Source organism: Candidatus Omnitrophota bacterium, assembly GCA_028707125.1.
Lineage (GTDB): Bacteria > Omnitrophota > Gorgyraeia > Gygaellales > JAQTUX01 > JAQTUX01.
In genome coordinates, this window is record JAQTUX010000001.1 from 886,085 (window position 1) to 927,922 (window position 41,838).

At 50.8% G+C, this 41,838-nt stretch carries 36 protein-coding genes; all 36 read left to right on the forward strand.

Annotated features, from left to right (window positions below):
• The first annotated feature begins 208 nt into the window (after positions 1 to 208).
• Entirely contained in the window at positions 209 to 613 is a 405-nt protein-coding gene (locus PHR44_04440; GenBank protein MDD4909911.1) for a hypothetical protein, read from the forward strand.
• A 247-nt stretch (positions 614 to 860) separates the two neighbouring features.
• Complete coding sequence (locus tag PHR44_04445) at positions 861 to 1,781, forward strand: RluA family pseudouridine synthase (protein ID MDD4909912.1); 921 nt, start codon at positions 861 to 863, stop codon at positions 1,779 to 1,781.
• 164 nt (positions 1,782 to 1,945) lie between these two features.
• On the forward strand, positions 1,946 to 2,689 hold the full coding sequence (locus tag PHR44_04450; GenBank protein MDD4909913.1) for a hypothetical protein: 744 nt from the start codon (positions 1,946 to 1,948) through the stop codon (positions 2,687 to 2,689).
• A 3-nt stretch (positions 2,690 to 2,692) separates the two neighbouring features.
• Positions 2,693 to 3,955, forward strand: coding sequence for a 3-phosphoshikimate 1-carboxyvinyltransferase (gene aroA / locus PHR44_04455; GenBank protein ID MDD4909914.1), 1,263 nt, complete (start codon positions 2,693 to 2,695; stop codon positions 3,953 to 3,955).
• 74 nt (positions 3,956 to 4,029) lie between these two features.
• Entirely contained in the window at positions 4,030 to 5,100 is a 1,071-nt protein-coding gene (locus PHR44_04460) for a rod shape-determining protein (protein ID MDD4909915.1), read from the forward strand.
• A 125-nt stretch (positions 5,101 to 5,225) separates the two neighbouring features.
• The gene (gene mreC, locus PHR44_04465) at positions 5,226 to 5,885 is read left to right on the forward strand and encodes a rod shape-determining protein MreC (protein MDD4909916.1); all 660 of its coding nucleotides are present in this window, start codon (positions 5,226 to 5,228) and stop codon (positions 5,883 to 5,885) included.
• Positions 5,882 to 6,352, forward strand: coding sequence for a rod shape-determining protein MreD (gene mreD, locus PHR44_04470; GenBank protein ID MDD4909917.1), 471 nt, complete (start codon positions 5,882 to 5,884; stop codon positions 6,350 to 6,352). The genes mreC and mreD overlap by 4 nt, the downstream gene beginning before the upstream one ends.
• Positions 6,353 to 6,354: 2 nt before the next feature.
• On the forward strand, positions 6,355 to 8,067 hold the full coding sequence (gene mrdA / locus PHR44_04475) for a penicillin-binding protein 2 (GenBank protein MDD4909918.1): 1,713 nt from the start codon (positions 6,355 to 6,357) through the stop codon (positions 8,065 to 8,067).
• Positions 8,064 to 9,161, forward strand: coding sequence for a rod shape-determining protein RodA (gene rodA, locus PHR44_04480; protein MDD4909919.1), 1,098 nt, complete (start codon positions 8,064 to 8,066; stop codon positions 9,159 to 9,161). The genes mrdA and rodA overlap by 4 nt, the downstream gene beginning before the upstream one ends.
• Positions 9,161 to 10,873: a TIGR03960 family B12-binding radical SAM protein gene (locus PHR44_04485; GenBank protein MDD4909920.1), complete on the forward strand. Its 1,713-nt coding sequence runs from the start codon at positions 9,161 to 9,163 to the stop codon at positions 10,871 to 10,873. Before rodA ends, PHR44_04485 begins: the two co-directional genes overlap by 1 nt.
• A gap of 93 nt (positions 10,874 to 10,966) precedes the next feature.
• A complete protein-coding gene (locus tag PHR44_04490; protein MDD4909921.1) occupies positions 10,967 to 11,851 on the forward strand; it encodes a sensor domain-containing diguanylate cyclase in 885 nt (294 codons plus the stop codon).
• On the forward strand, positions 11,833 to 12,276 hold the full coding sequence (locus PHR44_04495) for a hypothetical protein (protein ID MDD4909922.1): 444 nt from the start codon (positions 11,833 to 11,835) through the stop codon (positions 12,274 to 12,276). The genes PHR44_04490 and PHR44_04495 overlap by 19 nt, the downstream gene beginning before the upstream one ends.
• Complete coding sequence (locus PHR44_04500) at positions 12,276 to 14,003, forward strand: ATPase, T2SS/T4P/T4SS family (GenBank protein MDD4909923.1); 1,728 nt, start codon at positions 12,276 to 12,278, stop codon at positions 14,001 to 14,003. Before PHR44_04495 ends, PHR44_04500 begins: the two co-directional genes overlap by 1 nt.
• Positions 14,000 to 15,703, forward strand: a complete 1,704-nt coding sequence (locus tag PHR44_04505; protein ID MDD4909924.1) for a GspE/PulE family protein — start codon at positions 14,000 to 14,002, stop codon at positions 15,701 to 15,703. Before PHR44_04500 ends, PHR44_04505 begins: the two co-directional genes overlap by 4 nt.
• Before the next feature lies 1 nt (position 15,704).
• A complete protein-coding gene (locus tag PHR44_04510) occupies positions 15,705 to 16,769 on the forward strand; it encodes an HD domain-containing protein (GenBank protein MDD4909925.1) in 1,065 nt (354 codons plus the stop codon).
• On the forward strand, positions 16,769 to 17,965 hold the full coding sequence (locus PHR44_04515; GenBank protein ID MDD4909926.1) for a type II secretion system F family protein: 1,197 nt from the start codon (positions 16,769 to 16,771) through the stop codon (positions 17,963 to 17,965). The genes PHR44_04510 and PHR44_04515 overlap by 1 nt, the downstream gene beginning before the upstream one ends.
• Entirely contained in the window at positions 17,965 to 19,140 is a 1,176-nt protein-coding gene (gene dinB / locus PHR44_04520; protein MDD4909927.1) for a DNA polymerase IV, read from the forward strand. Before PHR44_04515 ends, dinB begins: the two co-directional genes overlap by 1 nt.
• A 275-nt stretch (positions 19,141 to 19,415) precedes the next feature.
• Positions 19,416 to 19,763: a hypothetical protein gene (locus PHR44_04525; GenBank protein ID MDD4909928.1), complete on the forward strand. Its 348-nt coding sequence runs from the start codon at positions 19,416 to 19,418 to the stop codon at positions 19,761 to 19,763.
• A gap of 175 nt (positions 19,764 to 19,938) precedes the next feature.
• A complete protein-coding gene (gene recG / locus PHR44_04530; GenBank protein ID MDD4909929.1) occupies positions 19,939 to 22,062 on the forward strand; it encodes an ATP-dependent DNA helicase RecG in 2,124 nt (707 codons plus the stop codon).
• A gap of 1 nt (position 22,063) precedes the next feature.
• Positions 22,064 to 22,636 carry a 16S rRNA (guanine(966)-N(2))-methyltransferase RsmD gene (gene rsmD / locus PHR44_04535; protein MDD4909930.1) on the forward strand — a complete coding sequence of 191 codons (573 nt, stop codon included), beginning with the start codon at positions 22,064 to 22,066 and terminating at the stop codon, positions 22,634 to 22,636.
• A 19-nt stretch (positions 22,637 to 22,655) separates the two neighbouring features.
• Positions 22,656 to 23,087 carry a pantetheine-phosphate adenylyltransferase gene (coaD, locus tag PHR44_04540; protein ID MDD4909931.1) on the forward strand — a complete coding sequence of 144 codons (432 nt, stop codon included), beginning with the start codon at positions 22,656 to 22,658 and terminating at the stop codon, positions 23,085 to 23,087.
• A gap of 29 nt (positions 23,088 to 23,116) precedes the next feature.
• Positions 23,117 to 23,320, forward strand: a complete 204-nt coding sequence (gene rpmF / locus PHR44_04545) for a 50S ribosomal protein L32 (protein ID MDD4909932.1) — start codon at positions 23,117 to 23,119, stop codon at positions 23,318 to 23,320.
• Positions 23,317 to 24,318 carry a phosphate acyltransferase PlsX gene (gene plsX, locus PHR44_04550; GenBank protein ID MDD4909933.1) on the forward strand — a complete coding sequence of 334 codons (1,002 nt, stop codon included), beginning with the start codon at positions 23,317 to 23,319 and terminating at the stop codon, positions 24,316 to 24,318. The genes rpmF and plsX overlap by 4 nt, the downstream gene beginning before the upstream one ends.
• Positions 24,315 to 25,292, forward strand: coding sequence for a ketoacyl-ACP synthase III (locus PHR44_04555; protein MDD4909934.1), 978 nt, complete (start codon positions 24,315 to 24,317; stop codon positions 25,290 to 25,292). The genes plsX and PHR44_04555 overlap by 4 nt, the downstream gene beginning before the upstream one ends.
• 2 nt (positions 25,293 to 25,294) lie before the next feature.
• Entirely contained in the window at positions 25,295 to 26,218 is a 924-nt protein-coding gene (gene fabD, locus PHR44_04560) for an ACP S-malonyltransferase (protein ID MDD4909935.1), read from the forward strand.
• Positions 26,208 to 26,951: a 3-oxoacyl-[acyl-carrier-protein] reductase gene (fabG, locus tag PHR44_04565; protein MDD4909936.1), complete on the forward strand. Its 744-nt coding sequence runs from the start codon at positions 26,208 to 26,210 to the stop codon at positions 26,949 to 26,951. Before fabD ends, fabG begins: the two co-directional genes overlap by 11 nt.
• 17 nt (positions 26,952 to 26,968) lie before the next feature.
• Complete coding sequence (acpP, locus tag PHR44_04570) at positions 26,969 to 27,208, forward strand: acyl carrier protein (GenBank protein ID MDD4909937.1); 240 nt, start codon at positions 26,969 to 26,971, stop codon at positions 27,206 to 27,208.
• A 71-nt stretch (positions 27,209 to 27,279) separates the two neighbouring features.
• Positions 27,280 to 28,524: a beta-ketoacyl-ACP synthase II gene (fabF, locus tag PHR44_04575; GenBank protein MDD4909938.1), complete on the forward strand. Its 1,245-nt coding sequence runs from the start codon at positions 27,280 to 27,282 to the stop codon at positions 28,522 to 28,524.
• A 6-nt stretch (positions 28,525 to 28,530) separates the two neighbouring features.
• Positions 28,531 to 29,790: a 3-isopropylmalate dehydratase large subunit gene (gene leuC, locus PHR44_04580; GenBank protein MDD4909939.1), complete on the forward strand. Its 1,260-nt coding sequence runs from the start codon at positions 28,531 to 28,533 to the stop codon at positions 29,788 to 29,790.
• Positions 29,791 to 29,864: 74 nt separating this feature from the next.
• The gene (locus PHR44_04585) at positions 29,865 to 30,356 is read left to right on the forward strand and encodes a 3-isopropylmalate dehydratase small subunit (protein MDD4909940.1); all 492 of its coding nucleotides are present in this window, start codon (positions 29,865 to 29,867) and stop codon (positions 30,354 to 30,356) included.
• Positions 30,329 to 31,399 carry a 3-isopropylmalate dehydrogenase gene (locus tag PHR44_04590; GenBank protein ID MDD4909941.1) on the forward strand — a complete coding sequence of 357 codons (1,071 nt, stop codon included), beginning with the start codon at positions 30,329 to 30,331 and terminating at the stop codon, positions 31,397 to 31,399. Before PHR44_04585 ends, PHR44_04590 begins: the two co-directional genes overlap by 28 nt.
• Positions 31,396 to 32,421, forward strand: a complete 1,026-nt coding sequence (locus tag PHR44_04595; protein MDD4909942.1) for an aspartate-semialdehyde dehydrogenase — start codon at positions 31,396 to 31,398, stop codon at positions 32,419 to 32,421. The genes PHR44_04590 and PHR44_04595 overlap by 4 nt, the downstream gene beginning before the upstream one ends.
• Entirely contained in the window at positions 32,408 to 33,190 is a 783-nt protein-coding gene (gene truA / locus PHR44_04600; protein ID MDD4909943.1) for a tRNA pseudouridine(38-40) synthase TruA, read from the forward strand. Before PHR44_04595 ends, truA begins: the two co-directional genes overlap by 14 nt.
• A 102-nt stretch (positions 33,191 to 33,292) precedes the next feature.
• On the forward strand, positions 33,293 to 35,011 hold the full coding sequence (locus tag PHR44_04605; GenBank protein MDD4909944.1) for a ShlB/FhaC/HecB family hemolysin secretion/activation protein: 1,719 nt from the start codon (positions 33,293 to 33,295) through the stop codon (positions 35,009 to 35,011).
• A gap of 3 nt (positions 35,012 to 35,014) precedes the next feature.
• On the forward strand, positions 35,015 to 38,101 hold the full coding sequence (locus PHR44_04610; protein ID MDD4909945.1) for a filamentous hemagglutinin N-terminal domain-containing protein: 3,087 nt from the start codon (positions 35,015 to 35,017) through the stop codon (positions 38,099 to 38,101).
• A gap of 599 nt (positions 38,102 to 38,700) precedes the next feature.
• Positions 38,701 to 41,838 (forward strand): Ig-like domain-containing protein (locus PHR44_04615; protein ID MDD4909946.1); only part of this gene is annotated, 3,138 nt, incomplete at its 3' end.

Consider the following 41,838-nt stretch of genomic DNA (forward strand, 5'->3'; position numbering starts at 1 on the left):
AGGGGACCTGTCTCGGCGTCACCCGCTGAGACAATCAGAACTACTTAACCCCTCGCCCGCAATGTAACTACCCACTTTCCTATTCAGATAGGAAACAGTTTCTTATCCGTTCCGTAGAATACATCTCCTGTTATCCTTGTTTTGCCTGCTTCTAAGTAGTATAATATGGTTCAACGTAAAATGTTAGGAGTTCAAAATAGGAGTGATAATGTTTAAAAAAATATTTCTTCTGAAATTCAAAGTGGTTTTGTTATCGGTTGTATCGTTAATGGTTTTTATGTTTGTTTCAGGGTGTGCTACTATGGGTAGCGGAAGATTCATGTTGCGACAGGACTTGATAGTTAATCAGTATGATACAATAAAAGAAATCGTGATTGAGGAAGCTGCAAATAACGGCTTTAGTCATCTCGTTTCAGAAGTAAAGCCATCACAGTTTAATAATTGGAGAGGTCAATTATATTTTGCGTTAAAAACTCCGAGTGGAACCGATCAACTTTATGTTAAGCTTGGGAAAAAAGGAGACCAATTTTCTGTGTATATGTATGGTGCGGGAACAAGAGCAAACCCCGATAGCGCCATCAAAGCTATCACTACCCGGCTTAATCAACTATAAAGATCTTTTAGCGCCTTGTAAATGAACCTGAACGTTTTCGAGCGAATTTGAGGTTTTAGGCAAAGCAGCTCGAGCAGCGAGGGAATTCCGACCCCAAAGGGTCGGAATGCGAGGACTGTCCGAGCCCTTTTTGCTAGAGCAAAAAGGGCGAGTTCCGCAGCACCGAGCTGCGAGAGACCTTTGCCGGCCCGCCGAAGGCGGGCAAAACCGATATGAGCGAGGAAACGGTCAGGTTCATAGGATAGATATGGAAAACAATACACAACAATTCAGTTTCAAGGTTGATGCCGATTCCGCGGGCAAAAGGATAGATGTTTTCTGCCTGGATGCCTTGAAAGGCGAGGGCATTGAGACATCGCGCCAGTACGTGCAGCAACTGATGAAGGAGGGCAGGGTCAAGGTGGGAGGCACTGCTCATAAGGCGCACTTTAAAGTTAAAAACGCCGATCTCGTAGAGATCAGTTACGCGGGCAAGCCGGCCAGGGAACTTATTGCCGAGGAGATACCGCTAAATATAATGTATGAAGATAAGGACGTCATTGTCATAAACAAACCGTCAGGGCTGGTCGTGCATCCGGCTCCGGGAAATTACGAAGGCACGCTGGTCAACGCGCTTTTGTTCAGATACCCGGACGGCCTTTCGCGTATAAATCCTTTAAGGCCGGGCATTGTGCATCGGTTGGACAAAGAGACCTCAGGAGTCATGCTTGCCGCCAGGAACGATAACGCCCATATCGCCCTTGCCAGGCAGTTCTCCAGGCATACGATCTCCAGAAAATACGTCGCTGTTGTGGGCGGTAAGGTTGAGTTTGATGAGGGGCTCATCGATCTGCCGATAGGCAGGGATAAAAACAATTTCAGGAAAATGAAGGCGGGTTTTCTGGATAATACGCGGCCCGCGCAGACCCGTTACCGCACATTAAAAAGGACCGCCTCTTACAGTGTCCTGGAGATCTCGCCGAAAACAGGCAGGACCCACCAGATACGCGTCCATCTGGCGCATATGGGGCATCCCGTATTGGGCGACAAAAAATACGGCAGCCATAATACGGGGATACGCCTTATGCTCCACGCGAGATATATCGGATTCAACCATCCGCGCACAGGCGAATTTTTAGAATTTGATTCAGCGCTGCCGGAAGAATTCTCGCAATTTATTAACAAATAACTTGCTTTTTGACAGATGGATGCTATAATCCGTAATGATATAAATAAAAACGTATTCCTTGATAGGGAGGTGCGTACATGTTTTCCACCCAAAAAGGGTCGGTAGCGATCATCTCATTAATAATACTATTGATTTTGGCTTTATCCGTTGCGGGCGCTGGTGTTATGCTCTTTCAAAAAGAAAAGGGTTTAAGGGCGGCAGCCGAAGAAAAACTGCAGGATCTGGAAGTGAAATACCGGATGGCAGAAGACAACCTTGAAAAAACGAGGCAGCAGGCCGATGATCTAAGGCAGCAGCTGGGCGTTGCCGAAGAGCAGATGGCGTCTATCAAGCAGGAACTGGATAATGAGCTGGCCAACAGGGATAGGACAATGGCTGAGATGGAACAGATCAGGCAGGAGCTGGAGAGTAATCGCCAATTAAAGGATGACCTGGACAGGCAGCTTGGAGAGGCGAGAAGCCAGATAGACGGTTTCACGCAGCAGATCAAGAATTTAGAGGATGAGAAGGCGCGCCTTCAGGAGCAGGTGAATCAGCAGCAAAGCGTTTCAGGCATAGAATTAGGCAAAATAGTGGTAGCATCTCCTACCGGAGAACCCCAGCAGCAGCCTCCTGCTGAAGGTGAGCCCGCGCCTGCCGCGGGAGACAACATGCCGCCTTCTGCCGGAGAAACCGGCAATAGCGGTAAGGTGCTGGTAGTCAACAGGGAATACAACTTCGTGGTCATAGATTTAGGCGTAGAGGATGGGATCAAGGCAGGAGAGGTCTTATCGCTTTACAGGGACAACCGGCTTCTAGGAGATATCAAGATAGAGAAGGTACACGAATCAATGTCCGCCGCGAATATGCTTTCAGAAGGAATGAAAGACCGCGTCAAGGAAGGGGATACCGCAGTAAGAAAGCAATAATAGATGTCTTTCACGATCAGGCCAGCCGCGTCAATTCAGGGAAGTATATTCCTGCCCGGAGACAAGTCAATTTCCCACCGAGCCCTTATGTTCAGCGCGATTGCAAAGGGCGTAACCAGGATCTCCAATTTTTCCTTCAATTATGATTGTGCCAGGACAAAAGAGATACTCAGCCGTTTAGGTGTGAAAATACGCCTTAAGGGCAGGGCCCTTGCTGTCTATGGAAAAGGGCTTTGGGGTTTAAGCCGGCCCCGGGGCACGCTGTACGCGGGGGAGTCAGGCACGACCGCGCGCCTTATGCTGGGACTGCTTGCTGCCCAGAGGTTTGATTCTCTGCTTGACGGTTCCGGCTTTTTAAGGAAAAGGCCTATGGAGAGGGTTGTCGCGCCTTTGGAGATGATGGGCGCGAGGTTCTCCAATAGAAAGCGCCTGCCGATAAAGATCTTTGGCAGCCCGCTTTCGGGGATAAGGTACAGGATGCCTATTGCCAGCGCGCAGGTGAAATCCGCCATACTACTCGCGGGGTTATACGCTGATAAGAGGACAACGGTAGTTGAAGGGGTTAATAAGAGCCGCGACCATACCGAACGCATGCTTCGGCTATTCAAGGGCAGGGCAAAGGCGCTTAAGTCCCCTGGGAACCTGGCTATACCGGGCGATATTTCTTCTGCCGCTTTTTTTATCGCGGCAGCGGCTATATTAAAGGGCTCAAGGATGGTTATAAAAAATGTTTCAATCAATCCCACCCGTATGGGTTTTATCAGGGCGCTTAAGCGCATGGGCGCCCGCATAGATATAAAGCCGGACGCGTCCGGAAAGAAGTGGGAGCCGGCAGGAAATATAGAAGTAAGGCCGGCACAGCGCCTGAAAAGCATCGTAGTGAAAAAAAGAGAAATACCTTTCTTAATAGATGAGCTTCCGATCTTGATGGTATGCGCCTGTTTTGCCGAAGGCGCCACCGTCATACAGGGAGTGGGAGAGCTGCGGGTAAAAGAGACAGACAGGATCAGGTCCATGATATATAATCTCAGTAAGATGGGCGCGTCGGTAAAGTCGGCAGGCGATACCCTCATAATCAAGGGCGGCGCCCGGCTTCGCGCGGCGGCCGGGCTCAAGAGTTTCACGGACCATCGCACCGCGATGAGTATGATAATAGCGGGCATATGCGCCGCGGGAGGCGCCTCTGCCATTGATGATATCAAATGCGTTAATAAGTCGTTTCCCGGGTTCCTGCCTGTTCTCAAGGGCCTGTTAACATATAACTAATGTGTTGACAGGGAGTTTTACTTCTGTTATATTATGGTTTCTGAAACATAATCAATAGAAACAGGAGAAATCCCATGCGGGTCAAATTAAAGAATATCCTCGGTAAGGCCATCAATTATATTCTGGGGTTGTTTTCAAACGACTTAGGTATTGACCTGGGCACGGCTACGACCCTTGTCTATGTCAAGGGCGAAGGCGTTGTGTTATGCGAGCCGTCGGTTGTGGCCATAGACAGGATAAACAGGAAGGTAAAGGCGGTCGGCGAAGAGGCCAAGAGGATGCTCGGCCGCACGCCCGGCAATATAACGGCAATAAGGCCGATGAAAGACGGCGTCATCGCTGATTTTGAGATCACCGAGGCGATGTTAAGGCATTTCATAAAGAAGGTGCACCACAGGAAGGTGCTGGTGAGGCCGAGGATGGTAATAGCCATCCCTTCCGGCATTACTGAGGTTGAAAAAAGAGCGGTCAAGGATTCGGCTGAGAGGGCGGGCGCCAGGGAGGTCTATCTGGTAGAGGAGCCGGTCGCGGCGGCCATAGGCGTGGGTATGCCCATACAGGAACCGATAGCCAATATGATAATAGATATCGGCGGCGGCACCACCGAGATCGCGGTCATTTCCTTAAAAGGCATCGTGTTCTCAAAATCAATAAGGATAGGCGGGGATGAAATGGACCTTGCCATTACCGAATATCTCAAGAAGACATATAATGTTATGACGGGCGAGCGCACCGCGGAGAATATCAAGATAAAGATCGGTTCCGCATACGCGCTTGACGAAGAATTGACCATGGAAGTCAAGGGCAGGGACCTGGTAGCAGGGCTGCCCAAGACCATAAATATAACCTCTGAAGAGATCAGAGACGCCTTGCAGGAGCCGGTCAGGGCGATACTTGAGGCGGCTAAGGTCGCCCTTGAAAGAACGCCCCCCGAATTGTCGGCCGATCTGATAGAGCACGGCATAGTTATGGCCGGCGGCGGGTCGCTGCTTCGCGGCCTTGATAGATTGATCGCGGATGAGACAGGCCTGCCTGTTCATGTCGCTGACGACCCGCTCACCGCGGTGGCTCTGGGAACGGGCAAGGTTTTGACCGAACTGCGTTATTTGAAGGAAGTGACCGTCCGCTCCAAGTCAGAGTTATAACGCCTTAAGATGTGTTTGGATCACGACAGAAAACCCCCTCAAAATTTATTGCTGTAATCCTTTGTTCCGCACTCCTCGCCTTATTCATCATATCCGTTAGAGCGCAGGTAAATAACATTATCAGATTGCCGTTAACCGCGGCAGACCTTATCAGCAGAGAATTCAAGGCGCTTCTCAGGTTTCACCTCAACTATAAAGAGAATATAAGATTAAGGGATGAATTGGGGCGCCTGAAAAATGAGGCGTCTCTCAAGAATGAGGCGGCCATGGAGAATGACCGGCTCAAACGGCTGCTTGATCTGAAGCTCAGCATAAAGCCGAAGATGCTGGCCGCGCGCGTTATATCCAAAGACGCCTCTAATTATTCCTACAGTGTCGTAATTGACAGGGGCCTGGACCGCCGGCTGAAGCGGGGCATGGTCGTGCTTAACAGCCAGGGCCTGGTCGGCAGGATAGCGGAGGTCTATAAAAAGTCAAGCAGGGTCCTGCTTATAACCGACCCGCGGCTTTCGGTGTCCACTATCGTGCAGAGGACAAGGATGCAGGCGGTCGTCTCGGGGAATCTGCGCGGCATGCTGATCATGCGTTATGTCAGCAAGGGTTCCGACCTGCAGGAAGGCGACGCGGTCATCACTTCCGGTATGACGCAAAATTATCCCAAAGGCATAGCGGTGGGCAATATAATAGAGGCCGGCAGTGAATTCGGCGGCTTAAGCATTTACGCCGTTATCAGGCCGGCAGTTGAGTTTTCCCGGCTGGAAGAGGTGTTGGTGATGGTGGAGTGAAAAAGCCCGGTTTAATACTGATCATTCTCCTGCTTGCTTTTCTGCAGGCGAATATACTGGATTCTTTCCGGCTGTTCTCCTTTAAGCCGGACCTCCTGCTTGGTGTTTCGGTCTTTGCCGTCTTGAATACCTGCGGATACTGGCCGTTCATATTTGCCTTGCTTTGCGGGCTGCTAAAGGATTCTTTGAGCTATGCCGCGTTCGGGCTGAATATCTTTTCCTTTTGCCTCATATCCGTGACTGTCACCATTTTGAACAAGGGGATGTATTTTGATTCGCAGAGCAATTACATCCCGATCGTGTTCGCCTGCGCTCTGTTCAATTCTCTGGTCAATTACGCCTATTTATTCCGGCAGTTAAGTTTACCCGCGTTTTTAAGTGTTTCTTTTGTTTCCGCGGTTTATACTACGATAGCCGCGGTCCTCATTTTCAAGTTTTTACGCGGGTTTTCCGTTAACCCGTCCTGAATATGCGCGAAAGAATATTGCACATATCCGCGGCAGCCGTGTTTTCCTTCCTGCTGCTGGGGATCTTTTACACGCAGATATTAAGGGGCGGTTATTATACTAATTTAAGCAAGAGGAACTGCATAAGGGTCATACCGCAGAAGGGCGCCAGGGGCAGGATCATTGACAGGAACGGGATCGTTGTCGTGGACAACTATCTTTCTTTTGATGTCGTAGCCCTGCCGCAGGAGTTGACCGACAAGGAAAGGTCAATACCCAAACTTGCCTCCCTGATCGGCACGACCGCCGAGAATATCAAGGGCATAATAAAGAAGGATTTTACCGCGCCTTTCGCCCCCATTACTATCAAGGAAGACATACCGCAGTCAACGATGATGCTCTTAAAGGAGGCGGGCTTTGAGCTTCCCGGCATAGAGATACAGGCGCTGCCCAGGAGGCATTACCCTTTTGGCAGCGCGGCCGCTCACGCTATCGGTTACCTGGGCTATATCGACCGCAGCCGCTTCATGAAGCTCAAGGCCTACGGTTACGAGATGGAGGACATAGTCGGCTATTCCGGAGTTGAGGAGCAGTGCGAAAAATTCTTAGGCGCTGTTGACGGCGGAAAACAGATAGAGGTTGACCATAGGGGAAGATTCGTAAGATTATTGGGTTATAAAAATGCCCGCGACGGCAAGGATGTAAAGCTCACCATAGACCTTAAGATGCAGCAGATAGTTGAAGAGGTCCTGGCCGGGCATAAAGGGGCGATAGTGGTCATAGAGCCGAATACGGGAGAGGTCCTGGCAATGGCCAGCTTCCCCAACTTTAACCCCAATGTTTTTATTAAACGCTCCTTAAAGGCGCAATTAAAGGAGGCGTTGACCGGCCGCAGTTCTCCGCTTTTAAACCGCGCCATAGGCGGGCAATACGCTCCGGGTTCCATATTCAAGATCGTAGTGGCTGCTGCCGCGCTTGAGTTGAACAAGATAGGCCTGAATACCTCCTTCAACTGCCCCGGGTATTTTCAAGTCGGTTCGCGGGAATTCGGCTGTTGGGATACGCATGGTTGGCAGAACATAATCGCGGCGCTCACGCATTCATGCGACACGTTTTTTTATAATACCGGGCTTTTGCTCGGCGCCGACAACATAGCCGCGTATGCCGTCAAGTTCGGTATCGGCCGCCCCAGCGGCATAGACCTGCCTTATGAGCCGTCCGGCGTCCTGCCTTCGCCCATGTGGAAGAAATTGAGGCAGTTTAAGGGCTGGTATCCGGGAGATACGGTGAATCTTTCCATAGGGCAGGGAGATCTGATGATGACGCCTCTTCAGGCGGCGGTAATGACCGCGGCCATAGCCAACGGCGGGCGGCTGATAAAACCATACATTATAAGCGAGGTGGACGGGAAGGCGTTTACGCGCGGCAGATCAACGCCTCTGTCATTGAAGAAGGAGACGATCAAGTATATCCGCAGCGGATTAAAGGGGGTCGTTGATTCCGAATCAGGCACAGCGTCCATACTTTCCGGCATACCCGGACTGACTGTTTCCGGCAAGACCGGCACAGCGCAGGTCGGCAGCAGGCAGCCGCACGCCTGGTTTGTGGGTTACAGCCCTCAAGAGGGCGCCAAGGCCGCCTTCTGCGTATTCCTTGAGAATGCCGGATCAAGCACATATGCCTGCGCGCTTGCCAGGACGCTGCTGGAAAGGTTCGCGAAAGAGGGGCTGCTATGAGATATCTGGCTGCCAGGACGCTGTTTGCCGTAGTCGTGATCATGCTTTTGGGCCTGCTTACTCTTTACGCTATTACAGACAGGGACGCGGATTTTCTGAAAAAACAGATCTTCCTGAAACAGCTCAATTGGGCGCTTGCCGGCATCGCGGCGATGGTTATATTTTCCAATATTCATTATATACGGCTTTGGGATTTTTCCTATCCCTTGTTCGGCGTCTCGGTATTTTTGCTTGTGCTTGTCCTGTTCAGGGGGGACGCGCGCATGGGCGCCCAGAGATGGTTTTCTTTCGGAGAGATCAGTTTTCAGCCGTCTGAATTCACCAAGATCGCCGTTATACTCTTTTTATCTCGCTACTTCGGCAGCAAGGCGTCATTTGATACTCACGCGAAACGGCAGAATCTGTTCAATTCATTCATCCTGCCGTTTTCGGCTATCTGCGTGCCTATCGCCCTGATCTTTATTCAGCCGGACCTGGGCACGGCGATCGTGTATTTCGTCATAGTCATAGTCATGATGTTCATAACCGGTGTCAAGCTTAGATACCTGGCGATGTTTACCGGCGCGCTGCTTTTATCTTTGCCTTTGGGCTGGCATTTGCTTAAGGATTATCAGAAAGACAGGCTGCTGGTATTTATTAATCCCAATATAGACCCTTTGGGCGCCGGTTATACCATAATCCAGTCAAAGATCGCGATCGGCTCAGGGGTCCTTTTCGGCAAGGGGCTGCTCGGCAGCACGCAGAGCCAGTTGAAATTCCTTCCGGAGAGCCATACGGATTTCATCTTTGCCTCTTTCGCGGAACAGTGGGGGTTTTTAGGGTCGGCTGCGCTGATCCTGCTGTACTTTTTGATCATAAGGTTCGGGCTTCAGGTGGCGGAAAAAAACAGCGACCCCTTCGGTAAGTTCCTGGCGTACGGGATCACTTCTTTATGGGCGCTGCACGTGGCGGTAAATATAGCGATGACCGCGGGGTTCGCGCCCGTAGTCGGCATCACCCTGCCGCTTATGAGCTACGGCGGGTCATCGTTGCTGGTCAACTGCATCAGTTTAGGGATATTGTTTAATATAAGTAAAAATAGAGCGGTGTTTTGATGGAAAATGATTATTTATTAAATGTGCAGCGGCCGGCGAGGTATATCGGCGGCGAATGGAACGTTCATCATAAGGACACCGCTGATGCCGATGTAAAATTCGCGCTGTGTTTTCCTGATATATATGAGATCGGCATGAGCAACCTGGGGCTGCGCGTTTTATACGATCTGCTGAACAGGCAGGATGGCGTATCGTGCGAAAGATGCTTCTGCCCCTGGCACGATATGCGCAAGGCGATCAGGGAAAAACTATCCGAGAGCCCGTACCTGTGTTCCCTGGAATCAGCCCTGCCATTGAAAGAATTTGACATAGTCGGCTTTTCCATATCGTATGAACTTGGCTTTACCAATGTGCTTACGATGTTGTCTCTCGCGGGCATACCGCTTTTATCCGCGGACAGGAATGAAGGCGGCCCTTTGGTCATTGCCGGCGGGCAGGCATCCTTGAACCCCGAACCCTTAGCCGATTTTATTGACGCCTTTATAGTCGGCGAAGGTGAAGAAGTGATCCTGGAACTGGTCCGTGAATACGAAAGGCAGAAGGGGAGAACGCGTTCGCGCGATGAATTATTGCGCTGCCTGTCGGATATTGAAGGCGTGTATGTGCCTTCTATACGCAAAGAAGGCCCCTTTTCCGTTAAGAAGCGCGTGCTTAGCGATCTTGATAGCGCGCCTTTTCCCGAGCAATGGCTTGTTCCTTATCTGCAGATAGTCCACGACAGGGTCTGTGTTGAGGTAATGCGCGGCTGCGGTAACCGCTGCCGTTTCTGCCAGGGCAGGGCGCAGTATTATCCCTATAGAGTGAAGAATGTAGATACGGCGCGTTCTCAGGTGAGGGCGGCGCTCCGTTCTTCAGGATACGAAGAATTTTCACTTTTGGGGCTTTCGGTGGGAGATCTTCCCGGACTGGCGCGATTCATACAGTCATTGTCCGAAGAATTCAAAGATACGGGGGTGAATATATCATTGCCCTCTTTGAAGGCAAAGGATTTTCTCAAGGGCATACCGCTTGAGTTATCTTTGGCGAGAAAGGCCACCTTGACCTTTGCCCCTGAGGCGGGGACAGAGAGGCTGCGCGGGATCATCGGCAAGGATCTTAAGATAGAGGACTTATTCAGCGTGGCTGAATCGGCATATAAAGCGGGATACCGGCATATCAAATTGTATTTTATGATCGGCCTGCCTACCGAATCCGAGGCGGACCTGGACGGCATTGCCGATCTGGCGAAGGAGATCTCAGAATTAAGGCGAAAGGCCCGCGGGGGGCCGGCCGATGTGCATTTAAGCGTCGCGACTTTTATACCTAAGCCGCATACACCTTTTCAATGGCTGGCTATGGAGGGCAAGGATTCGATCATTTCAAAACAGCGGTATTTGCGCGGCTGTATCGCCAGGCGCTCATCAAGGATAAAGTTAAGCTTTCACAATACGGATTCCGCGGTCATAGAGGCGGCGTTGTGCCGCGGCGGCAGGAATCTGGGAGCTGTTATTATGAAGGCGTGGCAGTACGGCGCCTGTTTTGACGGCTGGGATGAATTCCTGAATGTTGATGCCTGGAACAGGGCGTTTAATGATAACGGGCTGGACCTGGAAGGCCACGCGTCAAGGCCGCGGATGCTGAATGAGGCATTGCCCTGGGACCATATTGATGTGGGGATAAGCAAGGAGCTGCTTAAGAGCGAATTCAGAGAGGCGCTGGGAAGCAGCGAGTAACAAATCCACAGGAATATATTGACACGCAAGTAGATGATTGAGATAATTAAAATAGCGCGTGCGCGTAAAAACGATTAAACGGGGGTGACGGATATGAAAGGGTCTGGAGGTTCGGCTTTTAATTCCATGGGCATTAAGCGCAAGATGAGGATCTCTTTCGCGCTTATGTCCATAATACCTTTGCTTATGCTGTTGAATTACATATTTCCCAACAGCGCCCTGCATTTCACTAATTCAGTATTGATCTTTTTGATCACGGTCACGCTGGTGGTCTTCGGGTTCCTTATCATAAAGCACATCGTTGATTCGGTATTCAGGGTCAGCTCCGCCGCCAAGGTAATGGCCGGCGGAGACTATAACCACAAGATACCATCATCAGAGAAGGATGAGGTGGGCGATATCAGCCAGGCGCTCAACCACCTGACCGCTGAGATACGCAAAGATGTGGATGAGTTGAGCCGGCTCTTGCAGAAGGTGAGCAAGCTTGAAATAAGGGACCCTCTGACCGGGTTGTTCAATGAGAAATATATAAGGCAGCAGCTGGATGAAGAGATCAAAAGGGCGCTTATCTATCAGCGCCCCTGCGGGTTTATAATTTTAGAGGTTGATAATTTCGGCAGTTTCCACAAGAGTTTCGGCGATATAGCGGTGGAGGCAGTCCTGAAGAAGGCCGCCTCTTTGTTTAAAGACAGCGTTTCCAGCATTGATAAAGTTGCCAGGTTCGGCGACAACCAATTCGCGGTCGTCCTGCCGGAAAAGAATAAACGCAGCTGCCAGGAGGCGGCGGAGTACATCAGGAAGAAGGTTGAGTCCGCGTTCAAGGGAGAAAAGGACGAGCATCAAAGGATCACTATAAGCGCTGGGATCTCTGAAAACCCCCTGGACGGCACAAGCGCTAAGGAGCTGATAGATAAAGCGGAAGAAGCATTGGACAGGGCAAGAAACAAAGGAGGCAACCAGTGCCTTTTCGCAGAATAATCCAGAAACAGCTGGGAGAGCTTCTTATTGAAAGGGGTGTTATAAGCAGCCAGCAGTTAGAAAAGGCCCTTAGCGTCCAGAAGGAAAAAGGCGGGCTCATCGGCGAGATCCTTGTTGAATCGGGATACGCCAGGGAAGAAGACATAGTCCAGGCCCTGACCGCGCAATACGGCTTTCCTTATCTGCCCCTGGCAAATTACGAGATCGCCCCTGAAGTAGTCAATGCCATACCTGAAAGGGTGGCCAGGCAGTATGCCGTTATGCCCATAGACAAAATAGGCGACAATCTCACGGTGGCAATGACAAACCCCCTTAATACCCAGGCCATAGAAGACATAGAGATGATCTCCGGATGCAATGTGCAGGTATTTGTCAGCACTGCCTCGGCGGTAAGAGAGGCGATCGATAAATACTATAAAAAATAATGTCTTCATTACGCAAGATCCTCACAGACATACTCATCAAGAATAAGCTTCTTACGGATTCCGACCTGAAGGAGGCCTTAGAGATCCAGAAGAAAAGCGGAGGCGGCCTTTCGGATATCCTGGTCAGGCAAAAGTTCATTAAAGAGGACGATCTGATGATGGCGCTGAGCCAGGGTTTGGGCATGCCCCCCATAGACCTGAAAAGATTCAGGATAGACGCGGAAGTCGCCAAGATGATACCGCGGGACGTAGCCAGGCATTACCAGGTCCTGCCCATTTCCAAAACGGCGGATACGCTTACCGTAGCCATGGCCGACCCGTTGAATATATTCGCGATCGACGACATAAAGGCGCTTACCGGTTATACGATAAACCCTATCGTGGCGGAACCCAAGGCGATACAGGCGGCATTAGACAGTGTCTATAGTTCCGCCGCGAAGGATGTGATCCGGGACATAGTCAAGGGTATTGAAGATACAAAGATAGAACTGGTAAGCGAGAAGAAAGAAGAGTTGAGCGCGCAGGAACTCAGCCGCCTTACCCGCGAAGCGCCGGTCATAAAGATCACCAATCTTATCCTGGATGAGGCGCTGCGCCTGAAATCCTCTGATGTCCTTATAGAGCCGCTGGAGCACGATCTGCGCATACGTTTCCGTATTGACGGCGTGCTCCAGCAGTATAAATCACCGCCTAAAACAATGCATGCCTCTCTGGTTTCCAGGATAAAGGTAATGTCCGATCTGAACATTGCCGAGCACCGGCTGCCTCAGGACGGGCGCTTCAAGTTAAAGATGTCCGGCAGGGATGTTGACTTCAGGGTGTCTGTCATGCCTTCCAGTTTCGGAGAGAAAGTGGCGTTAAGGATACTGGACAGGTCTTCCGCGTCCTTTGACATGGAGAAATTGGGGCTTGACGATACAGCCATGGCGTCTTTGAAAGACGCGGCATCAAGGCCTCACGGTATGATACTTGTCTGCGGCCCTACCGGCTGCGGCAAGACCACCACGCTTTATTCTATTCTTAAATATGTGGACTCTCCCGAGAAAAATCTTGTTACAGTTGAAGACCCTGTGGAGTATCAACTGGAAGGGGTGAACCAGGTCAGCATAAGGCCGGATATAGGGCTTACATTTGCCGCGTCATTGAGGGCTATATTAAGGCAGGACCCGGACGTTATAATGATAGGCGAAATAAGGGATTTTGATACGGTGGACATAGCGATCAAAAGCGCTCTGACCGGCCACCTGGTGCTTTCCACTCTTCACACCACCACTGCCCAGGGCGCGATAGTGCGGCTTATAAATATGGGGGTTGAACCGTTCCTTTTAACGTCTTCGCTTATATGCGTAATGGCGCAGAGGCTGGTCAGGGTCGTCTGCCGCTCCTGCAAAGAGAAATACGAACTTAAGAAGGATGTCGCGAAGGCCATCGGGCTTGCGGAGCTGGATGTCAAAAAATATGATTTTGTCAAAGGCAAGGGGTGCAAGGATTGTTTTAACAGCGGCTACAGCGGCAGGATAGCTATAGCGGAGATCATGATGCTTACGCCCGGGATACGCGGCCTGATATCAAAGAGGGCAAAGGAAGACGACATAAAAGGATTGGCCAGAAAAGAGGGAATGCATACCTTGAGAGAAGACGGTATGCGCCTGGCAGCCGCGGGCATAACCAGTATTGAAGAGGTCTTAAGGGTGACCGCCGGGGACCAGGGCAGGGGAAATCCATGACAACGCTTAAAGACAGGTTGATACAGGTGTTGATAGAGTCCAAGGCCGTGGCAAAACAGCAGATAGACAGGGTGCTGGATATCCATAAAAAGGAAGGAAAGCCGTTAAAGAAGGTATTGATAGACGAGGGCATCATAAGCGAAGAGGACTTATTGCTGATCCTCTCGCGCCAGCTGTTTATCCCTACGATACACCTGAGCAGATACAGGATCGATTCTTCGCTGGTTTCCGTCGTGCCTGAACGCCTCGCGCGCCAGTATCGGCTTATACCCATCTCCAGGATCGGCAATACGATGACAGTCGCCATGTCCGACCCGCTGAATGTGTTCGCGCTGGATGACCTGAAGGCGTTGACCGGCATGCAGATCGACGTGGTGATCTCATCGGAGCCGGATATTTTGCGCGCCATAGACGCGCAGTACCACCGGCCCTCCGGAGAAATGGCGGATATAATAAAAGGCGGGTATGCCGGAGATGCGGGCGCGGAGGGGACGGGAGAAGGGGAGGGCACCATTGAATTAGGGGAATTGCTTGAGGCAAGCCGCCTGCCGCCGATAGTAAAATTAGTTGAATTTGTCTTAAGCGACGCGTTAAAGAAGCGTTCTTCAGATATTCATTTTGAACCGGAGGAGGATTGCCTCAGGGTGAGATACCGCATTGACGGCCTGCTCCATGACATATTCAGGGTCCCCAAAAAAAATCAGAACGCCGTGCTCGCCCGGCTTAAGATCGTTTCCATGCTTGATATAACCGAATCACGCCTGCCTCAGGACGGCAGGTTTAAAGTCAGGTTCACGAATAAAGAGGTTGATTTCCGGGTCTCCGCCCTGCCGACCGCGTTCGGCCAGAAGTTTGTGCTCAGGGCCCTGGATAAGACCAATCTTTCCATAGGCCTTGATGAATTGGGGTTTTCCCCCGAGCCGCTGAGGTTGTTCAGAGAGGCGGTCTCCAGGCCATACGGCATGATCCTGATCACGGGCCCTACCGGAAGCGGCAAATCCACAACCTTGTATTCCATATTGAATCAGTTGAATACCATAGAGAGAAACATAGTCACCATTGAAGACCCGGTGGAATATCAGATAGAAGGCATCACGCAGGTGCAGGCAAACCCCGACATAGGGCTTAATTTCGCTTCGGGTTTAAGGGCTATCCTAAGGCAGAGCCCCGATACGATAATGGTGGGCGAGATCAGGGACTCCGAAACGCTTGATATCGCCATAAAGGCCTCATTGACCGGCCAGATGGTTTTCTCCACGCTGCATACAAACGATTCGGTATCCAGCATAACGCGCATGATAGATATGGGCATTGAGGCGTTCCTTGTGGCCTCCAGCGTGATCATGGTCTGCGCCCAGCGCCTATGCAGGAAAATATGCGATTACTGCAAAGAGGAACAGAAGATACCCGGGGACCTGCTCGCGCGGATGAAGATCGACGCGAAGACTGTATTTTACAAAGGCAAGGGTTGTAATAATTGCAATGATACGGGATTTTATGGTAGAATGGGCGTATTGGAAGTGCTTATGATTGACGACGCGGTAAGAGAGATGATAATAAGGCGCGTGCCCACGGATGAGATAAGGAAATACGCGATAGATAAGATGGGGATGAAGACATTAAGGGATGACGCGTTATTAAAGGTGAAGAACGGGTTGACTACATTGGATGAAGCGCTGCGCATAACTTCAGAGGAATGATATGACAGAGGGTAAAATACTGATAGTGGATAACGACAGGGTATTTATGAATTACATCAGGGATATGCTTTCCGGCAAGGGCTACGATGTTGATACGGCGGACAGGGCCGAAGAGGCGGTCAATAAGATCAAGTTAGAGACCTTCAATCTGGCGATAATCAAGGAAGGGATGCCTGGTATGGAGGGCCTGAAATTAGTAAAGGAGTTGAAGGCGGCCAACCCCGACATCACAGTCATCTTATCGCGCGATAAAGATTCTTCCCGCAAAGCGGCTGCCCTGCCCAATCTGGAGATATATGACTATCTGGTAAGCCCCATAAATCCGGAGAAGGCCGTTTTTATTATAGATAAGGGCATAGAGCTCAACCGGTTGTCGGTAAGAAACAGCAAGGTGCTGCGCCGCGTCGCGGAGGAAAATACCTCCCTGCAGAAGCAGAACGCGCTTCTTACCAAGCGCATTGAGGAGTCCACAAAGAACCTGTCGCGCCTTTACGAAAATCTACGGGATACGTATTTGCGCACGATAAAGGCGCTGGCGCAGGCGATCGATACCAGGGATCATTACACCGGAAGCCATTCAGCCAATGTCGCCAGGTACGCGGCGGCGATAGCCGAAGCGATGCATCTGTCCACTCAGGAGGTTGAGGCGGTAAGAGAGGCCTGCGAGCTGCATGATTTAGGCAAGGTCGGCATACAGGATTATATATTAAGCAAGCCCACAAAGCTCACCCCTGAAGAATGGGAGCAGATGAAGGAGCATCCTATGAAGGGCGCTCAGATACTTGAGCACTTGACGTTCCTCGGCGACGTGGTTGAGATCGTGCGGGAGCACCACGAGCATTATGACGGCACAGGGTATCCCTTCAAGCATAAGGGCGATGAGATACCTTTGGGCGCGCGCATTGTATGCCTCGCGGATTCTTACGACGCTATGACTTCCGCCCGTTCATATAGAAAGTCGCCGTTGACTAAAGAAGAGGCGGTTGCCGAGATAGTCAAGAATTCAGGGAAGCAGTTTGACCCGCGCATAGTAGAGGCGTTCCTGAAAGTCGTGGAGAAATTCTGATGCCTGTGTTCCGTTATAAAGCGAAAGACAGCGGCTCCGCGGTTAAGTCCGGAGAGATCGAGGCGGGTTCCGTGCAGGATGCCGCCGATATTCTGCACAAGAGGGGCTACACCGTTATTTCACTTGACGCCGCGAAGGCGTTGAGAAGCAGGAGAGAATCGGTGAGCACGGATGACCTGGTGGTATTTTCCCGCCAGCTTGCCACGATGATAGAAAGCGGCATATCTTTGGTGCAGGCGCTGGCAATTTTGTCGGAACAGGCGGAAAAGAAGTCGTTTAAATCCGTGATCGGATCGATGAGGCAGGATATAGAGGAGGGCTCCAGTTTCAGCGAGGCGCTGGCAAAACATGCCGGCATATTCCCTGAGATATTCAGGAGCATGGTTCAGGCCGGCGAGGCATCGGGGATGCTGGAAGAGATATTGGAGCGCCTGGCGGTATACATAGAGAAGTCCGCGGCGCTGCGCAGGAAAATAGTCTCAAGCCTTATATACCCTGCCGTGGTGATAAGTATGGCGGTGATCATCACCGCTGTCCTGCTCTTGAAGGTGGTGCCGACGTTCAAGGCGATATTTGACATTCTCGGCGGCCAGCTGCCTTTGCCTACAAAGATATTGATCTTTACCAGCGACCTGCTGCGCCACAACATCCTTTACGTGATCATAGCCGCGGCGGCAGCGTTTTTTTTGTTCAGGAAGTACTACGCGACACAAAAGGGCAGATACGCGGTAGATAAGCGGATGTTGTCCCTGCCGGTTTTCGGCAGGCTGGCAATAAAGGTCGCCGTGGTGAAATTCAGCCGCACCCTTGCCACGCTGGTGAAGAGCGGAGTGCCGATATTGAATTCCCTTGAGATAGTCGCCAGGATCGCCGGCAACAAGGTCGTGGAGGAGGCGGTGCTGTCGGCGCGTAAATCCATACGCGAAGGCGAGCCGATCGCGGGGCCGCTTTCCAACAGCGGCGTGTTCCCCCCTATGGTTGTGAGGATGATCGGCGTGGGAGAGCAGACAGGCGAACTTGAAAAGATGCTTACCAAGATAGCCGATTTCTACGATGATCAGGTTGACGCCGCCGTAAGCGGGCTGACCAGCCTGCTTGAGCCGTTGGTCATTGCCTTTCTGGGAATAGTCATAGGAGGCATAGTGATATCCCTGTTCCTGCCCATATTCAAGATCACCCAGCTCATCGCGCAGTAATGCCAACCCGCCACATCGTCCATGTAGACATGGACGCGTTCTTCGCGGCCATAGAACAGAGGGATAACCCCGATCTTAAGGGAAAGCCCGTTATCGTGGGCGCCGACCCGAAAGGCGGCAGGGGCAGAGGAGTTGTCTCAACCTGTTCCTACGAGGCAAGAAAGCACGGCATCCACTCCGCGATGCCTATTTCAATCGCCTACCGTAAATGCCCTCAGGCGGCCTTTCTTCCCGTGGATATGCAAAAGTATATCCGCGTTTCCCGGCAGATCTTCGCCATCCTTGAAGCATTTACTCCAGCTATAGAGCCGGTAAGCATTGATGAGGCGTTTCTGGATATAACAGACACCTTCCAGCGATTTAAGACGCCCCTCAATACCTGCATAGCGATAAAGCAGCGGATAAAACAGGAAACAGGGCTGAGCGCCTCAGTAGGCCTTGCCCCGACAAAAATGGCGGCAAAGATCGCCTCCGGCCTTAAGAAACCCGATGGCCTGCTGGAAGTGACAAAGGAAGGGCTGTTGGATTTTCTCCTGCCGCTTGATATAGGACTTCTCTGGGGTGTAGGCAAAAAGACAGAAGAGACGCTGAATCAGATGGGCATATATACAGTCAATGATCTTGCCGGGAGAAGCAAAGCAGAACTTATAAGCGTATTCGGCAAGAATGGCGCCTGGTTCTGGGAGATGGCGCGGGGCATAGATACGAGCGAGGTCATAACAGAGCGGGAAGCCAGATCAATAAGCAACGAGGCCACCTTTGACGAAGACACCGCGGATAAAAGCCGCATAAAACGCGAACTCGCCTGGCTATGCGAACTTGTCTCAGGCCGGCTCAGGGAAGAAGGTTTCAAGTGCCGGACGCTCACCTTGAAGATACGCCTGGAGGGCTTTCAGACCCATACCCGTTCAAAGACATTCAGCAGCCCCACAAACTTCTCCGAAGACCTTATTACTGTTATCGGGCAGCTCTACGATGATTTTGAGATCAGAAACAGGAAGGTGCGGCTGGTCGGCGTGCGCGCCACTAATTTCTCTGACGCGGATGAGCAGTGGCTGTTTAAAGACACGGCCGAAAACAAGAAGGAAGATATCCATAAAGCAATAGATAAGATCAGAGGAAAATTCGGAGCCGTTTCCATCTGCCGCGCCAGCAGCGTAAATGGAAAGACGTAAAGTTTTCTTAGAACTTTTCCTTGACAGGCAAGAGGTCCCGGCACTATAATTAAGGCAGTCAGGCACCCTTTAAAAGCGAGGTGCAAAATGAAGATATTCGGCTTTCCGGTTTGGAATAGATACGGCGGACAATAATGTCCGCCGTTTTTAATGAGGCCACGACTTACGGAACGTCAGTGACGTAAGTCGTATGGCCGAATTAACCCCGAAGCTTAGGCCAAAATTATCGAAGAAAATTTTGGCCTGTTTAAGCGAGGGAACATAGAGGAGGTATTATGCTTTACTCCGTGGAATCAAAGAAGGATATTGAAAGCACGGCGCTTGCTCTTGAGGGCGCGTTAAAGAAAAGGATGGTCGGCGGTTTCCAGGTCCACAATTTAAGGGAGGAGCTTGCCAGGAACGGCGTTGATCTGAAAAAGGAATGCAGGATATACAAGTTTTCCCAGTGCGAAGAACTGAAACTTCCGCTGACCATTTCGCTTTTTACCGAGGCAGACCGCGTCAAGATCGCGGCGTTGAAGGCGTCTGATTTCATGGGGGATTCTCCTCAACCGGAGATACAGGAGATCGTGAATCGGTTTGAGAAGGAGCTTATGGAGGTGATGGAGGAGGCGTCTAAGTAGTGCGTCAATGACCAATTACCAAATCCCAATGACAAATAAATGACCAATATCCAATGACCGAATAAAAAACAATAAAATTGTTATATTGGGCATTGAAACATTGGACATTCATTTGACATTGGTAATTGGTTAATTGAATATTAACATTTGTCCCCACTAAAATGGGGATTTTTTATTGCAGTATGATATAATCATTTCTATGCCTGTTTCAATCTACGATTCAATACAGTTCCTGAAAGGCGTGGGGCCCAAGAGGTCGAAGTCCTTCCAGGCGCTGGGTATCAATACGATAGAGGACCTGCTCTACTATTTTCCCCGAAGGTATCAGGATTGGCGCGATCTGCGGCCTATCAGCGATTTGAAAGAAGGCGATGCCGCTACCGTAAAGGGGAAGGTCTGCGCGGTTTCCGGCAGGACTTCCTGGCAGAGGCGCGGGTTTAACATCCTTGAAGCGCGGATAGAGGACTCTACCGGCAGGATCCGCGCCGTATGGTTCAACCAGCCATACCTCAAGGATTACCTGAAAACAGGGGTATCTTTAGTATTACACGGCAAGATAGAAAAATACGGCCATATTCTGCAGCTGGCCTCTCCGGAATTTGAGATGATTACCGACGAGGAGGAGGCGCTGAGCAGGGGGAGCATATTGCCGGTATATCCCTTGTCCGACAAGTTCAGCCAGAGGTATTTTCGCAAGATCATAGGGTCAGCGTTGGATGAATTCATTACCCGCCTAAAGGACCCGCTGCCCTATGACGTGCGCAAGCGCAACAGCCTGCTTAATTCAGCCCAGGGCCTTATCAATATCCACTTTCCGCGGTCAGACGAGTTACAGAAGGAGGCATACAGGCGGCTTTCTTTTGAGGATTTCTTTCTGTTTGAGGTGCCCATCATTATGAAGAAGGCATCCAGGCCGCGGAGGAAGGCGGTAAGGCATAATGCCGGCAGCCCTCTTCTCAATGATTTTATCGGCTCTTTGAGTTTCCGGTTTACCGCCTCGCAGACACAGGTACTCAACGAGATCCTGGCGGATATGTCATCGGATAAAATAATGCAGCGGCTTATTCAGGGCGATGTGGGCTGCGGCAAGACCGTGGTCGCGCTCTGCGCGTCTCTGGCCGCTATAGACAGCGGCTGGCAGACGGCCTTTATGGTCCCTACCGAGATACTGGCAAGGCAGCATTATGCCGTCATATCCGGGTTTCTGGACGGCCTTTCCCGGCCCGGGCCAAAAAGCAAAAAACTTAAAATAGGGCTGATGACAGGGGCATTGAGCGCCAAAAGCCGCCGGGAGGCCGTTAAGCAGATAAAGGATGGCAAGGTGGATCTGACTATCGGCACGCACAGCCTTATAGAGAGAGATGTCGTATTTGAACGGTTAGGCCTGATAGTCATAGATGAACAGCATAAATTCGGCGTGGCCCAGCGTAAGCTTTTGAGCGAAAAGAACAGGTCAGCCGATACCCTGATCATGACGGCAACGCCCATACCGCGCACCCTCGCCATAACCCTTTATGGCAACCTTGACATATCGGCCATATCCGAATTGCCGCCGGGAAGAGGCAGGATACAGACGCGCCATTTCGCCGAAGGCATGCGCCGGCAGGCCTATGGCTTGATCAAGGAAGAGCTGGCTAAGAAAAGGCAGGCGTACATCATATATCCTATAATAGATGAGTCCTACGCGCTGGACCTGAATGCCGCCGAAAAGATGTTTAAGCAGTTAAGCGGAGTTGAATTCAAGGACTACCGGCTGGGGCTTATCCATGGCAGAATAAAGCAGGAACAGCAGAATAAGACAATGGAGAAATTCAAGGCGGGGGAGATAGACATCCTTGTCGCCACCAGCGTGCTGGAGGTGGGGATTGACGTGCCTGACGCCACGGTCATGCTGATCGAGCATTGCGACAGGTTCGGTTTATCGCAGCTTCATCAGTTGAGGGGCCGTATAGGCAGAAGCGGGTACGATTCCATATGTTTATTGATGGGTGAGCCGAAAACAGAAGAGGCGCGCCGGAGGATAGACGCCATAGTCAATAATATTGACGGTTTCAAGATAGCCGAGGAGGATTTAAAGATCAGGGGGCCGGGAGAATTTTTTGGCAGCAGGCAGCATGGCCTGTCGGAACTGAGGATAGGCAATCCCCTGACGCAGCTGCATATATTAAAGTCGGCCAGGGATGAGGCAGCGCGGCTTATAGAGGCGGACCCTGAACTTAACCTGCGCCAGGATCAGGATCTGAAGGCGGCATTGGAGAGGCGGTATCCTGGTTACAGAGAAAAGCAGGTGGTGGGATAATATGCACATCATATCCGGCAAATATAAAGGGCGGACTATCAAAATCCCCAAAGGCATACGGCCTACGCAGAATAAGGTAAGGAAGGCCGTTTTTGACATACTTGCCGATGTCAGCGGGTTAAGGGTGCTTGAGCTGTTTGCCGGAAGCGGCGCCGTAGGGCTGGAGGCGCTTTCTTTGGGGGCAGCCGAAGCGGTCTTTGTGGAAGGCAGGCACAGCGTGGCCGCCGTGCTCAGGTCCAATCTGTCGTTCCTGCCGGAGGCATCTTACGAGGTGATACCCAAAGACGCGCTGAAGGCGATAGCCCGGCTTTCCGACGGGGGCGAAAGGTTCGACCTTATCTTCCTGGACCCTCCTTATTATAAGGGCCTGGCAAAAAAAATCTTGCAAACGATTAGCGGCTATGATATAGTAAGCGCCGCTGGCAATATTGTAGTCCAGTGTTTCAGGAAAGACGAGCTTCCGCGAGGCGAAGGCAGAATAACTTGTTGGAAACAAGCCAGATACGGAGATACCATACTGGCTTTTTACAATATAAAACATGTGTCAGAAAGCGATATATCCAGGGACATTTGACCCGGTAACCTACGGCCATATGGATCTGATAAAAAGGGCCGTGGGCATTTTTGGGGAGGTCATAGTTGCCGTTGGCAATAATCCGCATAAAAAGCCCATATTCAGCGCTGAAGAGCGCTTAAAGATGCTCAAGGAAGCGACTAAGGATATGGACGGCGTTACGGTGGAAAGATTCTCCGGGCTTATCGTGGATTACGCCAGAAAGAAACACTCCCGCGTCATAATACGCGGTTTAAGAATGGTCTCGGACTTTGAATACGAATTTCAAATGGCGTTGACCAACAGAAAGCTTTCACAGGATGCCGAGACGATATTCCTTATGCCGTCGGAATCATACAGCTATCTTTCCTCAAACCTGCTGAAGGAGACCGCGGCATTGGACGCGGACCTTTCAAGTTTCGTCCCCGCGTTTGTGGAGAAGGCGCTCAAAAAGAGATTAAGAGCCAAATAACGATCCCATAATCACGATAGGAGATAAAGATGCCATTACCAAAGAGAAGACATTCCGTTCAGAGAGGCAGAAAGCGAAGGACGCATTGGAAGCTTAAGGCCGCGTCAACAAGCGTGTGCCCCCAGTGCAAGCAGCCAAAACTGCCGCACAAGGTCTGCGGCACCTGCGGTCATTACGGCGGCAGAGAGGCCGTGGCGATAAAGACAAAAGCGGAAAAGAAAGAGAAAAAATGAAGATAGTGCTGGACGCGATGGGCGGGGATTACGCGCCGTCCGCGGTAGTGAAAGGGGCGGTGGATGCCGTCAAGGCCTATCCTGTTTCAATTATACTGGTAGGCCAGTCCGAACTGGTCGGCAAGGAACTCAAGAAATATAAACCGGTGCCGGCGGGTATTTCCATACGCGACGCCCGCGAGGTTGTGGATATGGATGAGCCGGCAGCGGCAAGCATCAGAAGGAAGAGGGATTCGTCCATAAGCGTAGGCATAGACCTTGTTAAGCGCGGCGAGGCAGACGCGTTTTTCAGCGCCGGCAATACAGGGGCGGTGGTATGCGCCGCGACATTGGGGCTGGGCATGCTTGAAGGCATTGAGCGGCCGGGCATCGCCATTATCATGCCTTCGCTCAAAGGCCGTTCCTTGATCATGGACGTCGGCGCCAATATAGATACTAAGCCGGTCCATATACTGCAGTACGGCATAATGGGCAGCGCTTACGTAAAGAATGTTTTAGGCAAGGATAACCCCCGCGTGGGGTTATTGAATATAGGGGAAGAGTCCACCAAGGGCACGGACCTGATGAAGGAGTCGCACAAGCTTCTTTCTGAAAGCCGGCTGAATTTCGCGGGAAATGTGGAGGCAAAACAGCTTTTTAAAGGCGATTGCGACGTGATCGTCTGCGACGGGTTCGTCGGCAACGTCGCCCTTAAGGTCTCTGAGGCGGCTGCCGAAGCAGTCAGCATTTTCCTGAAGCGCAACCTCCTGCGTAATTTTATCGGTAAACTCGGCGCCTTTATGTTAAAGGGCAACCTGGGGAAATTCAGGAAAGAGATGGATTACGCGGAGTATGGCGGAGCGCCTCTTTTAGGCGTAAACGGATTGGTGATCATAGGCCACGGCCGCTCTTCCGCGCGGGCGATAAAGAACGCGGTCAGGGCGACCATCGCGGAGCTGGAGCGCAAGGTCAACGATAAAATAATCGAAGGTATCCGCGAGGCAAAGACAATACAATGAGAAAGGTCAAGGTAGCGGGCGTAGGCGAGTATCTCCCCGGCAGGGTATTGACCAATGCCGGGCTTGAGAAGATGGTTGATACTTCCGACGAGTGGATAACCACGCGCACGGGCATTAAGACCAGAAGGATCGTCCGTAAGGGCGAGACCTCCGGCACGATGGCGGTCCAGGCCGCTAAGAAGGCGTTGAAGTATGCCAAGTTAAAGCCGGAAAAGATCGAATTGATAATCGTCGCCACGGTCACGCCTGATATGCAGTTTCCCGCTACCGCCTGTTTTGTGCAAAGCGGCATAGGGGCAAAGAACGCGGTCTGTTTTGATATTTCAGCCGCCTGCGCGGGATTTGTGTACGCGCTGGTGCTGGCGCAGCAGTTTATCTCACGCGGCGCCTATAATAACGCTTTAATCATCGGTTCAGAGACCCTTTCTTCTATCACGGACTGGACCGACAGGAATACCTGCGTGCTTTTCGGGGATGGGGCAGGCGCGGTCGTATTGAAGAGCTCTGCTCGGGCGGGTATTTTATCCACATATCTGGGGGCTGACGGCACGATGACAGACCTGCTTATGGTGCCTGCCGGCGGCAGCAAGGCCCCCGCCTCCCGCGAAACCGTGGACAAGCGGCTTCATTTCATAAAAATGCGCGGTAATGAACTATTTAAAATGGCGGTGAACATAATGGTAGGCGCGGCAAGGGAGGCGTTGGACCGCGCCGGCCTGACGATCAAAGACGTGGATTGTTTCATCCCGCATCAGGCAAATTTAAGGATCATCCTTGCCGTGGCAAAGCGGCTGAAACTGCCGGAGTCAACAATATACCTTAATATACAACGTTACGGCAATATGTCCTCCGCTTCAGCGGCAGTCGCCCTTTGTGAGGCGGTCAAGGAAGGTTTTATAAAGAAGAACGACATAGTGCTGTTGGATACTTTCGGCGCGGGCCTGGTCTGGGGCGCCTGTGTTATCAGATGGTAGGTATGGCCGCGCACATCTTTCCGGGACAGGGCGCCCAGTATGTAGGCATGGGCAAGGACCTGTATGAGAACAGCGCCGCGGCAAAGGGCATTTTTGACAGGGCGGATAAATCCCTGGGGTTTTCTATAAGCGCTTTGTGCTTTAACGGCCCAGAGGATAAGTTAAAACGCACTGATATTTGCCAGTTGGCGATATTTACTACAAGCATAGCGGCCTTAGAGGCGTTTACGGCCGTAGAAGAAGGCAGGGGAGCGGCAAGGCAGCTCCCCGGTTTTGTCGCCGGCTTAAGTTTGGGCGAGTATACAGCGTTGGCAGCTGCCGGCGTGCTTTGTTTTGAAGATGCCCTGTCTTTGGTGCAGGCCAGAGGCCGGCTTATGGATAAGGCGGCAGAGGCACATCCCGGCAAGATGGCGGCAATAATCGGGCTGGACAAGGATAGAGTGGAGGATATCTGCGGGAAAACAGGGATCGAGATAGCAAATCTTAATTGCCCGGGGCAGGTAGTCGTATCAGGCAGGGCCAGGCAGATGGAAGAGGCAAAGGCAGAACTGGAGAAGGCAGGGGCCTCAAAAGTGGTATTCCTTGAAGTAAGCGGCGCCTTTCACTCAAGCTTGATGAAAGAAGCGTCGGTTGATCTGGCCCGCCATATGGATAAATGTAAATTCAGCGAGCCGAAAACGCGCTTTATCAGCAACGTAACCGCTAAACCCGCTGCCGGCGCGGAAGAGATCAGGCAGAATCTTGTGAAACAGATGTATTCGCCGGTGCTCTGGGAGGAGTCGGTGAGGTTTATGGCAAAAGAGGGCGTATCCAGGTTTTATGAAATAGGCCCTAACCGCGTGCTTAAAGGCATATTGCGCAAGATAGACCCGTCTTTGGAAGTGGTCAATATAGGTAAGTATATGGAGGCCGGCAATGCTGCTTAAGGATAAAGTCGCTTTGATAACCGGGGCAGGCAGGGGCATAGGAAAGGAGATAGCGCTTACCTTTGCCAGGGAGGGCGCCTCAGTCGCCATATGCGACGTTGACCTGGCTCTGGCTGAAGGCACGGCCAAAGAACTGCAGGCGCTGGGGGCCGGCTCAATAGGGCTCAAAGCGGATGTGACTGATTTTAAACAGGTTGATGGCCTGGTAAACAAAATTCTTGACAAATTTCAAAGAATTGATATATTAGTTAACAACGCAGGTATAACCAAAGACGCTCTTTTGTTAAGAATGTCGCCCGAGGATTGGGACGCGGTCATCAACGTCAATCTGAAAGGCGCGTTCAACTGTATCAAGGCCGTAACCCGCGTTATGCTTAAGCAGAGATACGGCAGGATAGTGAACGTAGCTTCTATCATAGGCATAATAGGCAACGCGGGCCAGGCGAATTATTCGGCTTCAAAGGCGGGGATAATCGCCCTTACGAAAACAGCGGCAAGGGAATTCGCTTCCCGCGACATAAACGTTAACGCTGTGGCGCCCGGGTTTATCCAGACCGATATGACCGCCAAGCTCTCTGAGGAACTGCGGCAGAGGATGCTGGATGAGATACCGCTGGGCAGGTTTGGTACGCCGGCTGATGTTGCCAACGCGATCTTATTTTTGTCTTCGCAGGACGCCGGTTTCATTACAGGGCAGACAATAGTCGTTGACGGCGGGATGGTTATGCAATAAATATAAGGAGGAAAAGAATGGCCGTAGCAGAAAAGGTGAAAGCAATCATAGCAGAGCAGTTGGGTGTAAAAGCCGAAGAGGTGACCCCCACGGCGTCATTTATTGATGACCTCGGAGCGGATTCGCTTGATACGGTTGAGCTGGTTATGGCTTTGGAAGAGGAGTTCGGGATCGAGATCCCGGATGAGGACGCCGAAAAGATGACCACGGTGGCAGACGCTATTAAATATATTGAAGACAAGGTAGCAAAGAAATAATTGGACGGCTATTGATCTAATAAAAACATTGGCCCCGCTCATAAAGGCGGGGCTAATGTTTAAGGGTTCTTATGGCAAAGAGAAGAGTCGTAGTCACGGGTTTAGGCGCGATAACGCCGGTAGGCAACAACGTCCAGGACTTCTGGGCCTCCCTTAAGGAAGGCAGGAGCGGCGTTGACGTCATAAAGACATTTGACGCCTCGGCGTATGAGTCCCGGATCGCCGGCGAGGTAAAGGATTTTGAGCCCCACGCCTTCGGCTTTACCGGCAAGGACTTGAAGCGGATGGATAAATTCGTGCTTTTTGCCATCGTCGCGGCGCGTGAGGCGGTAAAGGATTCCGGCATGGATCTGGAGAAGGAAGACAGGACGAGAATAGGGGTCCTGATCGGCTCGGGCATAGGCAGTTTAAGGACGGTAGAGAGGGAATCGGAGATATTGGCCAGGAAAGGCCCTTCACGGCTTTCGCCGTTTGTCATACCCATGCTGATAGTGAATGAGGCCTCAGGCCATGTGTCCATAATCTTTGGTTTCAAAGGCCCCAACACCTGCGTGGCTACTGCCTGCGCTACCGGCTCGCACGCCATAGGGGACGCCTGCAGGATAATCCAGTATGGGGATGCCGATGTTATGGTGGCAGGCGGCACCGAGAGCGCGACCACGCCTTTGGGCGTAGGCGGATTCTGCGCTTTAAGGGCGCTTTCCAAGAGAAACGATGAGCCGCAAAAGGCGTCCAGGCCTTTTGACAGGGAGCGGGACGGTTTTGTAATGGCGGAAGGCGCGGGAGTGGTAGTGCTGGAGGAGTTTGAGCACGCCAGGAAGCGCGGGGCGCGTATTTACGCTGAATTGGTCGGTTACGGCATGTCCGCTGATGCCTATCATATTACAGCTCCCGACCCCCAAGGCGACGGCGCGGTGAGGGCGATGCTTGCCGCGTTAAAGGACGCCGGGATGTCAAAAGATAAGATCGGCTATATAAACGCGCACGGCACATCCACCGGCCTGAACGACAAGATCGAGACCCTGGCGGTAAAGAGATTTTTAGGCGAAGGCCTGGCAAAAAAGGTGCCTATGAGCTCCATTAAATCAATGACAGGCCACCTGCTCGGCGCTGCCGGCGGAGTGGAATTTGTGGCAAGCTGCCTGACAATAAGAGACGGAGTCCTTCCCCCCACTATAAATTACGAGTTCCCCGATCCTGACTGCGACCTGGATTATGTCCCTAACACCGCCCGTCAACTTAATGTTGACGCGGTGATGTCTAACTCCCTGGGATTTGGCGGCCATAACGCCACGCTTATTGTAAAGAAGATTTAGGTTCCAATGCCTTACACAATTTCAGAAAAAATATTATTGGCGCATACGGATAACGACGATATCCGGCCGGGCGACTTTATAGACGCCAGGATAGACCTCTGCCTCGGCAACGATATCACGGCGCCGCTTGCCATAGAAGAATTCAGGAAGCACGGTTTTAAGAAGGTATTCAATAAGAATAAGATAGCGCTTGTCCCGGACCATTTTGCCCCTGCCAAGGACTACAAGAGCGCCAATCAGTGCAGGATGCTCAGGGATTTTGCCAAAGAGCAGGGCATAAAGCATTATTTTGAAGTAGGGTGCATGGGCATAGAGCACGCGCTCCTGCCCGAGCAGAAACTGGTCCTGCCCGGCGATCTGGTCATCGGCGCTGATTCGCACACCTGCACCTACGGCGCGTTAGGGGCGTATTCTACAGGTATCGGCTCAACCGACCTGGCGCGCGCGTTTGTTGACGGAAAATGCTGGTTTAAAGTGCCGCAGTCAATGAAGTTGGTGTATAGCGGCAAGAGGAACAAATGGGTTTCAGGCAAGGACTTTATTCTATATACTATAGGTAAGATAGGGGTGGACGGCGCGTTATATAAAGCGATGGAGTTTACGGGAGAGGCGATATCGGCGCTGCCTATGGACGACAGGTTCACCATGTCTAATATGGCCATAGAGGCAGGCGGCAGGGCCGGGCTTATTGAGCCGGATAAGGAGACGTTAAAGTACGCGCGGCCGGCTCCGAGAAAATTCAAAATATATAAATCAGATAAAGACGCCCGCTATGAGAGCACGGTGGAGATAGACGCGTCCAAAATTGAGCCGCAGGTATCTTTTCCGCCGCTTCCTTCAAACGCTAAGCCGGTAAGCCAGGCAAAGAATGTAACGCTTGACCAGGTCGTGATCGGTTCCTGCACCAACGGCAGGATCTCCGACTTGAGGATCGCCGCGCGTATACTTAAAGGCAGGAAGGTAAAGCAGGGAACGCGCCTGCTTGTGTTTCCGGCAACGCAAAAAGTATACCTGGACTGCGTCAAGGAAGGGCTGGCCGAGATATTTGTCAAGGCAGGAGGCATATTCTCTACGCCGACCTGCGGGCCCTGCCTCGGCGGGCATATGGGGATTTTAGCCGAAGGGGAGAGGTGCCTGTCCACCACAAACAGAAATTTCATAGGCAGGATGGGGCATCCTAAATCAGAGGTTTATCTGGCGTCTCCGGCGGTGGCAGCTGCTTCGGCGATAAAGGGGCGGATCGCGCATCCTGATGAGGTAGCGTAATCTGACCCCACACTTACGTGTGGGGTATGAGGATACCACACGCGGAAGCGTGTGGAGGAGAACGGTAGGGCGAGATGGTACTAAAAGGCAGAGTACACAAATTCGGGGACGACGTAAATACAGACGATATAATAGCGGCTAAGTACCTTAATGTGTTTGACGAGAAGGAACTGGCGTCGCATTGTATGGAAACGATCAGCCCTGATTTTGTAAAGAACGCGCGGCAGGGAGACATCATTGTCGCCGGCAGGAACTTCGGCTGCGGCTCATCGCGTGAGCACGCGCCTTTGGCGATAAAGGGCTGCGGCATATCGGCGGTCATCGCCGAGAGTTTCGCCGCGATATTTTTCAGGAACGCCATTAATATAGGGCTTCCTTTTCTTGAATGCGAAGCGGCTAAAGAGATAGATGACCGCGACGAGATCGAGCTGGATCTGTCCGGCGGCGTTATCAGGAATTTGACTAAAAATAAACAATATACGACTCAGGCGTTTCCGGAGTTTCTTCAGGAGATTGTAAAGGCGGGAGGATTAATGAAATGGCTGCGCAAAAGAAATACAATATAGCGGTTATTCCGGGAGACGGCACAGGTCCCGAGGTTATTGGCGAGGCGTTAAAGGTTTTAGAGGCATCTGCCTCTATCAGCGGCTTCAAATACGAAACCGTTAACTTTGACTTTGGAGGCGAAAGATACCTCAGGACAAAAGAGACACTGCCGAAATCGGCGCTGAAAGAGCTCAAAAAATTTGACGCCATACTTTTAGGCGCTATAGGACATCCCGATGTCAAACCCGGCATACTTGAGCAGGGCATACTGCTTAAGCTGCGTTTTGAGCTTGACCAGTATATCAATCTGCGCCCGGTAAAGCTTTACAACGCCGAATTCTGCCCGCTTAAAGACAAGAAGCCGGAAGATATTGATTTTGTCGTGGTGAGGGAAAACTCCGAGGGATTGTATAAGGGGCTGGGAAGTTTTAAGCATAAGGGCGGCAAGAAAGAAATAGCCCTGCAGATATCGCATAACACCAGAAAAGGCGTTGAGCGCTGCATACGTTACGCCTTTGATTATACCAGGAAGCGCGACAAGGACAAGAAGCTCACGCTCTGCGGTAAGACAAATGTCCTGACCTATGCCTGGGACCTTTGGCAGAGGACTTTCAATGAGGTCGCCAAAGAATATCCCGACGTGAAGACAGATTACGCCCATGTGGATGCCACTACGATGTGGATGGTCAAGAACCCGGAGTGGTTTGACGTTATCGTCACTGATAATATGTTCGGCGATATAATCACGGACTTGGGCGCGATGGTCCAGGGCGGTATGGGCATTGCCGCGGGAGGCAACATCAACCCTAAGGGCGTTTCCATGTTTGAGCCCATCGGCGGCAGCGCCCCCAAATATACGGGAAAAAACGTCATCAATCCCCTGGCGGCAATATGCGCAATGGGTATGATGCTGGAAAATTTAGGGGAGAACGCGGCAGGGCAGCGTGTAGAGGATGCGGTCATCGCGGTGGTGCGGAAAAAAGTAAAATCGCTTTCCGCCGGAAAGATGGGCTATTCCACGCGGGAAGTGGGTGACTTAGTGGTAAGGAGTCTGGCGAAATGAGAAAATATAATATAGCGATAGTAGGCGTAGGCGCCGTGGGTATTGAGATGCTGCGTGTTTTAAGGCAGCGTAATTTTCCTGTGGGAGAACTGCGTGTATTTGCCCGGTCGGCAAGGGATATAGAAGTAGATGGCCGGAGGTATTCGGTAAGCCCGATCTCTCCCGAGGGGTTTGAAGGCATAGATATCGCTTTATTCGCCGGCACAGAAGGTGAAAAGGGCGCGGCAGTGACTTACGCTCCGGAGGCGGTAAAGAGAGGCGCGGTAGTGATTGATAACGGCGCGGATTTCCGCATGGACCCGAAAGTTCCCCTGGTCGTGCCTGAAGTCAACGCCGCCGATATAAAAAAGCATAAAGGCATAATCGCCAACCCTAACTGTTCCACAATTCAAATGGTGGCGGCATTATGGCCGATCTATAAGAAAGCCGGGCTCAAAAGGGTGATCGTCACCACCTTGCAGGCGTCTTCCGGCGCTGGCAAGAAAGCGGTGGAACAGCTCAAGGCAGAGAATCAGAAAATATCAGAGGCAGGTTATGAGAACGTGCGGGTTGATCTGGAAGAGAAGGCGATGCCTCAGCAGTTGGCATATAACGTCTTTCCGCATATCGGCGGTTTTGATAAATGCGACTATACCAGCGAAGAATGGAAGCTGGTGCGCGAGACACACAAGATAATGCACGATGATAAAATAAAGATCTCCGCTACTACCGTGCGCGTGCCTGTGAGAACAGGGCACTCTGAATCGGTATATATTGAAACAAAAAAGCCCATTACTCCCGCCAAAGTAAGAGATATCCTTGCTAAATCCGACGGTATTATAGTGATGGATGAGCCGGCCAAGGGGCTCTATCCGATGCCTAAAGATGCGGAAGGCAGGGACGAGGTATTCGTCGGCCGCGTCCGCCGCGATTGTTTTGTCAAAAACGGGCTGTGGCTGTGGGTGGTGGCTGACAACCTCAGAAAAGGCGCTGCCACAAATGCCGTCCAGATCGCCGAAGCGCTTATACGTGCGAAACATTAAGCTGGTAATTGCTTATAACGGCGCGAATTACTGCGGCTGGCAAAGCCAGGTGGCAGGCGGCAGAAAAAAGTCCATCCAGCAGGTCGTTGAAAAGGTGCTCAAGAAGATATTGGGGGAACAGGTAAACGCGGCCGCATCAGGCAGGACCGATAGCGGCGCGCACGCCCTGGCCCAAGTTGTAAATTTCAAGACATCCTCGTCTATCCCGCCGGCAAAAATAAAGAAGGCCCTGAATTTCTGGCTTCCGGAAGATATCGTCTGCCTGGACGCGAAAGAGGCAGGCGCGGGATTTCACGCCCGCTTCAAAACTACATCCAAGACCTACAGGTATCTGATAGTCAATTCAAAGTCCAGGCCGCTTTTCCTCGGCCGCCTTACCCATTTTGTGCCTTACGAGCTGGATATTGATTTAATGCGCGATGAACTTAACAGCTTAAGGGGAAGGCGCGATTTTGCCTCATTCTGCTCAAGCGGCTCAACCGCCAAAGATACTGTAAGGACGGTCAAACGCGTTGATCTGCGGGTAATAAGGTCAGGCGCCATACAGAGCTTTTTGACCCCTGGATCGGCGTTGATCGCCATAGAAATAGAGGCAGACGGATTTCTAAATCATATGGTCAGGAATATAGTGGGCACACTCGTAGATATAGGCAGGGGAAGGTTCAAAAAAGGGAGTATGCGCGGGATCCTTAGCCATAAGGACCGTAAAAGGGCGGGGTACACCGCTCCGGCAAAAGGGCTGTATTTAAGCAGGGTTGTATACCCTTAAAAAATATCGGGTTGCGGCCCTTGACATATTCAGAATTATAGGGTATACTTTCTCTAACGTAATCCTCTAATACAGCATTCCTAAACAGGGTCAGGCATAAGATTGATTAAGAAAATAATTATAGTTACGATAGGTCTGTCTTTGTTCGTTTGGGGGTATTCTTATGCCCAGACGCCGCCTGCTTCTCAAACCGCCGGCGGCCTGGAAAAGACGGAAAGGGCCATAGAGAAGGAGAAAGAGCTGCAGCAGAGGATCACCACGGAGAAGAAAGCGGTGGAAGAGAAAGAGGTGGGAGTTGAGGAAACAGCCGCGGCTTTAGCAGAAGAAAAAAAGATCCTTATTAAGACAATTGAGGTGAAGGGCGCGACCCTTATTTCCGAAGAGGTGGTAAACAAGATAAAGGCGGAATACGAAGGCAAGGAGATCACCATAAAGGATATGCAGAAGATCTGCGACCTGATCACGGATGAATACCGGCAAAAGGGCCACGTTACCTCCCGCGCCTACCTGCCTCCACAGACCATAAAAGACGGCTTACTTATAATAATGGTCACGGAAGGCCAGCTCGGCAGCGTAGATATAAAGGGTAACCGTTATTTCAAGACCGCCCTGCTTAAAAAAAAATTACTGGTGAAGGAGGGCGGTTTTTTTGATTACAAATCCCTCCAGAAGTCATTACGCGGCATAAACGAACACCCTGACAGGTTTGCCAGGGCGGTGCTGGTCCCCGGGGAAAAGCCGGGAGAGACCAATATCGTTTTAGAGGTAAAGGACCGGCTGCCCATCCACGCCGGTTTAAGTTTTGATAATTTCGGCTCAAGGTATATTCAAAAATATAATTACGCCTCTACCCTTGAACACAACAATTTTTTTGGCTGGGATGACCGGCTCTACCTGAAATATCAAAGAGCCCAGTCCAACGCGCAGCGGCTCAAATCACTCAGTTATACCATTCCCTTAAATTCTACCTTTGAGGCAGGCGGCTCCTATCTTTGGAGCAAGATGAAGCTGGGCAAGGAATTTGAAGACCTTGATGTCCGCGGCAGGACAGAGATCGTCAGGTTGTTCCTGAACCAGACGCTGATAGACGAGGACTTATTGGACCTGAAATTAAATTTTGGATTTGATTATAAACATATTGAAAACTACACAGTTTCACAGGTTACTTCAAGGGATGAGGTCAGGATGTTCAGGATGGGGTTTGATCTGGATAGTGAGGATAAATGGGGCCGCACTATTTTTACTATGGAAGAAGATATAGGTATTCCCGATCTATTCGGAGGGGCGGGTGACAAAGACCCCCTTGCCACCAGGGAGGGCGCGGGAGGCAAGTTTTTTAAGTTGGCAGGCAATATATACCGGCTCCAGCCAATGCCTTTTGATTCTCAGATATTGTGGAAAAACCAGTTTCAACTCTCCAATTACACCCTGCCTGCCTGCGAGCAGTTCCAGATAGGAGGCATAGCGAATGTCCGGGGTTATCCACCCGCGGAGTTCAGCGGCGATAAAGGTTTTGCCACCAGTGTTGAATGGTCTTTCCCGCCTTATTTTCTGCCTAAGGATACAAATATTCCTTTGACCCAGAGTAAAATTTATGACGCGATAAAGTTCCTCATTTTTTATGACCTGGGCGTGATCCGTCTTAAAAAGGAACTGGGTACAGAGCAAAAACACAGGACGCTAAGAGGCGTGGGCTTCGGCATGAGGATGAATCTGCCACAGGATTTTTCAGCCAGGTTGGAATTCGCTTATCCGTTAGCCATGACCCCTTCGGATGAAGACCACTTTCACCCTTACGTAAGCGTAAATAAGAGGTTCTAAAATATGATGAAAAAATTAATGAAGGTAATAGATTTATTGCTGGTCATTTTGCTGCTTTGTCCGCCGCACTATGTGCGCGCCTTACCCGAAGGCGAGGCAGTGGTTTCAGGCAGCGCCGATTTCAGTTATCCCGATGCCAATACCATGAATATTACCACTTCGGACAGGGTCATCATTGATTACCAGAGTTTCAGCATTGCCCAGCCGGAGACAGTCCGGTTTATCCAGCCGTCGGGCAGTTCCGTGGCGTTAAACAGGGTCAGGGGAGGCGACCCTTCTACTATATTAGGAAGCTTACTTGCCAACGGCAAGATATTCCTGATCAATCCCAACGGTATCTTATTTGGTGCGAACGCGAGGGTTGACGCGGCAGGTTTAGTGGCGTCGACTCTGGATATATCTAACGAGGATTTTCTTGAGGGCAGGTTGAATTTTCAGGGGGTTGGCGGCTACATTATAAATCAGGGTATTCTTACCGCCAAGCCGGGCGGTTACATCTGCCTTCTTTCAGGCGCGGTAGATAATCAGGGCGCGATACAAACGGTCTTAGGCACGGTAGTTTTGGCATCGGGAGAGAAAGCAACTTTAAACCTGGATGATTTAGGCCAGATCAGCGTGGTAATTGATGAGTCGGTGAAACAGGAGGTTTTCGGCCCTGACGGAGAGAAGCAGAACGACGCGGTGAAAAATTCAGGCACGATCAGCGCGGCCGGCGGCATCGTCACTCTGACCGCAAAGGCATTGAACGATGTTTTTGACCACGCTATAAATAATTCCGGAAGGATTGAGGCAAAGTCGCTGGTAGAAAGAAACGGAGAGGTGGAATTGGTTTCTGAAGGCAGCGGCATCGTTCAAAACACAGGTGACATTGAGGTGTCTGGCGTTGATGAGGCAGTAAATGGCGGAAGCGTATTAATGCAGGGAGAGCGCGTAGGACAGTTTGGAAAAATCGAAGCCGGTGCCGTGAGTGGAGATGGCGGCAACATCGAGCTATTAGGAAATGATGTGGTTGCGTTGGGTTCTAATAGCGTAACCAGTGCCAATACTCAGATAAGCGGCAACGGTGGAAACATTATCATATTAGGCAAACAGCATGCCTTGGTTTGGCTTGATGCTGTAATCGTTGCTTTGGGTGGAGCTATCTGGGGAGACGGCGGTTTTATAGAAACTTCCGGGAATCGTTTGGAAATATATAGCGTGCCTGATGTAAGCGCGCCAAATGGTTCTGGCGGTACCTGGCTTCTTGACCCGGAAGACATTAATATTACTAATGTTCAGGCGAATATTACTCAAGCCGGCGCAGGTGATCCCGGCCCCATTTCTTTTACGCCTACCAGCGCCGATACCGCGACAACCTTAGATGTTAATAACATTATTACTGCCTTAAATAACGGCTCTAATGTTACCGTAAACACGGCAAGCGGTGGCACAGCTACTACCGGCATAATTACGGTGAGTTCCGCAATTGCCAAGACAGCCGACGGCGGCAGCGGTGACGGTTCAACACTGACCCTTACTGCAAATGATGATATTGTGGTGAATGATACGATCAGCTCAAGTTCCGGCAAATTGAACTTAGTTTTTAGCGCTGCTGATCTGATAGACATAAATTCTGCTATTACGACTAACGGAGGCAGTTTTAGCTCTACCAGTAAAGACTTTTCTCTCGATGTAAGCATAGACACCGGTATAGGCGATATAGAATTTCTTCCTTTGAGCAACAACACAATAGAGATAGGTAATGTCCCGGGAAGCTATGACTTTACTTTGGATAACGAAGAAATAAGCAGAGTAACTACAACCGGAACAGTTACCATAGGAGATGATAATTCTGGCAGTATTAGTGTTAATATCGACCCTTCTCTTGATTTAGATTTTACCAAACTTACTTTGATTTCTGGTAATACTATTAATGATGTTGACGCAACTACGGCGATAGCCATTGATACCTTATCGTTATTTGGTTCAGCCATCGGTACGAGTTCAAATCCTCTAAATACTGAAGTTAACAAGATAACCAAGGCAGAATCCAGAAACGGTTCAATCTACATTACTAATAACGGTAACTTAAATCTGTCCGAAGCACTTGTTGCAGGCACGGGCACAGAAGATATCTCTATTGTTACTTCCGGAGACCTGACTTTGGGTTCATTAATTTCTCCGGATACCATTACCTTAGATATCGGTGGTTTAATCTTGGATGGAAATGATGATTCTGTAAATATCGATTCTATAGCATTCAACATCCTTTCAGCGACCGATGTGGGGGAATCAGATAATATTTTAGACACGGCTGTTGATGTCATAGATGTTAATGTTACCGGAAGCATATATCTAAAGGACGAAGATGATATAGCCATAGATTCAATTTATACCGATGGCAATGTGAACATTTATACGCCAGGCGCCATAACTAGATCTGGCAGTGGTACCGTTAGAGGAGTAAAGGTAAAACTAAATGCTAATAAAATCGGTAGTTCAAATGCAGGACTTACTATAACTGGGGAATTTGAGGAAAATGTGCCCCCCGGTGATCCTGAGGGCAGTTCAGACCATATCGTAAGCATCTGGTCCAATGATAACACTATAACTATTTCTTGGCCGGCAGTAACTGATCCCGGTTACCCATCAACCGGGGTATATGGTTATTATTATGTCTGGGATACCTCTCCGAATACTGTCGTTACTCCCAGCAATGGCATCTATACTGCCAATACGACGATTACCAGTCATCCACTTAGCGACGGCACCGCGCATTATTTTCATGTTATCGCCGTAGACAATTCTGACAATTATTCAGCGGACCAAAACGACTTAGGCCCATTCTACTTGAATGGTACAGTCAGTTCCAGCCAGCCGCTTAATTATTCCGCGAATCCGGCGAGGGCATTTGATAATATGGCCTTATCTTTGGTGAATTACAGGGTGGGTTCTTTTAATCCGAACCCGACATTTTATTTTTATCATCCCATAATAGACATAGATAACTCGGCATTTTCCAATTTGATTATGGATAGCGACGCTTATGAATTTATTGAGGACTCTTTGAAGCTCAAGAAGTCCCTTCCGATATATTTTGGCGCTCCGTAGATCTTTTTGAAGGGGATTGCCTGCCTTCTCTAATTAAGAAGGTTTTTATTAACCGTGTTTCTTAAATACTTTGTAAAAGTTTTCCGTAAAAAAACAGAGAGATGATGAAGGGTACTTTCAAGAAAAGCACAATATTATTCAGCGTTCTGTTTTTCGGCTTGATGGCTGCAAGCGCTCTGGCAGCGCCTGTGGCGGATATTGTAAGCGGTCCAAGCGGCACGGTCAATAGTAGTTCGGCCGATTTCACTATCGGCGGATCAGGTATAACGCAATATAAATATAATCTTGACGATTCTGATAATCTTGAGGAGAATTATCAAGGTCCATTTGATATTAATCAGCATATTATTGAATCTAATCTTTCGGATGGCCCACATCATTTACGTATAATAGGATTTGATGGTGTAGAGTGGCAGGATTATGCAACTTCAGCTACTGAAAGAATCTGGAATATTGATACAACACCGCCTATAGCAGTAATTACTAGAACATCGCCTTTAGCAGATCTTACCAACTCTACAACTGCAACTATCACCGTCAGCGAAACAGATACGTTAGGTAAGCCAGTTATATCTTATAAATATCGGCTCGATAGCGGATTGTATTCGGGCGAGCGCTTTGTCAGTACTACCCCTGATTTCACGATTTCTGACATTTCAGACGGCAGCCACAAAGTATATGTAATAGGTAAGGACAATGTAGGCAACTGGCAGACGACCCCCACCGAGACATCTTCATGGACGGTGGATACTACCGGCCCCACAGTGTCGTTGACCAGCTCTGCCCCTGCGAATACCAATACCTCGCCCATACCGGTTACAGCCACATTTAACGAGAATGTATCTGATTTTGTGCTTGGCGATATAACTATAGGTAACGGCAACGCCAGTAACTTAGCAGGGGGGCCGACTGTATATACCTTTGATGTTACCCCTACAGTAGACGGGACAGTTACAATAGACATATTAGCAGGAGTGGCAACGGACAGTTTAGGCAATTCTAATTCAGCGGCTGCACAGCTGTCGCGTAATTATGATACAGGCGATCCTGCTCCAGTATTAAGCTCGGCAGCTCCTAACCCGACCAATACATCGCCCATACCTGTAAGCGTAAACTTCGGTGAAAGCGTTACGGGTTTTGCGATAGGAGACATAACCGTAGGCAATGGTGCCGCCTCTAACCTTGCAGGCGGACCCGCGGTTTATACCTTTGATGTCACTCCCACGGCAGACGGAGCAGTTACCGTAGATATAGCAGCAGGGGTGGCGCAGGACCTGGCAGGCAATACTAGTTTGGTAGCAACGCAGCTCTCGCGTACCTATGACGGGACTGTGCCAACCGTAGTTTTGACTAGCGCCGCGCCTAATCCGACTAACACCTCGCCCATACCTGTAACAGCTACTTTCAGCGAAAATGTCACTGGATTCACAGAGGGCGAAATAACCATAGGTAACGGCAGCGTTGTCGGTGGCAGCTTGGCTGGCGGACCAGATGTTTATACTTTTAATGTTACCCCTGCAGGAGATGGCGCAGTTACAGTAAACATAAACGCAGGAGTAGCACAGGATTCAGCAGGCAACAACAATACCGCTGCAGCACAATTATCGCGCACCTATGATAATACAGATCCGGTCGCGACCTTAAGTGCGCCTTCGGCAGTAAACGGCGCATTCACTCTTACAGTTGACTTCAGCGAGAACGTCACCGGCTTCGCTGAAACAGACATATCGGTAACCAACGGTACCAAGGGGCTGGACTTCACCGCGGTAAGCGCCAAGCAGTACACCATAACCATTACACCTACGGCAGACCCCGTGGATTTAAGCGTGGCAGTAGGCGCAGGCCAGGATGCCGCGGGCAACGACTCAACAGCAGACAGCATATCGGTTGCCTATGATAATACCAAGCCGACTCCAGTGCTCACTACCCCAGAGAACCCGACCAATGATGATCCATTTATAGTCACAGTCAACTTCGGCGAGGCGGTCAACGGCTTTATAGCAGCCGATATAGATGTAGTAGGCGCGACCAAGGGCGCCTTCACAGGAGTAGACGGCGACTCAAGCTACACAATCAGCCTGGCGCCCACAGCAGGTATAGTCACAGTGAATGTGGCGGCTGATGTTGCAGCCGACCTCGTGGGAAATACCAACAACGTTGCAGTGCAATTATCCGTTACCTATGACGCAGCCGGGCCTACACCCGTATTAAGTTCAACCGCGCCTGATCCGACAAATACATCACCTATTCCTGTAATCGTGAACTTCGGTGAGTCCGTAAGCGGCTTTGCGCTTGGAGATATCACCGTAGGCAACGGTGCCGCAGGCAACTTAGCAGGCGGACCAGCTGCTTATACATTTGATGTAACACCGGCAGGGCAGGGAGTTGTAACTATCAATATAGCAGCAGGCGTTGCTGCTGACCTGGCAGGCAACAACAATAATGTCGCCGCGCAGTTATCACGCACCTACGATGGAGATCAGCCAACCGTGACGTTATCTACTACCGCACTCAACCCAACCAACACCTCGCCCATACCGGTGACCGCCACATTCAGCGAGGATGTGACCGGATTCGTAGTGGGCGATATCATCGTAGGCAACGGCACAGCGGGTAATTTCGCGGGAGGCCCTAAAGTATATACCTTTAGTGTAACGCCCTCAGGGCAGGGGGCAGTAACCATAGATATAGCAGCAGGAGTGGCTACTGATGGCGTTAATAATAATCAGGCAGCAGTGCAGCTTAGCCGCACCTATGATAATGTTGTTCCCAGTACCTCGGGACACTCGCCGGCCAAGAATGCAACAGGCGTGGCCAGGGACACCAATATTGTCTTACATATATTGGATGCAGGCGCGGGGGTTAACCAGTCCACCATCACCATGACAGTGGAAGGGAGCAATGTCACCGGTTCGCTCGCTATAGCCGGCTCTGCAGCAGACTATACGGTTACCTATAATCCTGCTGCGGACTTTGCCTATGATCAGGTAGTGGATGTGGTGGTGAATGCCTCGGATAGCGCAGGCAATCCCATGGGGTCTGATTCTTACTCTTTCACCGTTACATCAGCGCCGCCGCCGCCCGATACAACGGCTCCAAGCGTATCCAGCAGGTCTCCTTCATCAGGCGCAACCGATGTTGCCAAGGATACCAATATCGTAATACATTTAGTTGATTCCGGCTCAGGCGTTAACCAGTCCAGCATAGTGATGACGGTAGAGGGTGCGGGCGTCAGCCCGACAATAAGCGGCTCAGGCGCAGATACTACCGTGACCTATGATCCTCCCGCAGATTTTGCATACAGCCAGGTAGTAGATGTGACCATTACCGCCTCAGACACTGCAGGCAATGCCATGGCATCACCAGATAGCTACTCATTCACCATACAGGCGCCGCCTGACACCACTCGTCCTACGATCACCACTCTGACTACGACCGCATCAGAGCCGACCAGCTCAGCAAGCATACCTGTAACTCTGACCTTTAGTGAAAGCGTCACAGGCCTGCTTGCCACAGAGATCAGCGTTACCAACGGCTCTGTCTCAGGCTTCTCAGGCTCAGGGGCAAACTACAGCTTTACCGTCACCGCCTCAGCAGCAGGGGTAGTGAGCATAAAGATACCCGAAGGCGTTGCCCAGGATGCCTCAGCCAATACCAACACAGAATCAGTAACGCTCTCGCGCACGTATTCGCCGGCGCCTCCTGACACGACTCGTCCTACGATCACCTCATTGACC

What these genes read in the sequence shown, in the direction of transcription:
- PHR44_04440 (MDD4909911.1), top strand. Translation starts at nt 209, where the DNA reads ATGTTTAAAAAAATATTTCTTCTGAAATTCAAAGTGGTTTTGTTATCG.
- PHR44_04445 (MDD4909912.1), top strand. Translation starts at nt 861, where the DNA reads ATGGAAAACAATACACAACAATTCAGTTTCAAGGTTGATGCCGATTCC.
- PHR44_04450 (MDD4909913.1), top strand. Translation starts at nt 1,946, where the DNA reads ATGCTCTTTCAAAAAGAAAAGGGTTTAAGGGCGGCAGCCGAAGAAAAA.
- aroA (MDD4909914.1), top strand. Translation starts at nt 2,693, where the DNA reads ATGTCTTTCACGATCAGGCCAGCCGCGTCAATTCAGGGAAGTATATTC.
- PHR44_04460 (MDD4909915.1), top strand. Translation starts at nt 4,030, where the DNA reads ATGCGGGTCAAATTAAAGAATATCCTCGGTAAGGCCATCAATTATATT.
- mrdA (MDD4909918.1), top strand. Translation starts at nt 6,355, where the DNA reads ATGCGCGAAAGAATATTGCACATATCCGCGGCAGCCGTGTTTTCCTTC.
- rodA (MDD4909919.1), top strand. Translation starts at nt 8,064, where the DNA reads ATGAGATATCTGGCTGCCAGGACGCTGTTTGCCGTAGTCGTGATCATG.
- PHR44_04485 (MDD4909920.1), top strand. Translation starts at nt 9,161, where the DNA reads ATGGAAAATGATTATTTATTAAATGTGCAGCGGCCGGCGAGGTATATC.
- PHR44_04490 (MDD4909921.1), top strand. Translation starts at nt 10,967, where the DNA reads ATGAAAGGGTCTGGAGGTTCGGCTTTTAATTCCATGGGCATTAAGCGC.
- PHR44_04500 (MDD4909923.1), top strand. Translation starts at nt 12,276, where the DNA reads ATGTCTTCATTACGCAAGATCCTCACAGACATACTCATCAAGAATAAG.
- PHR44_04505 (MDD4909924.1), top strand. Translation starts at nt 14,000, where the DNA reads ATGACAACGCTTAAAGACAGGTTGATACAGGTGTTGATAGAGTCCAAG.
- PHR44_04510 (MDD4909925.1), top strand. Translation starts at nt 15,705, where the DNA reads ATGACAGAGGGTAAAATACTGATAGTGGATAACGACAGGGTATTTATG.
- PHR44_04515 (MDD4909926.1), top strand. Translation starts at nt 16,769, where the DNA reads ATGCCTGTGTTCCGTTATAAAGCGAAAGACAGCGGCTCCGCGGTTAAG.
- dinB (MDD4909927.1), top strand. Translation starts at nt 17,965, where the DNA reads ATGCCAACCCGCCACATCGTCCATGTAGACATGGACGCGTTCTTCGCG.
- PHR44_04525 (MDD4909928.1), top strand. Translation starts at nt 19,416, where the DNA reads ATGCTTTACTCCGTGGAATCAAAGAAGGATATTGAAAGCACGGCGCTT.
- rsmD (MDD4909930.1), top strand. Translation starts at nt 22,064, where the DNA reads ATGCACATCATATCCGGCAAATATAAAGGGCGGACTATCAAAATCCCC.
- coaD (MDD4909931.1), top strand. Translation starts at nt 22,656, where the DNA reads ATGGATCTGATAAAAAGGGCCGTGGGCATTTTTGGGGAGGTCATAGTT.
- rpmF (MDD4909932.1), top strand. Translation starts at nt 23,117, where the DNA reads ATGCCATTACCAAAGAGAAGACATTCCGTTCAGAGAGGCAGAAAGCGA.
- plsX (MDD4909933.1), top strand. Translation starts at nt 23,317, where the DNA reads ATGAAGATAGTGCTGGACGCGATGGGCGGGGATTACGCGCCGTCCGCG.
- PHR44_04555 (MDD4909934.1), top strand. Translation starts at nt 24,315, where the DNA reads ATGAGAAAGGTCAAGGTAGCGGGCGTAGGCGAGTATCTCCCCGGCAGG.
- fabD (MDD4909935.1), top strand. Translation starts at nt 25,295, where the DNA reads ATGGCCGCGCACATCTTTCCGGGACAGGGCGCCCAGTATGTAGGCATG.
- fabG (MDD4909936.1), top strand. Translation starts at nt 26,208, where the DNA reads ATGCTGCTTAAGGATAAAGTCGCTTTGATAACCGGGGCAGGCAGGGGC.
- acpP (MDD4909937.1), top strand. Translation starts at nt 26,969, where the DNA reads ATGGCCGTAGCAGAAAAGGTGAAAGCAATCATAGCAGAGCAGTTGGGT.
- fabF (MDD4909938.1), top strand. Translation starts at nt 27,280, where the DNA reads ATGGCAAAGAGAAGAGTCGTAGTCACGGGTTTAGGCGCGATAACGCCG.
- leuC (MDD4909939.1), top strand. Translation starts at nt 28,531, where the DNA reads ATGCCTTACACAATTTCAGAAAAAATATTATTGGCGCATACGGATAAC.
- PHR44_04585 (MDD4909940.1), top strand. Translation starts at nt 29,865, where the DNA reads ATGGTACTAAAAGGCAGAGTACACAAATTCGGGGACGACGTAAATACA.
- PHR44_04590 (MDD4909941.1), top strand. Translation starts at nt 30,329, where the DNA reads ATGGCTGCGCAAAAGAAATACAATATAGCGGTTATTCCGGGAGACGGC.
- PHR44_04595 (MDD4909942.1), top strand. Translation starts at nt 31,396, where the DNA reads ATGAGAAAATATAATATAGCGATAGTAGGCGTAGGCGCCGTGGGTATT.
- PHR44_04610 (MDD4909945.1), top strand. Translation starts at nt 35,015, where the DNA reads ATGATGAAAAAATTAATGAAGGTAATAGATTTATTGCTGGTCATTTTG.